This window comes from Streptomyces sp. NPDC051105, from assembly GCF_040682795.1.
Classification (GTDB): Bacteria; Actinomycetota; Actinomycetes; order Streptomycetales; family Streptomycetaceae; genus Streptomyces.
This window is the reverse complement of the sequence record NZ_JBFBBR010000014.1, coordinates 171,119-226,700: the sequence shown is the minus strand read 5'-3', so window position 1 is coordinate 226,700 and position 55,582 is coordinate 171,119. Positions and strand designations below refer to the sequence as shown.

Annotated in this window: 55 protein-coding genes and 1 pseudogene (1 of these 56 only partly in view); 25 read left to right on the top strand and 31 right to left on the bottom strand. The window is 70.2% G+C overall.

All coding sequences use genetic code 11. The features are described from left to right. Positions 1-94 carry the beginning of a four-helix bundle copper-binding protein gene (locus AB0N16_RS30920; protein ID WP_365802365.1) on the bottom strand. 272 nt of this gene lie to the left of the window's left edge, so only the first 94 of its 366 coding nucleotides appear in the window; the start codon lies at positions 92-94; the stop codon falls past the left edge of the window. 545 nt (positions 95-639) lie between these two features. Here AB0N16_RS30920 and AB0N16_RS30915 point away from each other — a divergent pair. The 4 genes from AB0N16_RS30915 to AB0N16_RS30900 all read left to right on the top strand — a co-directional run bounded on the left by AB0N16_RS30915 (position 640) and on the right by AB0N16_RS30900 (position 3,494). Next, entirely contained in the window at positions 640-831 is a 192-nt protein-coding gene (locus AB0N16_RS30915; RefSeq protein WP_030298065.1) for a hypothetical protein, read from the top strand. Beyond that, on the top strand, positions 815-1,339 hold the full coding sequence (locus tag AB0N16_RS30910; protein ID WP_365802363.1) for a DUF6879 family protein: 525 nt from the start codon (positions 815-817) through the stop codon (positions 1,337-1,339). The genes AB0N16_RS30915 and AB0N16_RS30910 overlap by 17 nt, the downstream gene beginning before the upstream one ends. Beyond that, the gene (locus tag AB0N16_RS30905) at positions 1,336-2,166 is read left to right on the top strand and encodes a helix-turn-helix transcriptional regulator (protein ID WP_365802361.1); all 831 of its coding nucleotides are present in this window, start codon (positions 1,336-1,338) and stop codon (positions 2,164-2,166) included. The genes AB0N16_RS30910 and AB0N16_RS30905 overlap by 4 nt, the downstream gene beginning before the upstream one ends. A 779-nt stretch (positions 2,167-2,945) precedes the next feature. Further along, positions 2,946-3,494 (top strand): GNAT family N-acetyltransferase, encoded by a 549-nt coding sequence (locus tag AB0N16_RS30900; RefSeq protein ID WP_358683624.1) that lies wholly within the window; start codon positions 2,946-2,948, stop codon positions 3,492-3,494. A gap of 105 nt (positions 3,495-3,599) precedes the next feature. Here the strand turns inward: AB0N16_RS30900 and AB0N16_RS30895 are convergent, their stop codons facing one another. From AB0N16_RS30895 to AB0N16_RS30865, 7 genes are all read right to left on the bottom strand, one after another. Next, positions 3,600-5,006, bottom strand: coding sequence for a DUF3987 domain-containing protein (locus tag AB0N16_RS30895; RefSeq protein WP_365802359.1), 1,407 nt, complete (start codon positions 5,004-5,006; stop codon positions 3,600-3,602). An 88-nt stretch (positions 5,007-5,094) separates the two neighbouring features. Further along, complete coding sequence (locus tag AB0N16_RS30890) at positions 5,095-5,823, bottom strand: histone-like nucleoid-structuring protein Lsr2 (RefSeq protein WP_365802357.1); 729 nt, start codon at positions 5,821-5,823, stop codon at positions 5,095-5,097. Between the two features lie 430 nt (positions 5,824-6,253). After that, positions 6,254-6,595, bottom strand: a complete 342-nt coding sequence (locus AB0N16_RS30885) for a hypothetical protein (protein ID WP_365802355.1) — start codon at positions 6,593-6,595, stop codon at positions 6,254-6,256. Positions 6,596-6,708: 113 nt separating this feature from the next. Beyond that, entirely contained in the window at positions 6,709-7,617 is a 909-nt protein-coding gene (locus tag AB0N16_RS30880) for a hypothetical protein (RefSeq protein ID WP_365802353.1), read from the bottom strand. A gap of 15 nt (positions 7,618-7,632) precedes the next feature. Beyond that, positions 7,633-7,977: a hypothetical protein gene (locus AB0N16_RS30875; RefSeq protein ID WP_365802351.1), complete on the bottom strand. Its 345-nt coding sequence runs from the start codon at positions 7,975-7,977 to the stop codon at positions 7,633-7,635. A 1,031-nt stretch (positions 7,978-9,008) separates the two neighbouring features. Next, positions 9,009-9,161, bottom strand: a complete 153-nt coding sequence (locus tag AB0N16_RS30870; RefSeq protein WP_365802349.1) for a helix-turn-helix domain-containing protein — start codon at positions 9,159-9,161, stop codon at positions 9,009-9,011. Positions 9,162-9,249: 88 nt separating this feature from the next. After that, positions 9,250-9,801, bottom strand: coding sequence for a hypothetical protein (locus AB0N16_RS30865; RefSeq protein ID WP_365802347.1), 552 nt, complete (start codon positions 9,799-9,801; stop codon positions 9,250-9,252). A 146-nt stretch (positions 9,802-9,947) separates the two neighbouring features. Between AB0N16_RS30865 and AB0N16_RS30860 the strand changes: the two genes are divergently transcribed. Beyond that, positions 9,948-11,123: a site-specific integrase gene (locus tag AB0N16_RS30860; protein ID WP_365802345.1), complete on the top strand. Its 1,176-nt coding sequence runs from the start codon at positions 9,948-9,950 to the stop codon at positions 11,121-11,123. A gap of 199 nt (positions 11,124-11,322) precedes the next feature. Here AB0N16_RS30860 and AB0N16_RS30855 read toward each other — a convergent pair whose 3' ends face one another. Then, positions 11,323-12,480: an acyl-CoA dehydrogenase gene (locus AB0N16_RS30855; protein ID WP_365802343.1), complete on the bottom strand. Its 1,158-nt coding sequence runs from the start codon at positions 12,478-12,480 to the stop codon at positions 11,323-11,325. A 177-nt stretch (positions 12,481-12,657) separates the two neighbouring features. Between AB0N16_RS30855 and AB0N16_RS30850 the strand changes: the two genes are divergently transcribed. Next, positions 12,658-14,001 carry a UDP-glucose/GDP-mannose dehydrogenase family protein gene (locus tag AB0N16_RS30850; RefSeq protein WP_365802341.1) on the top strand — a complete coding sequence of 448 codons (1,344 nt, stop codon included), beginning with the start codon at positions 12,658-12,660 and terminating at the stop codon, positions 13,999-14,001. 263 nt (positions 14,002-14,264) lie between these two features. Here the strand turns inward: AB0N16_RS30850 and AB0N16_RS30845 are convergent. Continuing rightward, positions 14,265-14,573, bottom strand: a pseudogene (locus tag AB0N16_RS30845) (CGNR zinc finger domain-containing protein); the annotation flags it as partial. A 113-nt stretch (positions 14,574-14,686) separates the two neighbouring features. On the opposite strand from AB0N16_RS30845, the gene AB0N16_RS30840 reads away from it, so the two are divergent. Next, positions 14,687-15,046 carry a VOC family protein gene (locus AB0N16_RS30840; RefSeq protein WP_365802339.1) on the top strand — a complete coding sequence of 120 codons (360 nt, stop codon included), beginning with the start codon at positions 14,687-14,689 and terminating at the stop codon, positions 15,044-15,046. 13 nt (positions 15,047-15,059) lie between these two features. Then, the gene (locus AB0N16_RS30835) at positions 15,060-15,446 is read left to right on the top strand and encodes a VOC family protein (protein ID WP_365802337.1); all 387 of its coding nucleotides are present in this window, start codon (positions 15,060-15,062) and stop codon (positions 15,444-15,446) included. 56 nt (positions 15,447-15,502) lie between these two features. Here the strand turns inward: AB0N16_RS30835 and AB0N16_RS30830 are convergent, their stop codons facing one another. From AB0N16_RS30830 to AB0N16_RS30815, 4 genes are all read right to left on the bottom strand, one after another. Further along, entirely contained in the window at positions 15,503-16,594 is a 1,092-nt protein-coding gene (locus tag AB0N16_RS30830) for a dipeptidase (protein WP_365802335.1), read from the bottom strand. A gap of 206 nt (positions 16,595-16,800) precedes the next feature. Beyond that, positions 16,801-17,979: a dipeptidase gene (locus AB0N16_RS30825; protein ID WP_365802333.1), complete on the bottom strand. Its 1,179-nt coding sequence runs from the start codon at positions 17,977-17,979 to the stop codon at positions 16,801-16,803. A gap of 21 nt (positions 17,980-18,000) precedes the next feature. Then, on the bottom strand, positions 18,001-18,525 hold the full coding sequence (gene purE, locus AB0N16_RS30820) for a 5-(carboxyamino)imidazole ribonucleotide mutase (protein WP_365802331.1): 525 nt from the start codon (positions 18,523-18,525) through the stop codon (positions 18,001-18,003). Continuing rightward, positions 18,522-19,661: a 5-(carboxyamino)imidazole ribonucleotide synthase gene (locus AB0N16_RS30815; RefSeq protein WP_365802329.1), complete on the bottom strand. Its 1,140-nt coding sequence runs from the start codon at positions 19,659-19,661 to the stop codon at positions 18,522-18,524. Before AB0N16_RS30815 ends, purE begins: the two co-directional genes overlap by 4 nt. A 207-nt stretch (positions 19,662-19,868) precedes the next feature. Here AB0N16_RS30815 and AB0N16_RS30810 point away from each other — a divergent pair, with 207 nt between their 5' ends. Then, positions 19,869-20,378 (top strand): GtrA family protein, encoded by a 510-nt coding sequence (locus tag AB0N16_RS30810; protein ID WP_365802327.1) that lies wholly within the window; start codon positions 19,869-19,871, stop codon positions 20,376-20,378. A 6-nt stretch (positions 20,379-20,384) separates the two neighbouring features. On the opposite strand, the gene AB0N16_RS30805 is transcribed toward AB0N16_RS30810, so the two are convergent. Both AB0N16_RS30805 and AB0N16_RS30800 read right to left on the bottom strand, forming a co-directional pair. Next, a complete protein-coding gene (locus AB0N16_RS30805) occupies positions 20,385-21,659 on the bottom strand; it encodes an ATP-binding protein (RefSeq protein WP_365802325.1) in 1,275 nt (424 codons plus the stop codon). 150 nt (positions 21,660-21,809) lie between these two features. Next, the gene (locus AB0N16_RS30800) at positions 21,810-22,487 is read right to left on the bottom strand and encodes a response regulator transcription factor (protein WP_007382513.1); all 678 of its coding nucleotides are present in this window, start codon (positions 22,485-22,487) and stop codon (positions 21,810-21,812) included. A 489-nt stretch (positions 22,488-22,976) separates the two neighbouring features. Here AB0N16_RS30800 and AB0N16_RS30795 point away from each other — a divergent pair, with 489 nt between their 5' ends. Beyond that, positions 22,977-24,473, top strand: a complete 1,497-nt coding sequence (locus AB0N16_RS30795) for an oligopeptide:H+ symporter (RefSeq protein ID WP_365802323.1) — start codon at positions 22,977-22,979, stop codon at positions 24,471-24,473. A 120-nt stretch (positions 24,474-24,593) separates the two neighbouring features. Here AB0N16_RS30795 and AB0N16_RS30790 read toward each other — a convergent pair whose 3' ends face one another. From AB0N16_RS30790 to AB0N16_RS30765, 6 genes are all read right to left on the bottom strand, one after another. Further along, entirely contained in the window at positions 24,594-25,913 is a 1,320-nt protein-coding gene (locus tag AB0N16_RS30790) for a hypothetical protein (protein WP_365802321.1), read from the bottom strand. Between the two features lie 2 nt (positions 25,914-25,915). Beyond that, positions 25,916-26,986: a hypothetical protein gene (locus AB0N16_RS30785; RefSeq protein WP_365802319.1), complete on the bottom strand. Its 1,071-nt coding sequence runs from the start codon at positions 26,984-26,986 to the stop codon at positions 25,916-25,918. After that, positions 26,983-27,831, bottom strand: coding sequence for a hypothetical protein (locus AB0N16_RS30780; RefSeq protein ID WP_365802317.1), 849 nt, complete (start codon positions 27,829-27,831; stop codon positions 26,983-26,985). Before AB0N16_RS30780 ends, AB0N16_RS30785 begins: the two co-directional genes overlap by 4 nt. A gap of 29 nt (positions 27,832-27,860) precedes the next feature. Then, entirely contained in the window at positions 27,861-28,526 is a 666-nt protein-coding gene (locus tag AB0N16_RS30775) for an LPXTG cell wall anchor domain-containing protein (RefSeq protein WP_365802441.1), read from the bottom strand. Between the two features lie 343 nt (positions 28,527-28,869). After that, complete coding sequence (locus tag AB0N16_RS30770) at positions 28,870-29,388, bottom strand: ATP-binding protein (RefSeq protein ID WP_365802315.1); 519 nt, start codon at positions 29,386-29,388, stop codon at positions 28,870-28,872. A gap of 180 nt (positions 29,389-29,568) precedes the next feature. Further along, the gene (locus AB0N16_RS30765; RefSeq protein ID WP_365802313.1) at positions 29,569-29,973 is read right to left on the bottom strand and encodes an STAS domain-containing protein; all 405 of its coding nucleotides are present in this window, start codon (positions 29,971-29,973) and stop codon (positions 29,569-29,571) included. Between the two features lie 304 nt (positions 29,974-30,277). On the opposite strand from AB0N16_RS30765, the gene AB0N16_RS30760 reads away from it, so the two are divergent. Both AB0N16_RS30760 and AB0N16_RS30755 read left to right on the top strand, forming a co-directional pair. Further along, positions 30,278-31,171, top strand: coding sequence for an RNA polymerase sigma factor SigF (locus tag AB0N16_RS30760; protein ID WP_365802439.1), 894 nt, complete (start codon positions 30,278-30,280; stop codon positions 31,169-31,171). A 287-nt stretch (positions 31,172-31,458) separates the two neighbouring features. Further along, the gene (locus AB0N16_RS30755) at positions 31,459-32,955 is read left to right on the top strand and encodes an RICIN domain-containing protein (protein ID WP_365802311.1); all 1,497 of its coding nucleotides are present in this window, start codon (positions 31,459-31,461) and stop codon (positions 32,953-32,955) included. Position 32,956: 1 nt separating this feature from the next. On the opposite strand, the gene hutI is transcribed toward AB0N16_RS30755, so the two are convergent. The 4 genes from hutI to hutU form a co-directional block, all read right to left on the bottom strand. Further along, positions 32,957-34,135, bottom strand: coding sequence for an imidazolonepropionase (gene hutI, locus AB0N16_RS30750; RefSeq protein ID WP_365802309.1), 1,179 nt, complete (start codon positions 34,133-34,135; stop codon positions 32,957-32,959). 47 nt (positions 34,136-34,182) lie between these two features. Then, on the bottom strand, positions 34,183-35,538 hold the full coding sequence (locus AB0N16_RS30745; RefSeq protein WP_365802307.1) for a formimidoylglutamate deiminase: 1,356 nt from the start codon (positions 35,536-35,538) through the stop codon (positions 34,183-34,185). Then, on the bottom strand, positions 35,535-36,737 hold the full coding sequence (locus AB0N16_RS30740; RefSeq protein ID WP_365802437.1) for an allantoate amidohydrolase: 1,203 nt from the start codon (positions 36,735-36,737) through the stop codon (positions 35,535-35,537). Before AB0N16_RS30740 ends, AB0N16_RS30745 begins: the two co-directional genes overlap by 4 nt. Before the next feature lie 233 nt (positions 36,738-36,970). Next, complete coding sequence (gene hutU, locus AB0N16_RS30735) at positions 36,971-38,635, bottom strand: urocanate hydratase (RefSeq protein ID WP_365802305.1); 1,665 nt, start codon at positions 38,633-38,635, stop codon at positions 36,971-36,973. A gap of 137 nt (positions 38,636-38,772) precedes the next feature. Here hutU and AB0N16_RS30730 point away from each other — a divergent pair, with 137 nt between their 5' ends. From AB0N16_RS30730 to AB0N16_RS30710, 5 genes are all read left to right on the top strand, one after another. Next, the gene (locus AB0N16_RS30730; protein ID WP_365802303.1) at positions 38,773-40,254 is read left to right on the top strand and encodes a diaminopimelate decarboxylase; all 1,482 of its coding nucleotides are present in this window, start codon (positions 38,773-38,775) and stop codon (positions 40,252-40,254) included. 171 nt (positions 40,255-40,425) lie between these two features. Next, a complete protein-coding gene (locus AB0N16_RS30725) occupies positions 40,426-40,815 on the top strand; it encodes a hypothetical protein (protein WP_365802301.1) in 390 nt (129 codons plus the stop codon). After that, complete coding sequence (locus tag AB0N16_RS30720) at positions 40,812-41,603, top strand: transcriptional regulator (protein WP_365802299.1); 792 nt, start codon at positions 40,812-40,814, stop codon at positions 41,601-41,603. The genes AB0N16_RS30725 and AB0N16_RS30720 overlap by 4 nt, the downstream gene beginning before the upstream one ends. A 31-nt stretch (positions 41,604-41,634) precedes the next feature. After that, on the top strand, positions 41,635-42,138 hold the full coding sequence (locus AB0N16_RS30715) for a roadblock/LC7 domain-containing protein (RefSeq protein ID WP_365802297.1): 504 nt from the start codon (positions 41,635-41,637) through the stop codon (positions 42,136-42,138). Between the two features lie 16 nt (positions 42,139-42,154). After that, positions 42,155-42,529 (top strand): hypothetical protein, encoded by a 375-nt coding sequence (locus AB0N16_RS30710; RefSeq protein WP_365802295.1) that lies wholly within the window; start codon positions 42,155-42,157, stop codon positions 42,527-42,529. Between the two features lie 16 nt (positions 42,530-42,545). Here AB0N16_RS30710 and AB0N16_RS30705 read toward each other — a convergent pair whose 3' ends face one another. From AB0N16_RS30705 to AB0N16_RS30695, 3 genes are all read right to left on the bottom strand, one after another. After that, positions 42,546-43,148 carry a hypothetical protein gene (locus tag AB0N16_RS30705; RefSeq protein ID WP_365802293.1) on the bottom strand — a complete coding sequence of 201 codons (603 nt, stop codon included), beginning with the start codon at positions 43,146-43,148 and terminating at the stop codon, positions 42,546-42,548. Between the two features lie 119 nt (positions 43,149-43,267). Further along, positions 43,268-44,110 (bottom strand): MurR/RpiR family transcriptional regulator, encoded by an 843-nt coding sequence (locus AB0N16_RS30700; RefSeq protein ID WP_365802291.1) that lies wholly within the window; start codon positions 44,108-44,110, stop codon positions 43,268-43,270. Continuing rightward, the gene (locus AB0N16_RS30695) at positions 44,107-45,615 is read right to left on the bottom strand and encodes an aromatic amino acid ammonia-lyase (protein ID WP_365802435.1); all 1,509 of its coding nucleotides are present in this window, start codon (positions 45,613-45,615) and stop codon (positions 44,107-44,109) included. The genes AB0N16_RS30700 and AB0N16_RS30695 overlap by 4 nt, the downstream gene beginning before the upstream one ends. A 141-nt stretch (positions 45,616-45,756) precedes the next feature. Between AB0N16_RS30695 and AB0N16_RS30690 the strand changes: the two genes are divergently transcribed. From AB0N16_RS30690 to AB0N16_RS30665, 6 genes are all read left to right on the top strand, one after another. Next, positions 45,757-46,791: an ABC transporter ATP-binding protein gene (locus AB0N16_RS30690; RefSeq protein WP_365802289.1), complete on the top strand. Its 1,035-nt coding sequence runs from the start codon at positions 45,757-45,759 to the stop codon at positions 46,789-46,791. Then, entirely contained in the window at positions 46,788-47,429 is a 642-nt protein-coding gene (locus AB0N16_RS30685) for an ABC transporter permease (protein ID WP_365802287.1), read from the top strand. Before AB0N16_RS30690 ends, AB0N16_RS30685 begins: the two co-directional genes overlap by 4 nt. A gap of 1 nt (position 47,430) precedes the next feature. Next, positions 47,431-48,093, top strand: a complete 663-nt coding sequence (locus AB0N16_RS30680) for an ABC transporter permease (RefSeq protein WP_365802285.1) — start codon at positions 47,431-47,433, stop codon at positions 48,091-48,093. Positions 48,094-48,102: 9 nt separating this feature from the next. Beyond that, positions 48,103-49,032: an ABC transporter substrate-binding protein gene (locus AB0N16_RS30675; RefSeq protein WP_365802283.1), complete on the top strand. Its 930-nt coding sequence runs from the start codon at positions 48,103-48,105 to the stop codon at positions 49,030-49,032. A gap of 165 nt (positions 49,033-49,197) precedes the next feature. Beyond that, positions 49,198-49,884 carry a carbonic anhydrase gene (locus AB0N16_RS30670; protein WP_365802281.1) on the top strand — a complete coding sequence of 229 codons (687 nt, stop codon included), beginning with the start codon at positions 49,198-49,200 and terminating at the stop codon, positions 49,882-49,884. Between the two features lie 72 nt (positions 49,885-49,956). Then, positions 49,957-50,370, top strand: a complete 414-nt coding sequence (locus AB0N16_RS30665; RefSeq protein ID WP_365802279.1) for a hypothetical protein — start codon at positions 49,957-49,959, stop codon at positions 50,368-50,370. Between the two features lie 29 nt (positions 50,371-50,399). Here AB0N16_RS30665 and AB0N16_RS30660 read toward each other — a convergent pair whose 3' ends face one another. Continuing rightward, on the bottom strand, positions 50,400-51,161 hold the full coding sequence (locus tag AB0N16_RS30660) for an SDR family oxidoreductase (RefSeq protein ID WP_365802277.1): 762 nt from the start codon (positions 51,159-51,161) through the stop codon (positions 50,400-50,402). Between the two features lie 146 nt (positions 51,162-51,307). Here AB0N16_RS30660 and AB0N16_RS30655 point away from each other — a divergent pair, with 146 nt between their 5' ends. Then, positions 51,308-52,174, top strand: coding sequence for a helix-turn-helix transcriptional regulator (locus AB0N16_RS30655; RefSeq protein WP_365802275.1), 867 nt, complete (start codon positions 51,308-51,310; stop codon positions 52,172-52,174). 378 nt (positions 52,175-52,552) lie between these two features. Here AB0N16_RS30655 and AB0N16_RS30650 read toward each other — a convergent pair whose 3' ends face one another. Continuing rightward, positions 52,553-53,944 (bottom strand): cystathionine beta-synthase, encoded by a 1,392-nt coding sequence (locus AB0N16_RS30650; RefSeq protein WP_365802273.1) that lies wholly within the window; start codon positions 53,942-53,944, stop codon positions 52,553-52,555. A 150-nt stretch (positions 53,945-54,094) separates the two neighbouring features. On the opposite strand from AB0N16_RS30650, the gene AB0N16_RS30645 reads away from it, so the two are divergent. Beyond that, positions 54,095-55,153 carry an SGNH/GDSL hydrolase family protein gene (locus AB0N16_RS30645; RefSeq protein WP_365802271.1) on the top strand — a complete coding sequence of 353 codons (1,059 nt, stop codon included), beginning with the start codon at positions 54,095-54,097 and terminating at the stop codon, positions 55,151-55,153. Positions 55,154-55,582: the final 429 nt, after the last annotated feature.

The following is a 55,582-nucleotide window of genomic DNA, read 5'->3' as shown; positions in this document are numbered from 1 at the left end:
GGGTCTCCTCGCACATCGTGTGGGTGGCCATGCACGCGTTGACGCACTCCTGCATCTGCTTGCTCATGGCGGTCATGGGTCCGGTCTGGGTCATGGCTCCTCCAGGGGAGAGGGGGGTAGGGCCCGGGGCAGGCCCCGTTCGTCTTCGTTCCTAAGCCCGACCCTCCGGTAGCGCCATTCGGCGACAGCCGGACGCTTGTCGGCCATATGGCTCCGGCCTGTACGAACACCTCTCGGCAGCGGCCGCGAAAAAGGCGCCCCGCAGGGCGCCCTTTCCATGTCCTGGAGTGCTGAACTCCCCTGTCGTTACGGCAGGTTCCTTGCCATCACGATCCGCTGGACCTGGTTCGTGCCCTCATAAATCTGCGTGCTTTACAGGCCATACGGCTCTGGCCTGCACGAACACCCCTCCCAGAGGGGGCCTCCCCAGCATTTCCCCATGATCGTCAACAGTCTCCGCAGGCAGGAGGCGCGCTGGAGGCACCACCACCAATCGCGCCGCATACGAGCAGGCCGGGCGCAGGTTACGCGGTTTCCCGTTCCGTCAACCGTGATCGCTTGACCGGTGCGCCACCCCTCGGGAGCATCAACCCAGATGCGGGGCAACTGGCAGCGGTACGGGAGAGGGGAACCCAGACCATGAAGGTCACCAAGCTGGTCAGCACGTGCGACATCAAGGACTGCCCGACGATCTACGCCACGGATCGCGGCACCCTGCTGGTACAGGGCGAGACGCCGACCGATCACGGGCTTCAGATTCCCGCGCACGAAACCCTGGTCGAGATCCCGATGGAACTGATCCAGAAGGCCATCCGTGACAACCTCATCTAGGACCCTCGGCGACCTCTTCGACACGTTCGAGCGCGAGGCATTCCGGCTGGAGACCCTGGACGACTACAGCAGGTCCGGGAGCGTCGACGCCTACCAGGCATTCCTGGCCGGGGAGCCACAGCCGGACGACTACAACGCGGGATGGGTCAAAGAACTACGCTCGCACACCGAGAAGGGGAAGCGGGTATACCGGGTCCATATCCTGTCCCGCCCGCTCACGGACTATCTTAGGTTCGAACTCGGGTGGGGCTACCACAAGAACGTGAGCGGGGGCGAAGAGTTCTTCATCCTCGACATCACCGACAAACCCAACCCCTTGCAGAACGTTCCGGATTTCTGGTTCTTCGACTCCGAATCCGTGGCCGTGATGAACTACGACGGAAGCGGAAAGTACCTGGGTTCGGAAGTGCTACCGCCGGAACGAACAGCGGAATTCACACGGTACCGTGATGCGGCTCTCGCGCACGCGGAACCGTTCACCGAATGGTGGGCCAAGTACGGGACGTGAACAGAGCACAGCTTGGAGCCGCGCTGCGGGCGCTGCGAGTGGCATCCGGCAAGGAAGCCAAAGCGGTGGCCCGCAGCGCCCTCATGTCTCCGTCCAAGCTGTCCAAGATCGAGAATGCGAAGCTGGCACCCAGCGCGACGGACGTAGAGCGCATCCTGACCGCCATCGGTGTCTCGGACGAGGTCAAGGCGGAGTACGCGGAAGCCGCACGCGCGTCAGCGACGGAGGCGACGGCGTGGCGCCTGCTCAAGCGGATCGGGGTCCACAAGGGCCAGCAGGCCGCGAAGGCTCTGGAAGCCCAGATGTCTGTACTGCGGCTGTTTCAACCCGCGCTCGTTCCGGGCCTGCTCCAGACTCCCGAGTACATCCGGGCCATTCTGCAACGCCACAACCTGAGTGAAGACGCACTCACGCGAACGATCAATGGGCGACTCGAACGGCAAGCGGTTCTCTACGACAACGCAAAGTCGCTTCGGTTCATCATCACCGAACCTGTTCTGCGCTGGCGCATCGTGCGACCGCAGATGATGGCTGCTCAGCTTGATCGCATCGTCTCAATTTCACGACTCTCCCACGTGGACATCCGGATAGTCCCTCTGTGGGTTCAGCAACACGACATCGCAAATCATGCCTTCGTCATCCGTGACGACCGCATGGTGACAGTTGAAACCGTCCATGCCGAAGTCGTCGTTACGGACCCGCGAGATGTGAGTCTCTACGTCGATAAGTTCGAAGGATTCGAGCGAGCCGCGCTGGCCGGCGACGAAATGCGGGATCTGATCGAAGGTATCCGCAACGACTTTTTGCGGGAACAGGAAACAGGCTAGAGGCGCGATCGTGGCCCGCCGAAGATGGGGGCCATGGTGAGCGACAGCAGGGCACATAGGACCGAAGCGGCTGATCATCTGGGCAGCAGTGAGGCCCGACGGTTTCTCTCCCGTCTTACCGGAGCGTTCGGCGTCGGCGGCGTGCTCATGGTGCAGAAGAGCGACCCTGGCCCCGAGGGGGCGGACTTGGCGCCCAACTCGGCCTTGCGCTGGCCCCGGTGGGAGTGCGGCAGCCCGAAGTGTCCCGACTACGAAGCGCCGCCACGTCAGCCGCCCGATGGACTGAGCAGCAGAGTTGCTGAGGCCAACGCGCGGAGCCGTAGGGGCGGGCTGTGAGCATCAGAACGGCGATGCGATACGTGATGCACAGGATCACCGAGCACCCGGATACGGACGTGACCTTCGAGGCTGAGTGCCTGCACTGCAAGTGGAAGGCGACACCTTCCACCGAGTCGGCGTCCGTTGATGTGGAGTGCATGAGCCACACGGGCCGCTCCGGTCACGCCGGTTTCCGACGCATCAGGACCTCGTTCGCCATGGTCGTTCGCGCCGAGTAGAGCCCTGCCGCAGTTGTGGGGACCTGGAACTTCCGCCCGGTACGGGCGGCGGCGGTCAGTCATGGGCCCGGATCGGTCAGGACGCTTGTGCCCTGGGCGACAGCAAGCGGCCGAACTCCCAGCCTGCTTCTACCGGGTCATACGAGAGCCAGTCCCGAGCCAGTGGCTTGATCGGTCGGCGCGTCTTGATCGCTTCCGATCCGGCTAGCTAGGTTGGCTGGCATGGCTGACCCCAGACCCCTCGCGTGGCCACCTGCCCCGATCAAGACCGAGCGGCTTGTACTCCGCGAGTCGGAGGCCCGGGACCGCGCGACGGTCATCGAGCTGAACGCCTCGCCAGAGGTGAACGCCTACCTTGGTGGCCCTCAACCACGCGCCGAGCTTGAACACACGGTGCCCGAGGTGCCCGGGCAGCGCCGTGGCTGGTTCGTGGTCGAGCTCGACGGAGCAATGATCGGCACGGTCCAGCTCAAACCGCACGCCCCCGAGAGTCCGAGTAACTGCCGTCTGGAGGCCGGAGAGACAGAACTCGGCTACTTGTTCCTACCGGAGGCGTGGGGCCGCGGGTACGCCACCGAGGCATGCACAGCGGCACTCGACTGGTTTGCTGCCGCCCTGCCCGGTGAGCCGGTGGTGCTCTATACCCAGACTGCCAACACCAGCTCGATGCGCCTCGCGGCGAAGCTGGGGTTCACTGAGGTGGAGCGGTTCGAGGCGTGGGGCGCCGAGCAGTGGTTCGGCGTGTGGTCTTCGCTCACGCCGTCCGATTGATCGGGAGTCTGCTGCACGCTCGGGTGACATATGAACTGGCTTGCCCACTCGCGTAGTCGAAACACCGAAGGCCCCGTCCATCCGGACGGGGCCCATTTGCTATGGCTAGAGCAGCGCTAGGAAGGGATTCGTGTCGCCCGACGGTTCCGACCGCTTCGGTTCCTGCACGGGCTCGGCAACCTGCTTGGGTGCCGGGCGGTAGGCGTCCAGGCGGACGACGCATGCACGGTTCTGCTCACGCTCTGCGCTGGCCGGCTGCGCCTCTGCGTGACGGGAAGTGTCCTCGTTCCTGTCGCTGCCTGTGCTGGCCGGCTGCGGCACAGAGGCACCGGAAGTGTCACCGCGGAGTGTGAAAACGGTGGCCGGTCGGCCACTCTTACCCGCCCGTTCCACAGTAACGACGATTCCCGACAGTGCTTTAACCGCTTCAGCCGTGGCGCCCACATACGGGAGCACCTGGGAGGAAGTGGCCCGACCGCCGTGCATCTCGATCCGGGCCCGGACCTTGTCTTCAAGGCTGAGCGGCTGACGCTTCACCTTGGGAGAGGTCGCCCCCTTGGTGATCCGGACGGCATCCTGGACCGACCGGCGCACCAGGCTGAAGGCGGCCGACAGCATCTCTTCAGTGACCGTCTCCGAGCACTCGGACGCTGCCAGGCAGGCCGCAACCCTGAGCGTCTGTTCTGCCGTGCGCTCGATGAACACGGCCTGTCCCTCGGGCAGGGTCTCACCCAGGATGCGGGCGTATCGGCGCACGATCCGCCACAGCGGCCGGGCATCCTCCGCAAGCGTGATCACACGCGGCCGGGCAGTGGCCCACCCGTAAGCGTCGGCCAGCTCTCGCCCGTCCACCTCGGGCAGGCTCACCCGGTCGTCATCCAAGAGCGGCACCGATCCGAGCAGGAAGGGAAGGATGCGGTTGTACGAGCCACCCGCCGCTTCCGACTCCCCGACGTACTTGGCCCAGTCAGAGGGCGTGACGTGACAGTGCAGAACCATGGCGGGGTCACGTACTTCCTGCGCCTCATCCTTGGTGGTGTTCCGGAGCGTCGCACCGTCCCACGCGGTCCGCAGCTTGGTCGTGAACGATGCATCCCGCTTCACCCTGCGGAGCACTTCCGACCACTCTTCTTCGACCACCAGAGTCCGCACGTCCCGCCCATGCTCGGTCTCGGCCGTCGCTTCCTGCTGCTCCCACAGGTGGTTCACCATGCTCGCCCCGGAAGTGATCCCGGACGTGGTGTGTGTGGCCAGGAAGCGGCCCAGGGCCTTGTCCAAGACATGATGAGCGGCCCGGAGCGCGGTTCCCTTGCCGCGCCCCGTACCGGCCACCAGAGCGGACCACAGCAGCACGGGCCGGGGGCCACGGGAAGACACCTTGACCGAGCCACCGATAGCGGCCGACCACATCGAGAGGGCGGCCACATACACCCCCAAGGAGTCCGCTTCCAGGAACGGGGAGATCCTGCGGACCGCGCGACCGATGGGACCGTACAGAACGGGGGCGCTCATGCTGCCTCAATCTCGAACAGGGTTGCTTGTGTGGCTTCTGGCCGGGGAGGCCGGGCGCACTCGGCGCCCGGCACGGTGGGAGCGGCGGTCAGGCCGCGACCGCTTTTCCCTCCGATGCGTCCCGGTGCTCCCACGCATGGCGCACATGCATCGGGATTCGGCCCTTGGTAGGCACGGTGAAGCCGTTCTCGCGTGCCCACGCTCGTACGGCACGGTTGCGCTCTCGCTCACTCATCCCGGAGAGGGCGACCTTGGCAGGCTCCGGAAGCGGGTCGCCACCGACCAACTCACCCGAGCGAACAGCCGACTTGAAACGTCCCGGTTTCCGGACGTCCATCACAGGGATGCCACGCTCGGAAGCGTCGCGCAGCTTGGTGGCATTCCGGTCGCCACCCTCACCCAGGATCAGCAGGACCGTGCTGTCATCGGCACGGCCGACCACCTCATAGCCCATGCGCCGAACGGCCTCTCTGGCGTCTTCCCACGAGTAACCGGGCACCTCTCCGGCCAGCATCACGGATGGGACCGGCTCGGGGTCAGGCTCCCCCACGGGTGCCGCTTCCGGCTCCGGCTCCGGCTCCGACTCCGGGACAGCCTCAACAATCGGCAGGGGCTCAACCGGCGCACTCTTGGCAGTCTCAGGCACGCCAAGAGCGTCCATCAGGTACCTGCCGAACAGGATGTCGTGCTCAAGGCAGAGGTCCCACGTGTGCGCACCCAAGGTAAGAGTCGTTCCCGCTTCTTCCTCACTGCCATCACGCGCTATGTGGGCGTCGCACAGAACCCTTTCCACGGGCATGAGAACGGTCTTACGCATAGCGCTGCATTCCTTTGATAGGGCGGAAGTCTCAGCGAGTGTCCGGAGCGTTGCTCTGACGGCCTCCTCGCTTGACTTCTACTCTTCCGCACCCCTATCACGGAACGGTAACTAACAAATAACTGACACATTACTCAATATGGGGGTAATGGTAATTCGATAAAGAAAAGGACCCACCGGGGGTGCCTCCCTTCGATCGCGTTCGCCAATCAAATCCCCAAATCCTCGGAACGGCACACATGACACTTCTTCGGCTGGTGCTTCAATTCGCCACCCCACGGTTTGGAGCTGGCGGTCAGTTGCCACCCGATGTGAATAGCAAACTCCTGGACACATTCCGAGCACTGGGGCTCACCCCGTGGGCACTCGTAGCCCGCCCGGTGCGTGCCGTCGTGGGTTCCTACCGCCCCGGCCTTGGCCGCTCGCCTGCTCAATGGTCCCCCTCGAAGGCCCAGCCCAGCCGCTTCATGCCGTCAGCCGTCAGGCCAAGGGCCGTGGCCAACTGGCGGAACTCGGTGAGGTGATCGCGGGTAGCGGTGCCGTCAAGGATCTTGCCGTAATAGGTCAGCATGACTGCCACAGTCGGGACGTAGGACTCATCCCAGCGCGCGGACTGAGGACTGCTCCACCATTGGCGCCATTGCTCGGATTCGGCATCCGACCAATCCCTCACGGAAGGCAGATCAGGAACGGGCAGGCCGTGATCGTTCGGCAGCACATCCAGTCCTTTGTATCGAGAGTGCGGCGAATTTGGGTTACGCATCTTTGGCATGGATCCTCCGGTTTCCGTTACGTGCCGTCGACGGCCGGCGCAGGATTCTGATCGACGGACAGTGAGAAGAACGGGCCCCCACTGGTCGACAGGGGCCCGAACTAATCAAGGGGTTAGGCAGTAGGCCACGTGACAGCGGCCTTGACGATTCCCTTGGTCGGCTTGGACTCATCAAAGGTGCTGTCGGACTTCTTCATGTCCAGCTCCGGGTATCGCACGATCTTCCCGCCGTACAGATGCAGGGTGTCGATGTAGTCAGCCCGGTACTTCTCCGACTGCCCCTCGCGGAAGCCGGTGAACTGGCTTGCGTAGGTGGCGAACTCCGAGTGACCCGCCACGATGTCCACGCCCACAGGCATGGCCGTAGTCGTCAGGATGGTGAACCCCGCAAGGCGAGCGACGACGCCGTTGGCAGTCACGCCACCTTCGCCGTACGCGGCAGCGTTGGCCACGGCTGGATGCTCGATGAGGTACCGCTTCACGCGCGGCGAGACGACCACGTAACGGCCCGCCGGGATGTCGTTGTCATCCAGGGCCAGCATCATGTCCAGGACTGCGCTGTAAAGGCTCTGAGGGATGTTGTCGGCGGTCGGCACGATGGCCGGGAGCGCCGTCGCCCCGGTGGCGATGATGTTGCCCATGAAGGTGTCGGCCTCGCGGGCCAGGGCGCGAATCATCTGCTGATTGATGGGCGAGTCCAAGCCTCCAGCGAGCTGAACTCGTTCCGCATCCTCCACGAGGACCTGAAGGTACTTCGCCTCGGTAATCGTCAGCGCCTGGTCCACGGTCTCCGGCCGCTGGGCAGTCATTCCATCAGCGATCGTGTAATCGCCCACAGTCGGCCGGAGAAGGCTGTTGATGTGGACGACATCACCCTTCTGCCGGATCTCCCCTTCATACTTGTTGTTGCTGCAAATAGGGGAGGCCCAGACCAGCAGAGGGTCAAACTGCGTGAGCAGGTCAGCATCCCAAATTTCGGGGATAAAAGTGGTGGAGCCAGGGTTCTGGTAGGCAAGAGTCATATGGGGTGCTCCTAGTTATCGCTTACGAACATCGAGAGAAATGCGACGGGGCTCCGGGATTCGGCCCCCTTCGCGGTTGGGGAGAGCCCCCACCAGATGGGGGAACGCCGGTTCCTTGAGCTTGAAAGGGGCCAGGGCCTTGTCCATAGCCTCGGCCGAAGGCTTACCGTCTTCACCTAGCAGCTTGGACCCGTCCAGATATTCGGTGAATCCATCGGGGAGAGTGATCCCGGCCTGGGCTGCGTAGCCCTTGAGTTCAGCCCGAGCCAGCTTCCCGGAATACTCCCGCTCAACCTCGGCTCGGACCGAATGGGAAGGGTCGGCCGGCATGGCCTCGGAAATCGGTTCTGCGTCGCTCATGGCGACCTCCTACAGAGCTAGTCAAGGAAAGAAGTAGATAGTAGGGCCGCCAAAGAGCGGCCCTACACCTCAGAGGACAACGTAAGAGAAGACACTGCCCCCCTTACCCCCCACTGTGAACGACGCAAGTAGGAAGCAAGGGGAGAAGTGTTTCTCTACGTTGTCACTCTCACAGGGAGGTGTCCGCAGAGCCTCATAACGACTTAGGAACTGCCCGGCCTGTTGGCCGTGCCAGAGGCACACCGCCGAGTGTGCATGGCCCCAGAGGATCGCTCCTCCACTGTTCTGAATTAATGCGACACAGGAGGAGGCCGCCCCGGAGCGGCCTCCTCACAAGTCAGGACCCGGTGGTATTGATCCGGCCCCAAACCTCTCGGTAGCCCGACAGGTCCTGTTCCTTCAATCCGTCAAACTGGTACACAAGGTTTCGGTTCCGGCCCACCTGGGTTCCCGCATACCGCAGACGCCGTGTACGGGCTTTGGCGGGTTTTTGGTGATCCTGACAGTACCTGCGAGGCCGCCCGCGTTTCCGTGACGTCTGAGAGGCATACAGCGGCTCATGACATCCGGACCATCGGCAGGTTTCCGGAGGATAATTCCGGCGCTCAACCACAAACCCGGAACCGTTCCGCTCACCCGCTTCCTCTGCTGCGGAGAGAAGAGATAGAAGTTCGCCATAGTGGTCCGGCTCATCCGCACCCGGACGCTGTTGCATAAAGGATTGCATGTCTCGGTGGCTCAACTCAGGATCGAATGTGGGAAGACTCGCCACGATGGAAACCCAGTGCAGGGGGACCATCCCGGTATGTGCTGCGGCTATCCGCTCAAACTCCGTTTCTACCTGCTCTGACCAGGAGTCCGGCCACTCCGCAAATTCCTCATCACCTGCCGCCTTCAGCAGTGCATCTGCATGCCGCTCCAACTCGGCCTGTCCGGTCTCGTCCAGGGGCGGAATTGTCTTAGTCACGGAGTCCTCTCAGCAAACAAAAAGCCCCCGAATTGCCTCGGGGGCGGTCACTTCTCACAGTTCTTCAGTTCTGTTCGTCCAGCCACTTCTCCAAGTCGGCCGGTCGGCAACGGAGAGACTGACCCACCTTGCGGAACGGGATCTGTTCGGCTTTCCAGTTTCCATACACCCAGGAGCGGGGCTTACTCAGGTAGTTGGCCACGTCGTCAACGGTCATCAGTCTGGCGTACGCCATTCATCCTCCAAGAAACAAGAAAGCCCCCGAATACCCTCGGGGGCTCAATGCGCATGAAGTGTTATGTAGTTCAGCCGCCTTGGCTAGCTGCTTCAGTCATTTCCTCAAGTACTGCTTTGGCCTTGTCCGTCAACTCTCCACCCGCCTTACCGGCAACTGTGGTCAGGAAGCCGTCCCTTCTGGCCCGCTTCAGGTGATCCTTCACCGTCTCAGGTCGGCGGCCGATGAGCCGCGCCAGCCACGGAATGGGTGCAGGAGCCCCAAAATCCGCCATGGCGGTGTACGTGGCAACAAGCAAGGCCAAGTACCGCTCCGAGACACCTTCGCCCTCCAGGGCGAGCCCCGCCGCCTCTCCCATCTCATTCAGCTTCCCTGCCACCTCCTCCAACGTCCGCTGGGCGTCGGGAGCCTGCTTGGCCAGCTTCAGGGCTGCGGCTACGTCGAGCCTGCGCAGGACAGTGGTCGAGATGCCCCGCACCACCTCGCGAGCAAAGGCATCTTCGGCCGGCTCGATGGTGATCCGCTGTGGCCCCCCGTTGACCGGCCCCACGGGCCACCACATGCGGACCACCCAGGCGCCCTGCTGCTGAGTGATCTCGAACCCGCTGTCATCCGCTTCCATATCACTCAAGTTAACACACCCAGGGGGTTCCACCCTATGTTGACAACACAGGGTGGTCAGTGCGCAAACTTGAAAACGCCGGGGAGTGACCGGCGCGACGGCGGGGCGGGCCCGTACGTCGGAAGCAGCAGGAGGGGGCCGCTTCAGTGGCAAGGGCATGGGTCGCGCGGTCAACGGACGACCCGAAGAAGTGGACGACGTTTTGGTACGACCCGGACGGCAAGCAACGGCAGAAGACGTTCGAGACCAAGAAGCGGGCTGACGACCAGCGCAAGCGCAAGGAGCAGGAACTCGACGCCGGGACCTACCTGGACGACCGCTTGGGCAAGCAGCCCGTGACGGCCGTGTGGGAGCAGTGGACGAATCAAAGGAAGCTGGAGAACAGCACCAAGAAGCAGTACCGGTCGATCCTCAACACGACCATTGAGCCGTTCTTCAAGGCCCGTTCCATCGTGTCCCTGAAGGTCGCTGATGTTGAGCAGTGGCTCTTGTGGATGGAGCAGGACCGGAAGCTGTCCGCCCGCACACGGCGTCAGCGGTTCTCGTTCTTCTCCGGGATGATGGACTGGGCTGTCGTCAACGAGATCGTCGGCCGGAACCCGTGCAAGAAGGTCAAGGGCGCGGGCAGCCGCGCCAAGGAGATCCGGGAGCAGAAGAGCACCGCAAGGCGGCTCACGACGCGGGAAGTTCTGGCGATGCTGGATGCCGCTCCTCCGCGATACCGCGCGATGCTGTGGCTCATGGCTGGGTGCGGCCTGCGGCTGGGTGAGGCCATGGCGGTGTCCCGAGATCAGATCGACTTCAAGGCCGAGACGCTTCGCGTCGACTTCCAGATTGCGGAGGACGGAGAAACCGCGTCGGGGAAGAACAGCGCCATCCAGCGTCGACACATCAAGGCTCGTGATGAAGGCGAGCCAGGGCGTACCGTCCCCCTCCCGCCGAACGTCGCCTTCGAGCTACGGCGGCACATCAAGAACCACGGCGTGTGGGGGCCGGAGCGGCTTCTCTTCCCCAACGTGACGCGGACCGGCTACCTCTACGCGTCGTACTTCTACCCGAAGATCTGGATGGAGGCTCTGGGCAAGGGACAGGTGAAGTACTGCAAGGCGCACTCACTCCGGCACTACTACGGGTCGCGGCTGCTGTACGCCGGAGTCCCCGAGAACGATGTGGCCGACTGGATGGGCCACAGCAGTACGGACGTACTGAGGGAGCACTACCACTACATCTTCGAAGGAGCCGAGCAGCGCGGCCGGGCCGCCATCGCAACGATGTTGACGCCCGGCGCCGACGACCCCACGGAGGCGTCAGAGGTCGCCTGATCCGCGTACGACAACAGCCCCCGGCGTCACGCCGGGGGCTGCGTTGTTTGTGCAGGTCAGTGGCTGTTTTCAGCCCGGCATCTGCCCAGGATTCCCCCAGTATGACGCCCAGGAACGGCCCTGATCGGGCCGCAACGGTCAGAAAGCCAAGGGTGCCCCTCCGGACCTTCGAAACAGCTTCTGACCTGCAAAAACCCTGCTAGGGAAGGTTCCTTGCCATCACGATCCGCTGGACCTGGTTCGTGCCCTCATAAATCTGGGTGATCTTGGCGTCGCGCATCATGCGCTCGACCGGGTAGTCGCGGGTGTAGCCGTAGCCGCCGAGGAGCTGGACGGCGTCCGTGGTGACCTCCATGGCGGTGTCGGAGGCGAAGCACTTCGCCGCCGCGCCCTGGAAGGTGAGGTCGGCGTCGCCGCGCTCGGAGGCGGCCGCGGCCTGGTAGGTGAGGGCACGGGCCGCGGCGATCTTCATGGCCATGTCGGCGAGCATGAACTGGATGCCCTGGAAGTCGCCGATCGGCTTGCCGAACTGCTTGCGCTCCTGGACGTAGCCCTTGGCGTAGTCCAACGCGCCCTGGGCGACACCGAGGGCCTGGGCGGCGATGGTGATGCGGGTGTGGTCCAGGGTCTTCATCGCGGTGGCGAAGCCGGTGCCCTCCGCGCCGATCATGCGGTCGGCGGGGATACGGACGTTGTCGAAGTAGACCTCACGGGTCGGCGAGCCCTTGATGCCGAGCTTCTTCTCCGGGGCGCCGAAGGAGACGCCCTCGTCGGACTTCTCGACGACGAACGCGGAGATGCCCTTGGAGCGCTTGGACGGGTCGGTCACCGCCATGACGGTGTAGTAGTCGGACACGCCCGCGTTGGTGATCCAGCGCTTCACGCCGTTGAGGACGTAGTGGTCGCCGTCGCGGACCGCCTTCGTCTTCATGCCGGCCGCGTCGGAGCCCGCCTCCGGCTCGGAGAGGCAGTACGAGAACATCGCGTCGCCCTTGGCCAGCGGCGCCAGGTACTTCTTCTTCAGGTCCTCGGAACCGGAGAGGATCACCGGGAGCGAGCCCAGCTTGTTCACGGCGGGGATGAGGGAGGAGGAGACGCAGGCGCGGGCCACCTCCTCGATCACGATGACCGTGGCGAGCGCGTCGGCGCCGGCCCCGCCGTACTCCTCGGGGACGTGCACGGCGTGCAGGTCGCCCGCGACCAGCGCGTCGAGGGCCTCCTGCGGGAAGCGGGCCTCCTCGTCCACCGCGGCCGCGTACGGGGCGATCTTCGCCTCGACCAGCGCGCGGACGACGTCGCGGAGCATGTCGTGCTCCTCCGACGGGCGGTACAGGTCGAAGTCAGCCGATCCGGCCAAGGTCCCTCACTCCAGACGCAGTGGTGCTGACGCTAATTACTGTTAAGTAACACAAAGTTTAGAGCGCGGCCCGCGGAACGGTGACGTGAGGTACGCGACAGCTGGAAAGTTGCCCGCAGGAGGGCCCGGTTATGCTCGGCCCCGCAGCAGGCACAAACGTCCCCGAGCTGGAGCATCATGAGCCTCAAGATCACTGTGATCGGCACCGGTTATCTCGGCGCCACGCATGCCGCGGCCATGGCGGAGCTCGGCTTCGAGGTACTCGGCCTCGACGTCGTACCCGAGAAGATCGCCATGCTGGAGCGCGGCGAGACGCCGATGTACGAGCCGGGGCTCGACGAGTTGCTGCGCCGGCACGTGGCGGGCTTCGAGGGCTCCACCGGCCGGCTGCGCTTCACCACCGACTGGGCCGAGGTGGGCGCCTTCGGCGATGTCCACTTCGTCTGTGTGAACACCCCGCAGAAGCACGGCGAGTACGCGTGCGACATGTCGTACGTCGACTCCGCGATCGCGTCGCTGGCCCCGCATCTCACCGGGCCCGCGCTCGTCGTCGGCAAGTCGACCGTGCCGGTCGGTTCGGCCGAGCGGCTGGCCGCCTACCTCGCCGAGCACGCGCCCGCGGGCGCCGAGGCCGAACTGGCCTGGAACCCGGAGTTCCTGCGGGAGGGCTTCGCCGTCCAGGACACCCTGCACCCCGACCGGATCGTGGTCGGCGTGCGCAGCGAGCGGGCCGAGAAGCTGCTGCGCGAGGTGTACGCGACGCCGGTGGGCGAGGACACGCCGTTCGTGGTGACCGACTTCCCGACGGCCGAGCTGGTGAAGACGGCCGCGAACTCCTTCCTGGCGACCAAGATCTCCTTCATCAACGCCATGGCGGAGGTGTGCGAGGCCGCGGACGGCGATGTGGCCAAGCTGGCCGAGGCGATCGGGCACGACGACCGGATCGGGAAGAAGTTCCTGCGCGCCGGGATCGGGTTCGGCGGCGGCTGCCTGCCTAAGGACATCCGGGCGTTCATGGCCCGTGCCGGCGAGCTGGGCGCCGACCAGGCGCTGACCTTCCTGCGCGAGATCGACTCCATCAACATGCGGCGCCGGGGCCAGATGGTCGAGATGGCCCGGGAGGCCCTGGGGGGCGGGTCGTTCCTCGGGAAGCGGGTCGCGGTGCTCGGCGCGACGTTCAAGCCGGACTCGGACGACGTACGGGACTCGCCGGCGCTGAACGTCGCCGGGCAGATCCATCTGCAGGGCGGGCAGGTGACGGTGTACGACCCGAAGGGGATGGAGAACGCCCGGCGGTTGTTCCCGACGCTCGGCTACGCGGACGCCGCGCTGGAGGCCGTGCGGGGGGCACATGTCGTGCTGCATCTGACGGAGTGGCGGGAGTTCCGGGAGCTGGATCCGGCGGCGCTGGGTGCGGTGACCTCGGAGAGGGTGATCCTCGACGGGCGTAACGCACTGGAGCCCGAGGTCTGGCGGCGGGCGGGGTGGACGTACCGGGCGATGGGGCGTCCGACCGCTTAGTTCCACGGGTGCGCGCCCCGGGGCTCCTCGGGTGCGATCGCGGGTTGCGGGTGCGCGGGGGCTGGTCGCGCCCACTCGGCGGTAGCCGCACGTCGACGCGGCCCCGCCCCCCTGAAGGCGCTTCAGCGCAGGGCGTTGGGTCGCGCGTATCCGTCCACGACCAAAAGACGACACCGGTTCGGCCGAGGCTCAGTCGGCCGAACCGGTGTCTTGTTGCATTCTGCACCACGTGACCCAGGCGTGACCGGTGAACCGGCTGTGCCTTACCGGTCCTTGGCACGGTAGCGGCGCATCTTCGCGCGCGCCCCGCACACCCGCATGGAGCACCAGCGGCCGCGGCCCGCCGGGCCGCGGTCGTAGTACGCCCAGTGGCAGGTGCCGGCCTCGCAGGCCTTGAGGCGGGTCCAGGTGCCCTCTCCCAGGGCCGTGGCAACGGCGGCGGCGATCCGGGAGTGCAGCGGGGCCGAGTCGCCGGGGGTGAGGGCCGCCGAGCCGTCGGCAGGGTCGACGGCGACATACAGGGGGGCGTGCGCGAGCAGCTCTCCCAGCGGGGTCACCTCGCGGTGCGGGGGTGGCCTACGAGAGCATGCGGTAACGGTGACTGGTTACCCGGCTCTACAGGCAACAGGTCTCTACAGGTAACAGGTAACAGGTAACAGGTAACTCGGACTTCGAGGAGGAAGTCATGGCTATCGCCAAGCTCGGTGTCGTCGTCCTGGACTGTCCCGACCCGTCCGCGCTCGCCGGTTTCTACGCGGCGGTGCTGGGCGGCAGCGTCGAGGGGGACGAGGAGTGGGTGGACCTGGTGGTGCCCGGCGGGCAGGCGCTGGCCTTCCAGAAGGCGCCCGGTTTCGTGCCGCCGAAGTGGCCCGCGCCCGACGATTCCCAGCAGTTCCACCTGGACCTGACGGTGGACGATCTGGACGCGGCCGAGAAGGCGGTGCTGGAGCTGGGCGCGAAGCCGCTGGACGCGGCGGACAGGGCGCGCAGCTTCCGGGTGTACGCCGACCCGGCTGGGCACCCGTTCTGTCTCTGCGCCTGCTGACCCAGGAGGACTCATGGCGATCGTCGCCCGTCTGCGCAACGTAGTGATCGACTGTCCCGACCCGCTCGCGCTGGCCCGCTTCTACGCCGCCGTCGCCGGAGGTACCCCGGTGGCGGAGGACGACGAGTGGGTCGTCCTGCAGGTTCCGCACGGACCACGGCTGGGTTTCCAGCGGGTGGCGGGGTACACGCCGCCCGAGTGGCCGCGGGCCGACCGCAACGCCCAGCAGCTCCATCTCGACTTCGACGCGGGGGCGACCTGGGAGGAGGTCGACGCGGCGCATGAGAAGGTGCTGGCGCTGGGGGCGCGCCCGCTGGATCTGGAGGACCGGGAGAAGAAGGACTTCCAGGTGTACGCCGACCCGGCGGGTCATCCCTTCTGTCTGTGCCGGATCCCCTGATCACGTCTGTCTGTGCCGGATCCCCTGATCGCGCGGTCCGGACCGGCCGGGCGGGCTCATGCCTCCGGGTCGGTCGGACTGGCGGGGGCCGGCTCGCGGCGGCGTTGGGCCGCGCGGGCGGTGAAGTCGGCGCTGCGTAGTACTCGCTGGACGTTTTCCCAGGTCAACAGGGACAGCTCGGTCTCGGACCAGCCTCGTCGGAGCAGTTCGGCGATCAGGTGCGGATAGCGGGAGGTGTCGGCGAGGTCGCGGGGGTGGGCGGCGCCGGTGTCGTAGCTGCCGGACAGGGCGACGCACTCGGGGCCGGCCACGATCCGGACGTGGTCGAGGTGGTCGGCGACGTCCGGGACGGCCGGCCCGGACTGCTCGGCGGTCAGCGGCACCATGCACAGGCCCTGCTGCTCGCCCAGCCGCACGAGCAGCGCGTCGGAGAGGTTGGCGGGGTGCGGGCGTACGGCCGCGGCGGCGGAGCGGGTGCACAGGACCGGTGTCTTGGACAGGGCGAGGACCCGGTCGAGGACGGGCTCCGGGGCGCCGGACAGGTCGGCGAGCACGCCGAGCCGGTTCATCTCGCGGATCACCTCCTCGCCGAACCGGGTCAGCCCCTCGCGGTCCGCCCAGTCGGCCCCGGTCAGGGAGAGCACACGCAGGCCGAGGGAGTTCAGGACGCGCAGGATGCCGAGGGAGTCGTCGACGGCGGCGGCGGAGGCGGGGCCGAGCACCACGGCGACCCGGCCGCAGTTGCGGGCGTCGATGATCTGCCCGGCGGTGCGCACCAGCCGGAGCCCCTCCGGGTGTCTCCCCACCACCCGGCGGGCCAGGTCCAGCTGTTCCAGGGTGGCCCCCACGGCCCGGTCGCCGCGCTCCTCCTCCGGCAGGTCCAGCGACCAGAACAGCGCGCCCACGTGCCCTTCGCGCAGCCGGGGCACGTCCGTGTCCACGGCCGCCTCGCCCAGTTCCAGGTCGTACCAGGGCAGCGGCCCGAGCGCCCGCGGCAGTCCGCTGTAGCCGTCCGCGACCGGGTGCGCGGTCAGCAGGAGCCGGGCGCGTTCCAGGAACTCGGCTGACACCGCTGGGAACGGGTCGTCCGGGAGGCTGTCGTCCTCGCCGACCTCGGTCGTGGTGGGAATGTCGTGGAGGTCGGCCATTGCGGGCTCCGTACGTCGTCGTGAGCTACGTCGTGATGGGGCTGTAGCCCACCGTCGCACGGCCGCCCGGGAGGGTTCCTGGTGGACGGGGCGTTCGGGGGTACGGCCGCCCGCACGGCGCGGGTGACGGAGCCGGTGGCCGCCGGGACCGGGGCGGGCCGGGCGGAGCCGACGGCCGCACCGGTCGCCCCGCCCGGTCTCGCAGGTCAGCCGTCCAGCTGGGAGATGGTCGCGTTCGACGGCCCCCGGGTGCCCTGGAGGTCCCGGGCCACGTCCTCCGCCGCGCCCAGGACGCGGACCGCGTTCTGCCAGGTGAGCTTGGCCAGGTCGGGGCGGGACCAGCCGCGGTCGAGGAGTTCGGCGATCAGGTTCGGGTAGCCGGAGACGTCGTTCAGGCCGTCTGGGGTGAAGGCCGTGCCGTCGTAGTCGCCGCCGATGCCGATGTGGTCGATGCCGGCGGTCTCCCGCATGTGGTCGAGGTGGTCGGCGACCGTGGCCGCCGTCGCGATCGGGCGGGGGTGGCTCTCCTCGAAGGCCCGGTGGACCTTCATCGCGTCCTCGGTGGAATCGAGGTGGTGGAAGCCGTGCGCCCGCATGTTGTCGTCGGCCGCCGCCGTCCAGTCGACCGCCGCCTGGAGCACGAACTTCGGTACGAACGTCACCATCGCGATGCCGCCGTTGGCGGGGAGGCGTTCGAGGACGTCGTCCGGGATGTTGCGGGGGTGGTCGCAGACGGAGCGGGCGGAGGAGTGCGAGAAGACCACCGGGGCGGTGGTGGTGTCGAGCGCGGCCCGCATGGTCGTCGGGGCCACGTGGGAGAGGTCCACCAGCATGCCCAGGCGGTTCATCTCCCGGACCACCTCGCGGCCGAAGGCGGACAGACCGCCGACGTTGGGCTCGTCCGTCGCCGAGTCCGCCCAGTCGTTGTTGTCGTTGTGGGTGAGCGTCATGTAGCGCACGCCGAGGGCGTACAGGCCACGCAACGTGCCCAGCGAGTTGTCGATGGAGTGGCCGCCCTCCGCGCCCATGAGGGAGGCGATCCGGCCCTCGGCGCGCGCCGCCTCCATGTCGGCCGCGGTCAGCGCGGACCGCAGGTCGGCCGGGTAACGGGCGATCAACTGCCGTACGCAGTCGATCTGTTCGAGGGTCGCCGGGACCGCGCCCGGCAGGTCCGAGCGGACGTACACCGACCAGAACTGCGCGCCCACCCCGCCCTCGCGCAGGCGCGGGATGTCGGTGTGCAGGTGCGCGTTCTGGTGGCCGGCGATGTCACGGGCGTCGAGGTCGTAGCGGACCTGCTCGCGCAGCGCGTAGGGCAGGTCGTTGTGGCCGTCGACGACCGGGAACTCGCGCAGCAGGGACCGGGCTTCGTCGAGAGAGGTCATTGCGTATTGCTTCCCGGTGTCCTACTTGCCGAAGCCGAAGCCGTTCGAGGCGCCCTCGACCTTTGACCGCAGGCGCTTGCCCTTCTCGGTCGCCTGGTCGTTGAGGTCCTGCTGGAAGTCCCGCATCCGGGCCAGGAGGTCCTCGTCGTGCGTGGCCAGGATACGGGCGGCCAGCAGGCCCGCGTTGCGGGCGCCGGCGACCGAGACCGTGGCGACCGGGACGCCGGCCGGCATCTGCACGATCGACAGCAGGCTGTCCATGCCGTCGAGGTACTTCAGCGGGACCGGGACGCCGATGACCGGGAGGGGGGTGACGGAGGCGAGCATGCCCGGGAGGTGGGCGGCTCCCCCGGCACCCGCGATGATCACCTTCAGACCGCGCTCCGCCGCCTGCTCGCCGTACGTCACCATCTCGCGCGGCATGCGGTGCGCGGAGACGACGTCGACCTCGTACCCGATCTCGAACTCGTCCAGGGCCTTCGCGGCGGCCTCCATGACGGGCCAGTCGGAGTCCGAACCCATCACGATGCCAACAACAGGGCTCATTCGGTGATCGTGCCTCTCAGGTAGCCGGCAGCGTGACGTGCGCGTTCGAGAACGTCGTCCAGGTCGTCGCCGTAGGTGTTGACGTGGCCGACCTTGCGGCCGGGCTTCACGTCCTTGCCGTACATGTGGATCTTCAGTTTGGGGTCACGGGCCATGCAGTGCAGGTACGCGGAGTACATGTCGGGGTAGTCGCCGCCGAGGACGTTGACCATGACCGTCCACTTCGCGCGCGGGCGCGGGTCGCCCAGGGGCAGGTCGAGAACCGCCCGCACATGGTTGGCGAACTGGCTGGTGATCGCGCCGTCCTGGCTCCAGTGGCCGGAGTTGTGCGGGCGCATCGCCAGTTCGTTGACGAGGATGCGGCCGTCGCGGGTCTGGAACAGCTCGACGGCGAGATGGCCGACCACGCCCAGTTCCTTCGCGATGCGCAGCGCCATCTCCTCGGCCTGCAGAGCGAGGGACTCGTCCAGGTCGGGGGCGGGCGCGATCACCGTGTCGCAGACGCCGTTGACCTGCTGGGACTCGACCACCGGGTAGGCGACGGCCTGGCCGTGCGGGGAGCGTACGACGTTGGCGGCCAGCTCGCGGACGTAGTCGACCTTCTCCTCGGCGAGGACGGGCACGCCGGCCCGGAACGGGTCGTTGGCCTCCTCGGCGGTCTCCACGACCCAGACGCCCTTGCCGTCGTAGCCGCCGCGGACCGTCTTGAGAACGACGGGGAAGCCGTCGCCCTCCGCCGCGAACCGGACCACGTCCTCCGGGTCGGCCACGATCCGATAGCGCGGGCAGGGGACGCCGATCGCGTCGAGCCTGGCCCGCATCACGCCCTTGTCCTGGGCGTGCACCAGAGCGTCGGGGCCGGGGCGCACGGGGATGCCGTCCGCCTCCAGGGCCCGCAGATGCTCGGTGGGCACATGCTCGTGATCGAAGGTGATCACATCGCAGCCGCGCGCGAACGCGCGCAGTGTCTCCAGGTCGCGGTAGTCGCCGATGACGACATCGCTCACCACCTGGGCCGCGGAATCCTGAGGGGTGTCACTGAGGAGCTTGAACCTGATGCCCAACGGGATGCCCGCTTCGTGCGTCATACGCGCGAGCTGGCCCCCGCCGACCATGCCGACTGTCGGGAACGTCACGCCCCCAGGGTATCGGCCGCGCCACGGTGGCCGGTTTCCGCGCCCGCGACCAGGGCTCTTACCCGGCGCTTCGCCTGCTCTTGCCCCGCTTTTCCGGTGCTCTTTCCAAGCTGTTCCCGACCTGTGTCGCCATCCACAGGCGTGGGACATGCTGGGTCGTTAGCATGGCTGGGTCGCCAATGCCTATGGACGGGAGCCCGCACAACCATGGAACGTGGTTCCTCGGGGCTGCAACGGCTCGTACGCGAGGTCGCCAAATTCGGCGCCGTCGGCGGGGCCGGCATTCTCGTCAATCTCGGCGTCTTCAACCTGGTCCGGCACCTCACCGAGCTTCCGGTGGTGCGGGCGAGCGTGATAGCCACCGTCGTCGCCATTGTCTTCAACTACCTCGGCTTCCGCTACTGGACGTACCGGGACCGTGACAAGGGCGGCCGCACCAAGGAACTCACCCTGTTCCTGCTGTTCAGCGCGGTCGGCCTGGTGATCGAGAACGGTCTGCTGTATCTGGCGACCTACGGCTTCGGCTGGGACAGCCCGCTGCAGAGCAACGTCTTCAAGTTCGTCGGCATCGGCGTGGCGACCCTGTTCCGTTTCTGGTCGTACCGCAGCTGGGTGTTCAAGGCGCTGCCGGCCCGTGAGACGGTCGCCGACGCGGAGGCGATCCTGGAGCATGCCGCCGACTCCCGGGACCCCAAGCCGAAGCAGCGGGTCTTCTGAGTCTTCCTAGCGGACCGTCGGCCGGTCGTCGTCCGGCGGCTTGTGGGCCGGCGGGGTGCGGGACAGGAACAGGCCGAACACCGGCGGCTGGGCCTGGAGCAGTTCCAGGCGGCCACCGTCGGCCTCCGCGAGGTCGCGGGCGACGGCCAGCCCGATCCCGGTGGAGTTACGGCCGCTGATCGTCCGCTCGAAGATCCGGTTGCCGAGGTCGGCGGGCACCCCGGCGCCCTCGTCGGTCACCTCGACGACCGCCTGGTTGCCGGTGACCCGGGTGCGCAGGGCGACCGTGCCGCCGCCGTGCATCAGCGAGTTCTCGATCAGCGCGGCCAGCACCTGGGCGACCGCGCCCGGCGTGCCCACCGCCCGCAGATGCCGCTTGCCGGAGCTGACGATCGCCCGGCCCGAGCTGCGGTAGGCGGGCCGCCACTCGGCGAGCTGCTGCTGGATGACCTCGTCGAGGTCGAAGGTGACGGCGGAGCCGGTGCGCGGGTCGCGGGAATTCGTCAGCAGCCGCTCCACGACATCGGTCAACCGCTCCACCTGCGTCAACGCCACGTTCGCCTCCTCCTTCACGGTGTCCGGGTCGTCGGTGAGGGTGATCTCCTCGAGCCGCATGGACAGCGCGGTCAGCGGGGTGCGCAGCTGGTGGGAGGCGTCGGCGGCCAGCCGTCGCTCGGCGGTGAGCATCCGCCCAATCCGCTCGGCGGAGGAGTCCAGCACGTCGGCGACCCGGTCCAGCTCCGGGACGCCGTACCGCTTGTGCCGGGGGCGCGGGTCGCCGGAGCCCAGCCGCTCGGCGGTCTCGGCGAGGTCGGTGAGCGGGGAGGCGAGCCGGTTGGCCTGCCGGATGGCCAGCAGCACGGCGGCGATCACGGCGAGCAGCGCGACGGCCCCGATGATCAGCAGGGTACGGCCGACCTCCCGGGTCACCGTGGAGCGCGGCTCCTGGACGGTGACCGTCTCGCCTTCCTCGCCGTCGGCGGTGTAGTGGATGACATCGCCCTCGGGCTTGACCCCGAGCTCGATCGGCGCCTTGCCCGGGATCCGGATGACGGCGTACTGGTCCTTGCCGACCTGGCTGTGCAGTATCGCGGAGGTGACGTCCTCGTCCCCGAGGATGCGGCTGTCGACGATGCTGGCGAGCCGGAGCGCCTCGGAGTCCACCCGCTCCTGGGCACTGTTGCTGATGGTCCGACTCTCGACGATCACCAAGGAGACGCCGAACACGGCGATGACGACGAGCACGACGGCGAGGGTGGACTGGATCAGACGACGACGCACGGCACTCTCCGAGAAACGGCGACTTCAGCGCCCCTTCAGGGGCGCGGGGCGCTGACATGTGCGGCTCCGCCGCGTGGGCGCGGCCAGCCACACACGACGGCAGGTCGCGCACCTACCCGAGCCACCCACGGCGCGACGCGCGTAGCCGACCTAGCTCTTTTCGAAACGGAACCCGACACCACGCACCGTAGCGATGTACCGCGGGTTCGCCGCATCGTCGCCGAGCTTCTTCCGCAGCCACGAGATGTGCATGTCGAGCGTCTTGGTCGACGACCACCACGTCGTGTCCCAGACCTCCCGCATCAACTGGTCACGAGTAACCACCCGCCCGGCGTCCCGCACCAGCACCCGCAGCAGGTCGAACTCCTTCGCGGTGAGCTGGAGTTCCTCGTCGCCCATCCACGCCCGGTGCGACTCGACGTCGATCCGCACCCCGTGCGTGGCCGGCGGCTGCGCGGGCTCCGCGGCGCCGCGGCGGAGCAGCGCCCGTACCCGGGCGAGCAGTTCGGCGAGCCGGAACGGCTTGGTGACGTAGTCGTCGGCACCCGCGTCCAGGCCGACGACGGTGTCCACCTCGTCGGCCCGCGCGGTGAGGATGAGGATCGGTACGGCGTGGCCCTCGGCACGCAGCCGACGCGCCACCTCCAGGCCGTCCATGCCGGGCAGCCCGAGGTCCAGCACGACCAGGTCGATGCCGCCCTGCATTCCGGCGTCGAGCGCGGTGGGTCCGTCCTCGCGCACCTCGACCTCGTAACCTTCCCGGCGCAGTGCGCGGGCCAGCGGCTCCGAAATGGACGCGTCGTCCTCGGCGAGCAGTACACGGGTCATGAGGTGATGGTAGTCCGATTACGCGCTGTGCCGGGGTGTGATCGGCTCCAGGGATTCTTACCTTGGGGCACAGTGGTACGAACCTGTGAGCGAGAGGTGAGACCGTAGAGGGGCCTTCGAATGCGGGCGCCCGGTTCCCCCGACACCTGTGATCCGTGTCTCAAGTCCTTCCATATACGGCAGTGTCCTGACGTACAGTGACGTGAACGCCTGTAGTACACCCGGTGACCTTTGGTGGGCTTTGACGCTGAAGGTCTCTTTTGTGTGCGGGTCGGCCCAGGCCGGCCTCGAAAGGAATGACCTCTGGCCGGGCTCCGGACGCGACACAGCGTCACGGCGCGTGGATCCCGGTGGTCGCCGTCCGCCGCTCCGTGATCCGGGGTGGACTCCCCTGGGCGTGGGGTGGACGGTCCGACCCGCCGGTGCCGGCCGCTCCCCCCACGGGCGCGCACAGCCCCACCGCGCGTCCCGACCAGCAAGGAACGACCCATGGCGTCCAGCCTGACGAAGGACTCGGTCCGACCGGGCACCCCCGGTTCCGAGAGGACCTTCTTCGGCCACCCCCGCGGACTGGCCACTCTCTTCATGACCGAGATGTGGGAGCGTTTCTCCTACTACGGCATGAAGGCCCTGCTCCCGCTGTACCTGGTCGCGCCCGGCGGCCTGCACATGAGCGCTGCCACGGCGACGGCGATCTACTCGGTGTACCTGTCGCTCGTGTACCTGCTCGCCCTGCCGGGCGGCTGGTTCGCCGACCGTGTCCTCGGCCCCCGTAAGACGGTCGCCGTCGCGGGCGTGATCATCATGCTCGGCCACCTGACGCTGGCGCTGCCCAGCGCCGGAACGTTCTTCGCGGGCCTCGGCCTGGTCGCCATAGGCTCAGGTCTGCTGAAGGCCAACATCTCCACGATGGTCGGTCACCTGTACGACGGTCCGGACGACCCGCGCCGCGACGGTGGCTTCACGCTCTTCTACATCGGCATCAACGTGGGCGCGTTCGCCGCGCCGCTGGCCATCGGCACGGTCGGCGAGAACTACAACTGGCACCTCGGCTTCGCGCTGGCCGCGCTCGGCATGGCGCTGGGCCTGGCCCAGTTCCTGCTCGGCACGCGCCACCTGAGCTCGCGTTCGGACATCGTCCCGACGCCGCTGTCCGCCGCGGAGAAGAAGGCGACGCTCACCAAGGCCGGTCTGTGGGCCGCCGTCGCCGTGGTCTTCTACGCCGTCGTGGGTGTCTCCGGCGTCTACACGCTGAACTGGCTGCTGGTCCCGATCACGATCGCCGGTCTGCTGATCCCGGTCGTCGTCATCGCCCGCATCAAGCGCGACAAGGACCTGGACCGCGCCGACCAGTCCAAGATGAGCGCGTACATCTGGTTCTTCGTGGCCGCCGCGGTCTTCTGGATGATCTACGACCAGGGTGGCTCGACGGTCTCCCTGTTCGCCGAGGCCTCCGCGCGGAACACCATCTTCGGCTGGGAGTTCCCGGTCTCCTGGTACCAGTCCGTCAACCCGGTCATGATCATGGCGTTCGCGCCGGTCTTCGCCTGGGCGTGGCTGGCGATGGCACGGCGCGGCAAGGAGCCGAGCACGGCCGTGAAGTTCGCCGGTGGTCTGGTGCTGATCGGTGCGTCGTTCTTCCTGTTCCTCGCGCCGCTGTCGATCGCGGACGGCGGTCACAAGGCCGCGGCGATGTGGCTGGTCGGCATCTACTTCGTGCAGACCGTGGGTGAGCTGCTGCTCTCTCCGGTGGGTCTGTCCGTGACGACCAAGATGGCTCCGGCGAAGTACGCGTCCCAGATGATGGGTGTGTGGTTCCTGGCGGTCACCGCGGGCGACGCGACGACCGGTCTGCTGTCCATCGCCGGCGTCGACCTCAACAAGACGGGGATCGTGGCGTTCCAGGCGGTGCTGGCGGTGCTCGCCGGTGCGGCGGTGTGGATGTACCGGAAGAAGGTCCGGGAGCTCATGGGCGACGTTCACTGATCGTCTTCCGCGTCTTCTGACAGAGGGCCACCGCGTTCTTTTGAACGGGGTGGCCCTCGTCGTGTCTCGGCTATCCGCCGGATGTGGCTGGTCGCGCAGTTCCCCGCGCCCCTGACTAAGTCACCTCATCCTTTTTCGTGGCATGAAGGTGAACACAGCGCCGCCCAGCAAGATGGCCGTTCCTGCCACCAGTCCAAGTGCCTTCACCGCCCCGTTGCTGCTGTCGCCCGTCTCCGCCAGGCCGCCGCTGCCGCTCGAACTGCCCGCCGAACCGCCCGACGTCGACGAACCGCCCGACGCGCCGCTCGCCTGCTCCGTCGTGTCCAGCGTCAACGACACCTCCGACTTGGTCGGCGTGCAGGTCGTCGTCGTGCCCAGCGCGTTGACCGTCAGCACACCCGGTGACAGCGTCGACTCGCCGCTCGCGCCCGGCTTGTACGTGCCGGTCAGGTCCGGGATGTCGATCGGGTCGCCGGACTTGATCGCGGAGGAGTTGGTGGGGCCCTCCACATGGACCGTGCCCTTGTCCGCGCCGCCCAGGACCACCTCCATCGACGGCTTCACCGAGTCCGCCGGGATGTCCGCCGGGCTGTCCATCACCGACCCGTTGAACTGCACGGTGAGGTCGAAACTCCCGCCGTTCTTCTTGGCGTTGATCTGCACCGGGGAGGTCGCGTTCTTGTCGCCGATGGGCGTCTTGCAGGCGTAGGGGACCTCGACCTCCTTGCCCGTGAAGTCGGTCTGGCCGGTACCCGTGCCGTCGGAGGCGGATGCGGAGGCCGAGGCCGAGGCCGAGTCGGACGGGGAGGCGGAGGCGGACTCCGACGCCGAGTCCGAGGGGGACGGGGAGGCCGAGCCGGTGTCGGTCGGTGTCGCCGAGTCGCTGGAACCGCCGCCGGTCACCTCGATCGTCGCCGCCTTCTGCACGGTCGCCGAGGGGGTGCACACGGTGTCCGTCCCGAACGCGTTGACCTTGTACGCGTCCGGGGTGAGCGTCACCTCGCCGGGTGACGTCAGTTTCAGCGTGCCCGTCATGTCGGACAGCACCATGTCGCCGCCCTTGGGGATCGCCGGGTTCTCGCGCGGCCCCTGCAGGGCGATGTCGGCGGTCTGGGCGCCGGCCGCCTTGAGCGTGCCGGACGGCTGGACGGAGTTGGCGGGCAGGTCGATGATGTCCGGGTTCTTGGACGCGGCCTGCACGAACTTCCAGGTGATGTCGACCGTGTCGCCGACCTTCGCGGTGGCGGGCGCGGTGATCTCCACCGTCGTGGTCCCGTCGACGGGGTCGGCGACCCCGGCGGGCGGTACGCAGTGGGTCGCGAACGACACCTCGGCCGCCTGTGCGGTCCCGGCGGCCGCGCCCAGCAGCAGGCCCGCCCCGCCGAGGACCAGCGCGGCCGCCGCCGCGCCCGCTCTGACCGGTGTCACTCTCCTTCGCATGGTCACGTGGTTCCCTTCCTGGTGGGAGTCGTGGGACTCGTGGAACTGTCGTCGTGCGGTGCGGAGAGCGGACCGGCCGCCGTGCCCGGATCGTTGTCCGGGGTGAACCACGGCAGGGTCGAGGTCGTGTCGGGCGCGGGCTCCGGCGCGCGCAGACGCGGCAGGCGCAGGGTCGGGCGGTGCACGCCCCGGTGGCGGATGCCGCCCGCGCGGGGCGGTCGCACCCGGTCCACCACCGCCATGCCGATGCGGAAGACGGCGGCCGGTACGACCACGCAGAGCAGGATCCAGAACAGGGTCACCCCCCAGGGACGGCCGACGCCCCAGGGCTGCTCGGCGAGGACCTTGCCGTCGTACCGGAGGGAGACGGTGTAGTCGCCGTGCGCCCCCGCGGAGAGTTCGACGGGCAGTTTGATCTGCGCCTTCTTGCCGGGCGCCAGGGTGCCGCGCCACTGCTGCTCGTCCCACTGGGGGGCGAACACGCCGTGCGCGGTGCCGACTTGGAAGACAGGGTCCTTGAGGGTGGTGGAGCCCGCGTTGCCGATGGTGAAGACGAGGGTGCGGGAGGGGGGTGCGCCGAACCAGGTCAGCAGGCCGGAGGAGCCGTCGAGGCGGGTGTCGGTGAGCATCGAGAGGCGTCCGCCGGTGGGCTCGGCGGGCAGCGCCTTCACGGGGTGCCCGGCGACCTGGAAGCCGGCGTCCGCGTCGGCCTTCGCACCGGTCACGGTGGCCACGTGCACCACGCAGGGGCAGGGCACCGGCGGCTCGGCGACCGGGAGCTGCTTGCCGAAGCCGCCCTTCGCGTCGGTGGTGACGGCCCGCCCGTCGGCGTTGGCGCAGGAGTTGGTGCCGCCGATCACGCCCCGGGCGGGGGTGGCCTGGCCGCAGATCAGCATCATCAGCAGGGTGTGCGGCCGCCAGCCGGTGCCGCTCACGGTGATCGACCCGCCGGTGCCGGCCTGAGCCTCGGAGACCTTGACGGCCGGTCCGTCGGCGGCCGCGGCCAGGGGCGTCAGAAGCAGCGCGAACACCGCCGCCAGCGCCGTCGATATCGCGATCGCACGTGCTCTCACCTCGCCGCTCCCGTCAACTCGGCCTCCATGGACAGGGGTCCGGCCGTCGCCTGGTCGGCACGGCGCCTGCGCAGTCGTACGACCGTCACAGCGGCCCCGGCCGCCAGCGCACCCGCGGTCCCCGCGACCGCACCCCACGGCACGAACCGCGCCCGCGCGACCCCCGTGTCGCGCGCGCCGCCCGCCGTCGCCGTCAGCCGGACGTCGACCGCGTCCAGGGCGGGGTGGCCGGGCCAGGGCTCGCTGAGTTCGGTGCGGCTGCCGGGGGCGAGGCGGACCGGGAGGGTGCGCGGGGCCCGGTCCAGGAGGTCCCGGCCGAAGACCCCGTCCGCGCGTACCGCGAGCTTCGGTACGAGGACGGTCGTCCCCCGGTTGACCAGCTCGTAGGTGATGCGGTCGCCATGGACGGCGACGTGTTCGACGGTCAGCGCGGTCAGGGTGGGGCCGCCGACGCGCAGCCGGACGCGGACGGTGGCGGTGCGGCCGTCGGCGTCCTTCGCGACGAGTGTGCCGGGACGGTCGCCGGGGGCGGCACCGCTGGGGACGGTCACCGTGAAGGGGACGTCGGCCCGGGTGCGCGCGGGGACACGGACGGTCGGCTCGGCGAAGGCGACGGGGACGCCGGTGCCGGACAGCCGTACCGTGACCGGGTGGCCGCCGCGGTTGGTCACCGACACGGTGTCCTGGAGGACCGCCCCGGGGGCGCCCTCGGCGTAGAAGGACGGGCGGCCGCCGCCCGCGGGCGCGAGTGACCAGCCCCCGGCCGCCGCGGCGCGCGGGGCGGTGGCGAGCAGGGTCAGCACGGCGAGGCCGAGCACACGGGTGGCGGACTGGGCGGACGGCATGGGCGGCTCCAGCGGTCGGACCCTCGGGGTCAGCGGCGTACGGCCTGGTTCCGCCGGGTCAGCCAGAGGGCGCCGGCCGCGCCCGCGAGCAGCACAGTGCCGCCGAGGGTGCCGAGCGCGACGAACGAGTCCTCGGGGCCGGTCTTCGGGAGGGTGCCCGCGGAGTCGCCGCCGGTGCCGCCGGACGACGAGCCGGATCCGGTGGAGCCGGTGGAGCCGGAGGAGCCGGTGGAGCCGCCTCCGCTCGCGGCGCTCACGTCCAGGGTCAGGGACGGGCCCGGGTTGTTGGTGGGGCTGCAGGTGGTCGTCGTACCGAGCGCCTTGATGGTGAGGATGCCCGCCGTGAACGTCACCTTGCCGGTCTTCTCCGGCGTGTAGGTGCCGCTCAGGTCGTTGATCTTGATGGGAGTGTTGGCGGGGATCGCGGCCTGGTTGGGCGAGCCGGTCACGTTCAGGGTCCCGCTGTCGGCGCCGCCGAGCTTGATGGTGGCGCTCGGGTTCATCGCGCCCTTGCCGAGTTCGACGGGGCTGGAGGAGACCCCCTTCTGCCAGGACATCGTGATCTTGTAGCCGCTGCCGCTCCGGACGCCCTTGATGTCGATCGGGGAGACGGCGCTCTTGTCGCCGATCGGCGTCTTGCAGGCGTAGTTGACGTCGACGACGGTGGCGTGCGCCGCCGGGGCGGTGAGCAGCATCGCCGAGCCGGCCAGGGCGGCGGCGGACGCGAGCACGGCGGTGCGTTTCGGGTACGACGACACGGTCGGTCCACCCCATTCGCTACTGACGAGGTATCAGATTCGGCCGTCAAGGTACGCCGGGGCACATGAGGAAGGAAGAGAAAGGGCATGGCGGAAGTGTGAGCGCCCCGTGAGTGAAGTGCCCCGCAAGTGAAGCGCCCCGCAAGGGGCGTGGGGCTCTGTCGATGTGCGGCTCCGCCGCGTGGGCGCGTGCAACCACAGACAACCCGCGGCCGCCGTCCGGCACAACGCGGCACCCCCTCAGGCGCACGCCGTACCCCTCAGGCGCACGCCGCTCCCCCTACGCCGGCGCGCCCAGCTCCGCCCAGACCGTCTTCCCGGTCTCGCCGGACGCCCGGACAACCCCCCAGTCCAGGCACAGCCGCTGCACGATGAACATCCCGTGCCCCCCCGGCCGCCCCGACCGATGCGGAGTCCGCGGCGCCGGCTGCCCGGCCCCCCGGTCGGACACCTCCACCCGGATCACCTTGTTGTCGCAGGCCAGGAACAACTCGTCCGGCCCCTCCGCATGCAGGCACGCGTTGGTGACGAGTTCGGAGACGACGAGCAGCACATCCTCCGCAGCCGCCCTGCGGTCGGCGGACGCGGCGGGCAGCCAGCCCCACGCGTACAGCGCCTGCCGGGCGAAGTCGCGAGCGAGCGGGACGACCCCGCTCTCACCGACCAGGCGCAGCCTGCGGACCTGACGACCCCCCGACGAGTCGGACGGCACGTCGGACGCCGCCCCCTCGGACACCCCGGAGACGCCGCCGGTCTCCGGGCCGCGGTCGCCCGGCGGGTAAGGCCGGGTGGTGCTCATCAGCGCTTCACCTCACCGTTTCACCGGTTCACGATTCACAAATTCGCATTGCTGCAGTTCGTACGGGCCTGTCGGCATGACCTACTCAACCGGGCCGGGTCGGTCGCCGACAGATCCAGAATGTCTCCTGCCCGGGCGATCCGCCGGGACACCCCCTGGTTCCGAATACCGGGCCAGGCCTCAGCTCTCACTGTCTGTTTCGCCGGTTTCGCCGGGCTCATCGGCCAGGGCCGCCTCGACCGAGTCGTGGACGGTGAAGACCGCCTCGGCCCCCGTGATCTCGAACACCCGGGCGACGACGGGCAGCATCCCGGCGAGATGCACCCCGCCTCCGGCGGCCTCTGCCCGCAGCCGGGTGCCGAGCAGCACGTTCAGCCCCGTGGAGTCGCAGAACTCAAGGCGTGAACAGTCGACGACAAGGCGCGAGAAGCCCTTGTCGAGAAGATCGTCGAGCGGCTCGCGCAGCAGATCGGCGGTGTGGTGATCGAGCTCACCCGCCGGAATCACGACGGCGCTGGGGCCCTCTTCCCGCACTTCCACCAGCAGCCGGCCCGACTGTGCGCTGCCGACCGTCCCGTGGTCCATTGCCGTCTCTCTCCCGAGGTCGTGACCGCTTTTACCACCGTCTGACCGATGTCTGACGATGCCCACCGATATCCGCCGACGTCATGTCGGCGCCCTCGAACATTACGCCTTCTCCACGTACTCCGACACCCGAACAACCTCTCACAATCGGACAAATGCCAATAGAACGGACTTGCGAGTGGCTCACCGAAGCGGGTAGGGCTAGTAGGGACACGAAAACCGACACGGCCGGCTTTGGAGGCGCCGCACACCGCAGTGCACGCACGGCTTCGGCAGCCTTATGCCGAGAACGATGGAGGACACCATGTCACCCCGGCTCGACGCATCGCATACCCGGACGGCGACGTCGACACCCCCACCGGAACAACTGGATGCCATCGAGGGACTCGCCACGGAGCTCGACCTCCCCGAGATCCCCCCGTACGACGAGGTCGGCGCGGTCGACGCGCGAGCCCTGTCCAAGACCCTCTTCGAGCGGCTGGAGTCGCTGGAGGAAGGCACGTACGAGTACTCGTACGTACGCAACACTCTCGTCGAACTGAACCTCGCCCTCGTCAAGTTCGCCGCCTCCCGGTTCCGCTCCCGCAGCGAGCCGATGGAGGACATCATCCAGGTCGGCACGATCGGCCTGATCAAGGCGATCGACCGCTTCGAACTCTCCCGCGGCGTCGAGTTCCCCACCTTCGCGATGCCAACCATCATCGGCGAGATCAAGCGCTTCTTCCGCGACACGTCGTGGTCGGTACGGGTCCCCCGCCGCCTCCAGGAGCTGCGTATCGACCTCGCCAAGGCGGGCGACGAGCTGGCCCAGAAGCTGGACCGCGCCCCGACGGTCGCGGAACTCGCGGAACGCCTCGGCCTCTCGAACGACGAGGTCGTCGAGGGCATGGCCGCCTCCAACGCGTACACGGCCTCCTCCCTGGACGCACAGCCGGACGAGGACGACTCCGAGGGCGCCCTGGCGGACCGCATCGGCTACGAGGACCACAGCCTCGAAGGCATCGAGTACATCGAGTCCCTGAAGCCGCTGATCGCCGAACTCCCCTCCAGGGACCGCAGGATCCTCTCGCTGCGCTTCGTCGCCGGCATGACCCAGTCGGAGATCGGCGAGGAACTCGGCATCTCGCAGATGCACGTGTCCCGGCTGCTGTCCCGGACGCTGGTGCAGCTGCGCAAGGCGCTGACGCTGGAGGAGTGACACAAGCGGCCGGCCGGGGTCGTACGGCTGTGGGCGCGCGGGAGCCGGTGCTCCCGCGCGCCCACAGCCGTATGCCGGACACACCCCCGTCGGCCACCCCGCCCGCCCCGCCCGCCTCTCCTCCCCTTCTCCGCCCTTCCCTCCCCCCGTGTCTCCCCCGACTCTCCCCCGTCCCTCCCGCCCGTCTCTTTTCGTCAAAGGGCTCCCTCGCGCCCCACCCACACCCCAAACTGGCCGGTACGTCAGCAAGGACGGGCACACGGCCGGCCGGCACGAAGGGGCGCACGATGGTCCAGGACAACCCACTCCCGGACGCACGCCTGACCGAACTCCTGCGCACGCCCGCCGCCACCGCCTACCCGGCCCTCCAGGAGCTGCGCGCCCGCCACCAGCCCGCGGTCCTCGGCTACGCCCGGCTCTGCACGGCCGGTGACGCGGCGGCCCGCAGGCTCACCGCGGGGACCTTCACCACCGCCGCCCGGGACATCGCGCGCGGCGCCGAGCCGGTCGTCCCCCTGCGCCACCACCTGCTCCTGCTGACCGCGCGGCTGGCCGCCGAGTGGGCGCACGACGAACGCTCCGCCGCGCTGGACCCCACCGTGCTCCTGGTCCTGAACTCGACGGGCACCTCCGAGCCGCCCGCCCCGCCCCTGCTCGCGGCCTTCCAGTCCCTGCCGTCCCGCACCCAGGGCCTGCTCTGGTACGGCGTACTGGACCAGGAACCCCCCGCCGGGACCGCCACCCATCTGGGGCTGACCCCCGAGGACGTCCGGTACGACACCCCGCCCGCGCTCCAGTCCCTGGCGCAGGCCTGCCTCCGCCGCCGTCTGGCCGCCTCCGACGACCCGCGCTGCGCGGACTTCCGCCGGCTGATCGAGGAGTCGGTACGCCCGGAGAACCCGAGGCACAGCACCGACCTGCACGCGCACATGGCCCACTGCCCGTACTGCACGGCCGCGTTCGAGGATCTGAGCGCGCTCCGGGACAGCCCGCGCACCACGCTGGCGGAGTGGCTGCTGCCCTGGGGCGGAACGGCGTACGTACGGCAGGAGACCCCGTCACAGGCGCCCGCCGCGCCCGGCCCGGTGCGCGGACGCCGGTCCCCGTCCCGCCGCGTCCTGCTGACCTCCACGGCGCTGGGCGTGGCCCTCGTACCGCTGCTGCTGGTGCTCCTGACCCGCCCGGCCTCGCACCCCCGGAACCCGGCGGCCGCGGCACCGGCACCGCCCACCACCCCGCAGGTGACCGTGACGGCGACGGCGACCCTCTCCCCGTCGCCCTCCCGCACGAAGCCGTCGCACAGCCCGACCCCGACTCCGGCCCCCACCCCGCCTCCGACGCGCTCCGCCTCGCCGACCCCCTCGCCCGCCCCGAAGCCCCCGGGTGCCGGCTACGCCCAGGTCGTGAACGCCGCCACCGGCCAGTGTCTGGACGTCCGGGACGGCGACTTCGACAACGGCACCGACGTCGTCACGGCCGCCTGCTCCGCCTCCGCCACCCAGCGCTGGCGGGTCGACACCGGCCGGGGCGTCCTGCAGTCCGCCGCGGACCCCGACTTCTGCCTGGACAGCCGGGGTTCGGTCGACAAGGGCGTGGGCATCTGGGAGTGCTCGTCGGTGGACGGCGACCACGGCGACAACCTGCGCTTCACGGTCACCTTCGACGGCGAGATCCGCCCGGAGATCGCCCTCGCGACGGCCCTCACCCCGAACGGCGACGACCAGCTCTCCCTGGACCCGGCGAACGACGGCACGGCCCAGCGCTGGCGGGCCGGGGCGAGCTGAGTCAGCCGACGGCCCGAACGCCCCTGCGCCACACCCCGGCGACCAGCGGAACCCCGGGCCGGTAGGCGAGGTGGACGTGGCTGGGGGCGTCCAGCAGGGTCAGGTCGGCGCGGGCGCCGGGGCTGAGGCGGCCGACGTCGTCCCTGCGCAGGGCCTGCGCGCCGCCCGCCGTCGCCGACCACACCGCCTCGTCCGGGGTCATGCGCATGTCCCGTACGGCCAGGGCGATGCAGAAGGGGACGGAGGAGGTGAAGGAGGAGCCCGGGTTGCAGTCCGTGGACAGGGCCACGGTCACGCCCGCGTCGAGCAGGCGGCGGGCGTCCGGCCACTCGGCGCGGGTGGAGAACTCGGCGCCGGGGAGGAGGGTGGCCACCGTCGCGCTGTTCGCGAGGGCGTCCACGTCCGCGTCCGTGAGGTGGGTGCAGTGGTCGGCGCTCGCCGCGTCCAGTTCGACGGCCAGCTGGACGCCGGGGCCGTAGGAGAGCTGGTTGGCGTGGACGCGCGGGGTCAGGCCCTTCGCCTTGCCCGCCGTGAGGATCGCACGGGCCTGGTCGCCGTCGAACGCGCCCTTCTCGCAGAAGACGTCGACCCAACGGGCGTACGGGGCACAGGCGTCGAGCATCTCGCCGGTGACCAGGGAGACGTAGCCGGCCGGGTCGTCGGCGTAGTCCGGGGGGACGATGTGGGCGCCGAGGTAGGTCACCTCCTCGGTGTGGGCGGCGGCGATGCGCAGGGCCCGGGCCTCGTCCTCGACCGTCAGTCCGTAGCCCGACTTCGTCTCGAAGGTGGTGGTGCCCTGGCGGAGGGCCTCGGCGAGGTAGTGGGTGAGGTTCGCCTCCAGCTCCGCGTCGGTCGCGGCGCGGGTGGCGGCGACGGTGGTGCGGATGCCGCCCGCGGTGTACGACCGGCCGGACATCCGGGCGTTGAACTCCTGGGTGCGGTCGCCCGCGAAGACCAGGTGGGAGTGGGAGTCCACGAAGCCCGGCAGCACCGCCCGGCCGCCCGCGTCGACCCGGTTGTCAGTGGCGGGTGCTTTGCTGGATTCACCGGTCCACACGACCCGGTCGCCGTCGATGACGACGGCCGCGTCCTGGATCAGACCGAGAGGGGAGTTGTCACCGAGGGAGGGGTCGTTGGTGACCAGCGTGGCGATGTTGGTGATGACGGTGCTGCTGCTCATGGTGTCCTCGTGGGTGGTCGTCAGGCGCGGGATGCTTCGACGGCCCGTCAGGCGCGAAGGGCTTCCACGGCCCGCGCGAGGGCCTGTGGCACATCGGGGACGAGGGTGTGCGCACCGTCCCGTACGACGTGCCGCCCGCCCACGACCGTGTGCCGTACGTCCGCTGCCGTCGCCGCGAATACGGCCGTCTCGGCGCCCAGCCGGGGCAGCGGCCCTGCCGTCCTGACCGAGTCGAGCGCGATCGTCGTCAGGTCGGCGAGCATGCCGGTCTCGATGGTGCCGGCGGCCTCCCAGCCGAGGGCGGCGTGGCCGTCGGCGGAGGCGGCGCGCAGCAAGGCCGCGGCCGTCCAGTGGCCCCGGGTGCGGGTGCGCAGCCGCTCGTTCAGCTCCATCGCGCGCGCCTCTTCGAGCAGGTCGATGACGGCGTGGCTGTCGGAGCCGAGGGAGAGCGGCGAGCCCGCCCGCTGGAGGGCGACGGCCGGTCCGATGCCGTCGGCCAGGTCCCGTTCGGTCGTCGGGCACATACACGTGCCGGTGCCGGAGCCGCCGAGCAGGGCGACGTCCTCGTCGGTGAGGTGGGTGTTGTGGACGCCCGTGGTGCGCGGGCCGAGGACGCCGTGGTCGGCGAGCAGGCGGGTGGGGGTGCGGCCGTGGGCGGCCAGGCAGGCGTCGTTCTCGGCGGTCTGCTCCGACAGGTGCACATGGAGGGGGGCCCGCCGCTCCTCGGCCCAGCGGGCCACGGTCGCCAGCTGACCGGCGGGCACGGCCCGTACGGAGTGGATGGCCGCACCGATCCGCGCGTGATCCCGTTCCTTGAGAACTGAACAGCGTTCGGCCCAGGCCTCCGCGCTGCCGTCGGAGAACCGGAGCTGGTGGGCGTTGGGAGCCTCTCCGCGGTGCTCGTTCAGGATGGCCGAGGAGAGGTAGGCGGTGTCGAGGAGGGTGATGCGGATACCGGCGTCGGCGGCGGCCGCGATCAGCGCCTCGCCCATGGCGTTGGGGTCGGCGTACGGGGTGCCGCCGGGGGCGTGGTGGACGTAGTGGAACTCGCCGACGCAGGCGATGCCCGCCAGCGCCATCTCGGCGTACACCGCGCGGGCGAGCGCGTGGTAGGTCTCCGGGGTCAGCCGGTCGGCGAAGGAGTACATCACCTCGCGCCAGGTCCAGAAGGTCCCGGAGCCGACCTGGACGGTGCCGCGCAGGGCGCGGTGGAAGGCGTGCGAGTGGGCGTTGGCCAGGCCGGGGAGGGTGAGACCGCGGAGGGTCTCGGCCCCCGGCGGCGGGGTGGGGGTGTCCGTGCGGACGGCGGTGATCCGGCCGTCCGCCACCTCCACGGTGACACCGGGCTCGACATGCGTGTCCAGCCAGGCGTACTCCAACCAGTACGTCGTCCGTGTCGTCACCCGCAGGCCAGCCCTTCCAGTACGTCGGCGAGCGCGCTCACCCCGGCCACGCAGTCGTCCTCGGCCGCGAACTCGGCCGGGGAGTGCGAGACACCGGTGGGGTTGCGCACGAACAGCATGGCGGTCGGGATGCTCCCGGAGAGGATCCCGGCGTCGTGTCCCGCACCGGTGCCCAGGACGGGCACGGTGAGACCGGTGTCCCGGCCGAGGATGCGGCCCAGTTCGTCCCGCAGGGCGTGATCGAACTCGACGACCGGGGTGAAGGACTCCCGGACCACGTCGAGATCGATGCCGTGCGCCTGCGCGTACTCCCGGGCCGCCTTCTCGATGCCGCCGACGACGGTGTCGAGGGTGGCCTGGTCGGCGGCGCGCGAGTCGAGCCAGCCGCGCACCAGGGAGGGGATGGCGTTGACGCCGTTCGGCTCGACGGCGATCTTCCCGAAGGTGGCGACGGCACCGGCGAGTTGGGCCTCGCGGCGGGCGGCGAGCACGGTCTCGGCGTACGACAGCATGGGGTCGCGCCGGTCGGCCAGCCGGGTGGTGCCGGCGTGGTTGGCCTCGCCGCGGAAGTCGAACCGCCAGCGCCCGTGCGGCCAGATGGCGCTGGCGACGCCGACCCGGTCACCGGACAGGTCCAGCGCCCGGCCCTGTTCGACGTGCAGTTCGACGAAGGCGCCGATGCGGGCGAGCCGCTCGGGGTCGGCGCCGATGGCGTCGGGGTCGTAGCCGGCGGCCTCCATGGCCCGGGGCAGGGTGACCCCGTCCCCGTCGGTCAGCCGGTGCGCCTGCTCGACGGTGAGCTGCCCGGCGGTGAGCCGTGACCCGACACAGGCGAGCCCGAACCGGGCGCCCTCCTCGTCACCGAAGTTGACGATGGCGAGGGGCCTCGTGAACTCCGCCCCCCTGCGTCGGAGTTCGTCGAGCGCGGCGAACGAGGACACGACACCGAGGGGGCCGTCGAAGGCGCCGCCGTCCGGCACGGAGTCCAGATGCGACCCGGTGACGACGGCGTTCCCGGCGGTGGGGTCGCCGAGCCAGGCCCACTGGTTGCCGTTCCGGTCGACCTCGTACGTCAGCCCACGCGCCTCGGCCTGCTCCTGGAACCAGGCGCGGCACTCGGCGTCGGCCCCGGTCCAGGCGAAGCGCCGGTAACCGCGGGACTCGGGATGGCGGCCGACGGGAAGCAGTTCCCGCCACATCTCGTGGAAGGAGCCGCCACCGCCGACCGGCTGCACGGGCTGCGCCGGTACGGCCTGGGCCGCTCCGGGCCGTACCGCTCCAGGCTGTGGGCAGTCGTTCCGCAGGGCGACGGGGGTCCCCCCGCTCGAACGAAGTTGAGAGTGGGGGAGGGTGGGCGCAGCCGCACCCGCACCCGGCGCCGAGACCTCGGCCCCCACCGGAGCGCCGCCGCCACGTCCACTCTCACGGGGATTCACGCGTCGTCACCCTCGCGCATCGGCACTCGCACGCCTCGCTCGGCGGCGACCGACTCCGCGATGTCGTACCCGGCGTCCACGTGCCGGATGACACCCATGCCGGGGTCGTTGGTCAGTACCCGGCGGATCTTCTCGCCGGCGAGCTTCGTACCGTCGGCCACCGTCACCTGCCCCGCGTGGATGGACCGCCCCATCCCCACCCCACCGCCGTGGTGGATGGAGACCCAGGACGCACCCGACGCCACGTTCACCATGGCGTTCAGCAGCGGCCAGTCGGCGATCGCGTCGGACCCGTCCAGCATGGCCTCCGTCTCGCGGTAGGGCGAGGCCACGGAGCCGCAGTCGAGGTGGTCACGGCCGATCGCCAGCGGCGCCGCCAGCTCGCCGCTCGCCACCATGTCGTTGAACCGCTCGCCGGCCTTGTCCCGCTCGCCGTAGCCGAGCCAGCAGATACGCGCCGGCAGGCCCTGGAAGTGGACCCGCTCACCGGCCAGCTTGATCCAGCGGTGCAGGGACTCGTTCTCCGGGAAGAGGTCGAGGATCGCCTTGTCGGTCTTGTGGATGTCGGAGGCCTCGCCGGACAGGGCGGCCCAGCGGAAGGGACCCTTGCCCTCGGAGAAGAGGGGGCGGATGTAGGCGGGGACGAAGCCGGGGAAGGCGAACGCCCGCTCGTATCCGGCCAGTTGCGCCTCGCCGCGGATGGAGTTGCCGTAGTCGAAGACCTCGGCGCCGGCGTCCATGAAGCCGACCATGGCCTCGACGTGCCTGGCCATCGACTCCCGGGCGCGGGCCGTGAAGCCGGCCGGGTCCTTGGCCGCCGCGTCCGCCATGTCCTCGAAGGCCACGCCCACCGGCAGGTAGGCCAGGGGGTCGTGTGCCGAGGTCTGGTCGGTGACGATGTCGATGGGCGCGTTCATCGCGAGCAGCTGCGGGACCAGCTCGGCCGCGTTGCCGAGGACGCCGATGGAGAGCGGGCGGCGGGCGTCACGGGCCTCGGTGGCCAGCTGGAGCGCGTGGTCGAGCGAGTCGGCCTTGACGTCGAGGTACCGGTGCTCGATGCGGCGCTCGATGGCGCGCGGGTCGACGTCGATACAGATCGCGACGCCGTCGTTCATGGTGACGGCGAGGGGCTGGGCGCCGCCCATGCCGCCGAGGCCGGCGGTGAGGGTGATGGTCCCGGCGAGGGTGCCGTTGAACTTCTTCGCGGCGACGGCGGCGAAGGTCTCGTAGGTGCCCTGGAGGATGCCCTGGGTGCCGATGTAGATCCAGGAGCCGGCGGTCATCTGGCCGTACATGGTCAGGCCGAGGCCCTCCAGACGGCGGAACTCCTCCCAGTTGGCCCAGTCGCCGACCAGGTTGGAGTTGGCGATGAGGACGCGCGGCGCCCACTCGTGGGTCTGCATCACGCCGACCGGGCGTCCGGACTGGACCAGCATGGTCTCGTCCTGCTTGAGGGTGCGCAGCGTGCGGACCATGGCGTCGAAGGAGCGCCAGTCGCGGGCGGCCTTGCCGGTGCCGCCGTAGACGACGAGCTTGTCGGGGTGCTCGGCGACCTCGGGGTCCAGGTTGTTCTGCAGCATCCGCAGGGCGGCTTCCTGCTGCCATCCCAGGGCGCTCAGTTCCGTACCGCGCGGCGCTCGTACGGGGCGGGGTCCTGACATGGTCTGCCTCCTAGCGAATGACGGCCAGTGAAGTGTTCCTGCGGTTATTCGGTTATTCACATCCTGGCCCGCTGAATAGAACTAGTCAATACATTGGTCCGCCAGCGCGGCCGCGTTCCGGATGTTTGGCTGGACTTATGGGCCTTAAGGGTGCGGACGACGACATGTCGGGGGACGTCGTGGCGGACGACGAAGCGGACAACGGAGTGAGCGACGGAGTGAGCGACGGAGCGGACAGGGACGGCCGCGGGGACGACGGTGAGCGGGTGGTGCGGCGGGACGACGCCGTGCGGGCGGCGGTGGAGCAGGGACTGCTGGGGCCGGACGCGCCGATCGTAGGCCTGCTGGACGTGACCGGCATCCGTGCCTCGGCGGCGGCGCTGCGCCAGGCGTTCGAGGCGGTCGCGGCGCCCGGTACCGCGATCCTGCACGCCTTCGCGGTGAAGGCGAACCCGCTGGTGCCGGTGGTGCGGCTGCTGGCCGGGGAGGGCATCGGCGCCGAGGTGGCCAGCGCGGGTGAGCTGGCGCTGGCGCGGGCGGCCGGGGTACCGGTGGAGCGGACGGTGTTCGACGCGCCCGCGAAGACCGAGGCGGAGCTGCGCGAGGCGCTGGCGCTGGGCATCGCCGTGAACGCGGACAATCCGCAGGAGCTGGCCAGGATCGACGCCCTGGTGAGCGACGAGGTACCCGCCGGCGGCCTCCCCCGCTCGCCGCTCGGCATCCGGGTGAACCCGCAGATCGGGGCCGGGAGCATCGGCGCCACCTCCACCGCGACGGCGACCTCGAAGTTCGGGGTGGGGCTGCGGGACGAGGGGGCACGGGAGTGGGTCGTACGGGCGTTCGCGGAGCGGCCGTGGCTGACGCGGCTGCATGCGCACATCGGTTCGCAGGGGATCTCGCTGTCGCTGCTGGCGCGGGGCGTGGCGGAGACGTACGCGCTGGCCGAGGAGATCAACGCGCGGACCGGGCGGCGGCAGATCGACACCCTCGACATCGGCGGCGGGCTCTCGGTCAACTTCGCGTCCGAGGCGACGGAGCCGACGTACGCGCAGTACGCGCGGCTGCTCGCGGAGGCGGTGCCGGGGCTGTTCGACGGGCGGTACGGGCTGGTGACGGAGTTCGGGCGGTCGCTGCTGGCCCGGTATGGGACGGTGGTGGCCCGGGTGGAGTACGCCAAGAGCTCCGGCGGGCGGCGGATCGCGGTGACGCACGCGGGCGTACAGGTGGCGGCGCGGACGGTGTACGTGCCGGGGACCTGGCCGCTCAGGATCGCCGCGTACGACGCCAAGGGGCGGCCCAAGGAGGGCCCGGCGGTGGTGCAGGACGTGGCGGGGCCGGCCTGTTTCACGGGCGACCTGCTCGCCGAGGGGCGCGCGCTGCCGCCGCTGGAGCAGGGCGACTACGCGGCCGCACTCGACACCGGGGCGTACTACTTCGGCACCCACTACTCCTACAACTCCCTTGTCCGGCCCGGGGTTTACGGCTTCGGACCGGACGGCGACGGAGGCGTGGCGTTCGCCGTCGTACGGGATCCGCAGACGGTCGCGGAGATCGTGGCCGATTCCGGAGGGGCGCACGCCGACGCGCTCACCACCCCGCGCACCACCGCGAGCCGTTGAGGCACCCGGGACAGAGAGATCAACTGGTATGAAAAGCAGCCCAGTTGACCAACACTAGTCTGCCGCAAGCATGTTCCACTGGAAAATGCCAAACGCATCCCTCCCGTCGCACACGTTGCGTAGTGTCTGCGTCACTCAACCGGAGAGCCAGGCGGTGGGAGGGGAGCCACGGTGCCCGGAATCGACGAGTGCTTACTGGAAGCGATGCGACTGCCCGGTGCCCGGGGGGCCGCATTGGTCGACTGGACGAGCGGGCTGGCCCTGGGCACGGTCGGGGAGGCGCCCGGCGGTGACCACGAGACCACCGCCGCGGAGGCCGCCGAACTGGCCCGGCTCGCCGCCGAGCACGGGGCGTTCAGCACGGCTGACGACATCGACATAAGCCCTCCGGTGGAGGACCTGATCGTCAGCAACCGGGACAGCTACCACCTGCTGCGGTTCGTGGTCACGTCCTTCGACGCCACGGTGTTCCTGCATCTGTGGCTGGCCCGCGAGGACGGCAATCTCGCCCTCGCCCGGATCCGGCTCGGCGAGATGGCCGAGCGGCTGGTGCTGGGATGACCGTGGTCGACATACCTCCGCCGCTGCCGGTCCGGGACCGGACGGCCCCGCACGACGGGGCGGCCGGCTCACTCTCGCCGATGCTGATACGCCTCGCCGAGGAGCGGGCCACCGGCGTCCTGGTCCGCGAACACGGCACCCTGCACCTGGCCGAGGGCCGCGTGGTGCACGCCGAGAGCCCCCTCGCACCCGGCCTCGACGTGCTCCTCACGGCCCACGGCACGCTCGACGCGGCGGTCTGGCCGTGGACCGAGGACATACCCGCCGCGGTGCACCGGCTGCTGGACGCCGGCCTGCTGCCGAAAGGTGCCCTGGAACTGTGCCGGCTCGGCGCGCTGTACGACGCCGGGTACTTCGCGCTCGCGCCCAGCAGCACCCCGGGCCGGTTCCGCTACGGCACCCCGGCCACCGCCGGCCCGTTCCCGGCGGTCCCCGTCACCGCCCTGGAGCGCGAGACCCTGCGCCGCCGCGAGCTGCTGTACCGGATCTGGCCCGACCCGTCGACGGACGGCACCCCGCTGACCCGCGCCGACCCGGTCGCGGCACCGCCGGTCACCCAGCGCCAGCGGGCGGTCCTGGACCGGGTGGACGGCGTCCGCACGGCCCCGGAGATCGCCCGGGAGCTGGGCCGGCCGGCCTTCCACACGCTGGTGGACATACGGCGGCTGGCCGCGGCCGGACTCCTCGCCCCGAGGAGCACCACGGCCGCCCCACCCCGGCTCCCCCCGGTCACCGACCCCGACATCGCGCTGCTGAAGAGGCTCAGGGATGCGCTGGAGGCCCTTTGAACGGCACCGCCCCGCCGAGAGGAGACAGCTGATGGCGGCAGAACCCGGCAGCTCCGGCAGAGAGGCCGTCCTCGACGAACTGCGCCGGTTACGCACCCGGATGCCCCAGCTCACCGGCGCCCTCGCGGCCGGCGTGGACGGCCTGGTCGTCGCGCACGACTGCCCGGGGGTCGACCCGGAGGGCCTCGCCGCCCTCACCGCGGCCGAGCTCGGCGTCGCCGTGCGGGTCTCCGACGCCACCGGCAAGGGCGAGCTCAGGGAGCTGCTGGTACGCGGCGAGGACGGCTATGTCGCCACCTACGCGGCCGGCCGCAGCGCCGTCCTCACCCTGCTCGCCGAGGACCGGGTGAACGTCGGCCGGCTGCACCTGGAGGGCCGCCGGGCCGCCGCCCGCATCGGAGAGCTGGTCGACGCCGCCGAGGCCGCCGCCAAGGCCCTGCGCCCGGCCCGCACCACACCAGCCACACGGACCCGAACCACGCGCACGCCGCGGACCAGCACCACCACCGACGCGCGCACCGCAACCGACAGTTGAAAGGAACCAGAGAGTCATGGCCAACACCGAAACCGCGCTGAAAGAGGCCCTCACCTCCATCGAGGGTGCCACCGGCGTCGCGCTCGTCGACTACACCACCGGGATGGCGCTCGGCACGATGGGCGGCAGCAAGACCTTCGACCTCAACGTGGCCGCCGCAGGCAACACGGACGTGATCCGCGCCAAGATGCGCACCATGGAGCACCTGGGGCTCAAGGGCGAGATCGAGGACATCCTGATCACGCTCTCCAACCAGTACCACCTGATCCGGCTGCTCAAGGGCCGGGGCGGCAACGGCCTCTTCCTCTACCTGGTGCTGGACATCTCCCGGTCCAACCTGGCGATGGCCCGGCACCAGCTGAGGAAGATCGAGGAGGACCTGGAGGTCTGACCGCCGGGTGCCGGGTTCACACCAGCGCCGCGGTGCGGCGGCGGGCCCCGCCCGGGGCCGCGTCGCCCGCCGCGATGCCGGTACCGCGGTACGCCTTGACGGCCTTGCCGGCCGGGCGGCCGCCGCGCCCGTCGAGCCAGTCGACGCGCAGCCACACCAGCTGCTCCTCGGCCCGCTCCCGGCGGCCCAGCCAGGCGGCCTTCAGCCGCAGCCCGGTGCCGGTCCCGGCGAGCAGCATGCCGCCGGCGGCCGGTACCGCGAAGGCGCTGCCGAGCGCCACGGCGCAGGCCAGCAGCAGCCACCAGCGGTGCCCCCGGCGCCAGTTGCGCACGGTCACCGCCCGGTCCTGGAGCACATCGTGCTTGCCGGCCCGGGCGGCCCCGCGCAGCAGCGCGGTGTACCGCTTGCGGCGGGTGAGCGCCACGACGGCGGCGCTGACGATGAACAGCGCGGCCCCGGCCATGACGCCGATCCGCCGCCCGGTGATCCCCTCGGGCAGCACGCCGACCCCGGCCGCGAACACCCCGAACCACCACAGCGGGGCGGCCCCGGCCCGTACGACCACGGCCACCCGGGCCAAGCCCTGTCCGCCCCGTGTCCCTCGTACCGCACGCGCCATGTCCGCAGCCTCCTCGCCCGTCTCGGCCCAGTCAGTCCGTCGGGCGAGACGCTAACCAGAGAACGTGAGACAAGTCTTAAAGCCGGTCGTTCGACAAGCCGCTTGTCCGACCGGACGGGCTATTCGACGAACAGTCCCCGGGCCGCCGCCCGCGCGTCGAACTCCTCCAGGCGGGCCTGCGCGTCCGGCAGGTCGTCGGCCATCGCCTCCAGGAGCACCCGGCCCAGCAGCATCGGCGCGCACGCCGTGTCGAAGGCGAGCCCGGTGCCGACGGCGGCCGGCAGCAGCAGGTCGGAGACCTTGGCCACGGGCGCGAAGGCGGAGTCGGCGACGGTCACGACGGTCAGCCCGGCCGTCCTCGCATAGCCCAGGGTGTCCACGACCTCGCGCGGATGCCGGGGCAGCGCGAAGCACAGCAGCGACGTCGCACCCGCCTGTACGGCCGCGTCGATACGGTCGTGGATCATCGTGCCGCCCTCGTTGAGCAGCCGGACGTCCGGATGCACCTTGGCGGCGAAGTAGGCGAAGCCGAACGCCTGCGAGGCGGCGGCGCGCAGCCCGAGCACCGGCAGCGGCCGGGACGCGGCCAGCAGCCGGCCTGCCTGCCGCACCGGACGCGGGTCGGCGAGCACCTCGGCGAGGTGCCGCAGGTTCTCGATCTCGGCCTCGACGGCCTGCTGGTACTCGTTGTACGACCCGTTGCCGGCCGCCTGTTCGGCGGGCACCACCTCGCGCAGGTGCTTGCGCAGCGCCGGGTAGCCGTCGAAACCGAGGGCGACCGCGAAGCGGGTGACGGAGGGCTGGCTGACCCCGGCCAGTTCGGCCAGCTCCACGCTGGACAGGAAGGGCACGTCGGCGGCGCGCCGCACCATGCTGTGCGCGATGCGCCGCTGGGTCGGCGTCAGCCGATGCCCCTCGAAGAGCGCCTGCAACCGTGTCGCAGGGCTGTCGGTCACGTTCATGACGTGCTCCCCCTCCAGATGTCCGTGAACCGGTCGAGCAGCCCGGCCGCCGTCGTGACGTCGTCCGTGAGCGGCCGGTCGGCCGGGTCCGCCTCGAGCACCGCCTCGGCGAGCTCCAGCGCCCTGCCCGCCCCGAGCCCGGGTTCGGGCCTCAGGTCGCGCTGGCGCAGCGCCCGTACGGCGGCGACGAGTTCGCAGCCGACCACCAGACGGTACGCACGGCAGGCGCGCAGCGTTTGACGGGCGGCGAGCGAGGCGAAACTGGCCTGCTCCTCGACGCCTCGGGAGAGTACAGCGTGCCCGAGGGAGGCGGGCGCCGAGAAGGCGCGCAGATCGCCGAGGGCGGCGCCGGCGGCGTACTCCAGGATCATCACGCCGGAGGAGGCGGGCTCCGGGTCGGCGAGGAAGGGGCGCAGGCGGGTGAAGGCGGGCTCGTTGAGGGAGGAGAGGCGGGAGGTGGACAGGCGCGCGACCTGGGTGACGGCGAGCCGGAAGTGGTCCAGGGCGAGGGCGAGTTGGGCCTGGTAGAACCCGCCGTGGTGGTAGGCGGCGAGGTCCTCCGCCGAGATGAGGGGGTTCTCGGCGGCCGCGTTGATCTCGATCGCCAGCACCTGTTCCAGGGCGTCGGCGGCGTCGAGCGCGGGGCCGTGGATCTGGGGCAGGCAGCGGAAGCCGTAGGGGTCCTGGATACGGCCGAGCGGCGGGGTGGGCCGGTCGGCGGCGCCGATCAGCTCCCGCATCCGGCGGGCGACTTCGACACTGCCCCGGTGCGGGCGGGCGGCGTGCACGGGGGCCGCGTAGGCCTCGTGGGAGCCGTCGACGGCGAGCAGCGACAGGGCCGCCACCACCTGGGTGGCCTCGATCAGCCCGCGCAGCTCGTGCAGGGCGAGCGCCGACTGGCCGAGGGTGAGGGCGTTGCTGCTGATCAGGGCGAGGGCGTCGTTGTTGTCCAGCGGCTGGGGATCCGGGACCTGCTCGCCCCGCCAGGGGTGTTCCCCGGCCAGCGCCAGCCCCACCTGGGCCAGCGCCGCGATGTCCCCGGTGCCGACCGAGCCGAACTCGTTGACGACCGGGTGCGCCCCCGACTCCAGCGCCTCGCACAGGGCGGTGACGACGCTCGGCCGCAGTCCCGCGCCGCCCGCCAGCAACTGGTTGGCCCGCACCGCGAGCATCGCGCGCACCTGCCGGGCGGGCAGTTCCTCGCCGATCGCGCCGGCATGGCTGCGCAGCAGTCGCAGTCCGTGCCCGGCGGCCGCCTCGGTGGGCACGTCCTCGTTCCGGTTGGCGCCGACGCCGGTCGAACGGCCGTAGACGCGGCCGGTCGCGGCGATCTGCCGGGCGGCGTTCCAGGACGCGTCCGCGCGCCGCATCCCGTCCGTGCCGGGGACCGGCCGGGCGGCGCCGTCGGCGAGTCGTACGACATCCTCGACGCCCATTCCGATGCCGTCGAGGATCACCAGGCCGGAATGCTCTATTCCGGGTGCGTCCACGATGCGAGACGACAACACGCCCAAACTCCCCTCAATCCGGACATCCGATCTTGCGTTGCGGTCATCCGTTACCTCGGATTAACGCCAGACCGTTGACAAGCTATTCACCTACGAAGAACTCTGCATGACGTTATACAGCCGGGCAAGGGACATCTCATGATCCAGTTCGACGCGGTCCACAAGCGCTTCCCCAACGGCACGACAGCAGTCCACGATCTCTCCCTGGAGATGCCGGAGGGCGGGGTCACCGTCCTGGTCGGCTCCTCCGGCTGCGGCAAGACCACCACCCTGCGGATGATCAACCGGATGGTCGATCCGACCTCCGGCACCATCCGGGTCGGCGGCAAGGACGTCCTCGAGCAGGACGCGGCCGAACTGCGCCGCTCCATCGGGTACGTCATCCAGCAGGCCGGGCTCTTCCCGCACCGCACGGTGCTCGACAACATCGCCACCGTCCCGCTGCTGCTCGGCTGGAACCGGAAGAAGGCCCGCGCCCGCGCCGCCGAACTCCTGGAGACCGTGGGCCTCGCCGCCGACGCCGGCAAGCGGTACCCGCACCAGCTCTCCGGCGGCCAGCAGCAGCGCGTCGGCGTGGCCCGCGCGCTCGCCGCCGACCCGCCGGTCCTCCTGATGGACGAGCCGTTCGGCGCGGTCGACCCGGTGGTGCGAACCCAGCTCCAAGACGAACTCCTGCGCCTGCAGAAGGAGTTGAACAAGACCATCGTCTTCGTCACACACGACGTCGATGAGGCCGTACGGCTCGGCGACCGTATCGCGATCTTCCGCACCGGCGGCCACCTCGTCCAGTGCGCGCCGCCGGCCGAACTGCTGGCCCGGCCCGCGGACGACTTCGTGGCCGACTTCCTCGGCACGGAAAGGGGACTGAAGCTGCTGTCCCTGAAGACCCTGGCCGACGTCCCGCAGGGCCCGGCACCCCAGGGGGACTGGACCCTCGTACTCGACGCGGCGGGCAAGCCCCTGCACTGGGCGTCGAAGGACGCCGAACTCCCCGTACGGCCGCTCGGGGACGACGACTCCCTGCTGGCGGCCATCGGCGAGTCGATCGCCTCCCCCACCGGGCTCGTCGCCCGGGTCGACGCGCAGGGCGTCCTCACCGGCGTCTCGTCGCGCGACGACATCCACGCCCACGCCGGTCAGGCCCACTCCGAGGCCCGGGTGGTGGCCGCATGACCATCGACTGGTCGTGGATAGCCGACCACACCGACGACCTCACCAGCCTCACGTTCTCCCACCTCCAGGCCGCGATGACCGCCGTCCTCCTCGGCCTGCTGATCTCGCTGCCGCTCGCGGTGCTCGCCCACCGGGTCCGCCCCCTGCGCGGTTTCCTGCTCGGCCTGTCGAACGTGCTCTTCACGATCCCGTCGATCGCGATCTTCGTCCTGCTGCTGCCGATCAGCGGCCTGACCCGCACCACCACGGTCATCGGCCTCACCGTCTACACGCTGGTCGTGCTGCTGCGGAACACCGTCGAGGGGCTGGACTCGGTCCCGGCGAAGACCAAGGAGGCAGCCAAGGCGATGGGCACCCGCCCGCTGCGCACCCTCCTCACGGTCGAGTTCCCGCTGGCCCTCCCCGTGATCATGGCGGGGGTCCGGATCGCCACGGTCATGTCCATCTCGCTGGTGAGCGTCGCCACCTACATCGGCGACGGCGGCCTCGGCCAGCTCTTCACCGACGGCTTCCAGCGCGACTTCCCGACCCCGGTGATCGCGGGCGTGGTGCTCACGATCCTGCTCGCGGTGGTCGCCGACGCCCTGCTGGTGGCCCTCCAGTACGTCCTCACCCCGTGGCGCAGGAGGCGAGCCTGAGATGTACGAGCTGTTCAAGAACCTCGGCACCTGGCTGACCAGCGGCTCCCAGTGGGCCGGCCCGGACGGCATCGCCCACCGGCTCGCCGAGCACCTCCAGTACTCGCTGCTCGCGACCCTGATCGCCGCCGCGATCGGCCTCCCGATCGGCCTGCTGATCGGCCACACCGGCAAGGGCGCGTTCGTCGCCATCAACCTGGCGTCCTTCGGCCGCGCGCTGCCCACCGTCGGCCTGGTCGTCCTGGTCTTCCTGGCCGGCGGTCTGTCGATGCTGCCGGTATACGTGGCGCTGGTCGCCCTCGCCGTGCCGGCGATCGTCACCAACACCTACGCCGGGATGACGGCCGTCGACCCGGACGTCCGCGACGCCGCCCGCGGCCAGGGCATGCGCGGCCACCAGGTCCTCTTCCAGGTCGAACTGCCGCTGGCGCTGCCCCTGATCATGACGGGCCTGCGCCTCGCGCTCATCCAGGTCGTGGCCACGGCCACCGTCGCCGCGTACGTCTCCTTCGGCGGCCTCGGCCGCTACGTCTTCGACGGTCTCGCCCAGCGCGACCTCGTCCAGGTGCTCGGCGGCGCGGTGCTGGTCGCGGTCGTCGCCATCGTCCTGGACCTGCTGCTGAGCAGCCTCCAGCGCTTCCTCTTCCGCCACCGCACTGCCTAGGGACCCTCGATGAACCGACGCACTCTCCTCGGCGGCCTGTTCGCAGCGGCCTCCGTCCCCGCCCTCGCCGCCTGCTCCAGCGGCATCACCTCCCTGAACGAGCAGAGCGGTTCGACCGCCGGCGGCGGCTCCAGCAAGGGCGGCATCACCATCGGCACCGCCAACTTCACCGAGAACCAGGTGCTCGGCTACCTCTACGCGGCCGTACTGGAGAAGGCCGGCGTGAAGGTGAAGGTCCGCCCCAACCTCGGCACCCGCGAGATCGTGATCCCCGCGCTCAAGGCCGGCGACATCGACCTGCTGCCCGAGTACCAGGGCGCCCTGCTCAACTACCTCGCCCCGAAGGACGCCTCCGCCGAGCCGGGCACCATGCAGAACGCGCTCACCCTCGCGCTGCCCGCCGGCCTCCAGGTGCTGACGTACGGACAGGCCGCCGACTCCGACTGCTTCGTCGTCACCCGGGCCACCGCCCAGAAGTACGGCCTGACCTCCCTCGCCGACCTGGCCAAGCAGAACGGCAAGCTGGTCATCGGGGCCGCGCCCGAGGTGAAGAAGCGCCGGGTGGGCGCGGTCGGGCTGCAGGAGGTGTACGGCGTCGAGTTCAAGGAGTTCAAGTCGCTGGACTCCGACGGGCCGCTGGTCAAGGGCGCGTTGAAGAAGGGCGACGTGGACGTGGCGAACCTGTTCACCACCGACACCGACATCGCGGCCAACGACTGGGTGGTGCTGACCGATCCCAAGAACCTGATCCCCAGCCAGCACATCGTCCCGCTGATCGCCGACCGCAAGGCCGACGACACGGTCCGCAAGGCCCTCGCCCGGCTCGGCAACGTCCTCACCACCGAGCAGCTCACCCAGCTCAACAGCCAGGTCGACAACGACAAGAAGGACCCGGAGGACGTGGCGGCCGCGTACGCGAAGCAGCACGGGCTGGCCTGATCACGGACTGCTCACGGACCTGCTCACGGACCTGCTCACGGAAGTACCAAATGTCCGTAAACAAGCACAGGGAGTGACCGGATGAGCGCTTACGGTGATGGGACGTCACCGGCGCCACATCCGGTGACGGGGCGTCATCGGCACCACGACCCCTGAGGAAGCGTCATGGCCTCGAACCGCAGGGCCTTTCTGACCGCCACCGCAACCGCCACCGCCGTCGGCGCGCTGGCCGTCGCCCCCACACCGGCGACGGCCGGCACCGGCCGACCGCACTCCCCCGCTCCCGCCACCGCCACCGCCGCACTGGACGAACTCCTCGCCGGCAACCGGCGGTACGCGGCCGGCCGCCCGCGCCGCCCGCACGACATCGTCGGCCACCGCCGGCTGCTGGCCGGCGAACAGCACCCGTTCGCCGTCGTCCTCGGCTGCATCGACTCCCGGGTCGTCCCCGAGCTGGTCTTCGACCAGGGCCTCGGCGACCTGCTGTGCATAAGGACGGCCGGACAGGTGCTGGACGAGGCCGTGCTCGGTTCGATCCAGTACGGCGTGGCCGAACTTCGCGTCCCTCTGGTCCTGGTGCTGGGCCACGAGCGCTGCGGGGCCGTCGCCGCCACCCTCGGCCGGCTGCGCACCGGCGCAGCCGTCCCCGGTCACCTGGAACTCCTCGTCGAGGAGATCACCCCGGCCGCCCGCCGCACCAGGGCGCTGCCCGGCGACTGGGCCGAGCACACCATACGGGCGCACACGGCCTGGGTGCGGGACGCGATCCGGGCGGATCCCGCGTTCGCGGGGGCATCGGTGGTCGCGGCACGGTTCGACCTGGACAGCGGGCTGGTGTCGCTGCTGCCCTGAGGGCGCGCCCCCGGAGAATTGCGGGGGCTTACCCCAGTGCGCCGCGCACCGCGGCTCCCTACCGTGGGCTCCATGACGGACGCGCATGACACCGACCTGAAGAAGGAACTCGACGCCACCCTGCACGCCCGCAGGGAACTGGGGCCCGAGTACGAGTCGGAACTGGCCGACTCCTTCCTGGAGAAGATCGACCAGCGCATCGACGGCGCGGTGGAGCGCCGGCTGCGCAGGACCCTGGCCGAGCAGCAACTCCAGGTGGCCCGGGGCACGCGGCGCGGCAAGGGCACCGACTCCTGGGGAGAGCGGTTCGGTTTCGCGATCGTCTCACTGGTGCTGGCGGTCCCGCTGTCGGCGCTCGGCGGCACGTTCGGCGGCACGGCCGGCCTGATCGCCACCTGGCTCGGCATCGTCGGCGTGAACATGGCCCAGGCCGTCCGCCTCAACCCCGGCCTGTTCCAGCGGGGCGACCGCGACCACGAGGACTGACCCGGGGCCCGAGCCGGGGCCGGGCCGGGTCACACCTGCCGGGTCGGCTGGACGACGACCTGCCGCAGGTTGACGTGCCGGGGGCGGCTCACCACATAGCCGACCAGGTCGGCGAGGTCCTCGGCGGCCAGCGCGCCCATCCCGTCGAACATGCCCGCCACCTGCTCGCGCAGCTCCTCGCCGTCGATGTGCGTGCCGAGTTCGGTGTCCGTCAGGCCCGGTTCGACGTTGGTGACCCGCACGTCACGCGGCCCGAACTCGGCACGCAGGGACTGCGAGAGGAAGGTGACGGCGGCCTTGGTGGCGCCGTACACTGCGAAGGTGGGGAAGACGACGTGCGCGCCGACGGACGACACGTTGACGAGGTCGGCGGTACGGCCCTCGGCCGCGGCCGCCACCAGGTCCCCGGTGAAGGCCCGCAGCACCCGCAGCACACCGGTGACATTGGTGTCGAGCATGCGCTGCCACTCGTCGATGCGGCCGTCGTCGACGGGGTTGGGCAGCATGACGCCGGCGTTGTTGACGACGAGGTCGACGCTCCCGTAGGCCGCGTGCACGGCGTCGGCCGCGGCCTGGACGGACGCATCGTCGGTGACGTCGGCGACGACGGCGAGGGCCTCGCCGCCGTTCGCCCGGATCTTCGCCACGACCGTCTCCAGCCGGTCCGCGCGCCGGGCGAGCAGCGCCACCCGGGCTCCCGACCCGGCGAGCCGGAGGGCGACCGCCGCCCCGATCCCGCTGGCGGCGCCGGTGACGACGGCGGTACGGCCGGACAGGTTGTCGTACGACATGAGGTACTCCCTGGTCAGTGCCGCCGGGACGGCCCCGGTGGCGTGTCTCCACACTCGCCGGGTCCGGGCGGCCTACCCAGGGCTGAGCTTTTCCTGGGTCTGGCAGAACCAGGTTGGAAGGACGCGACTCCCCTACGATCGAACCCATGGACGGGGAACTCGGAGACTTCCTGCGCTCGCGCCGTGCCCGCCTCCAGCCCGAGGAGGTGGGGCTGCCCTCGCACGGGCGGCGCCGCGTACCGGGCCTGCGCCGCGAGGAGGTGGCGCAGCTGGCGGGCGTGAGCGTCGACTACTACATCCGCCTGGAACAGGGCAGGGGCCCTGGGGGCCCCTCCCGGACGAAGTCTGGGGGAGTCTCGGACGCGGTGCTCGACGCGATCGCCCGCGTGCTGCGCCTGGACGAGACCGAGCACGCCTACCTGCTGACGGTGGCCCGCCCGCAGAAGAAGGGCACCGGGCGCCCGGCCCGCCCCCGCGTCCGCCCCGGCGTACAGCTGCTGCTGGACGGCATGGAGCGGACGCCCGCGTTCGTGCTGGGCCGCCGGATGGACGTGCTGGCCTGGAACGCGCTCGGCGACGCGGTGAACGGGTTCAGTGCCCTGGCCCCGGCCGAGCGGAACATCCCGCGCCAGGTCTTCCTCGACCCGGCGGCCGCGGGCTTCTACCCGGACTGGGCCGCCGTCGCCGCCCAGACCGTCGCCAACCTGCGCATCGACGCGGGCCACCACCCCGACGACCCCCGCATGGCCGCGCTGGTCGGCGAACTCTCGCTGAAGAGCGCGGACTTCCGCCGGCTCTGGGCGGACCACGAGGTCAAGGAGTGCGCGTACGGCACCAAGCGCATCCAGCATCCGGTGGCAGGCCTGCTGACCCTCCCCTACGAGACCCTCACGGTCCCGACCGACCCGGACCAGACGATCGTGGCGTACACCCCGGAGCCGGGCTCGGAGACGGCGGAACGGCTCACATTGCTGGGCAGTTGGAAAGCGACGACGGCCGCAACCCATCATTGAGGAACCACGACGGCGAGCAACCCCGTCCGCGAGAGCGGCGCCGGTTCAGGCGCACAAAGGGGCGCGGGGACCGCCGCACCCCCGTTACCGGGGGGCGGGACGACGGCGGTCCCCGCGAGGGACGCGAGCCGGGTCAGGGCCGGGCTTGCGCGTCCAAGCGTCCATGGAGGTCCGGGAGCCGCTCCGGAGGTCCTTGGACGTTCGGTGCCGGCCGGGGCGGGGAGCCGCTCCCGCCCTGCCGACACCCACCAATGTGCCGGACCCGTGTTAAGCGTGTGCTGCGTGGACGTGACACGCTCGTACCACTTCCGCGAAGTCCACCGCTTGGCCAGGAGACCGTAAGTTCCCCGGTGTCACGGGCAGTTCACCGCACGTTGGCTAGTGCTTGCCGCCCTTGGCGAGAAAGGCCAGCAGGTCCTGTCGGCTGACGACGCCCTTCGGCTTGCCCTCGACGAGGACGATCGCCGCGTCCGCCGCGCCCAGCACCGACATCAGGTCGCCGACCGGCTCACCGGAACCGACCTGCGGCAGCGGCGCGCTCATGTGCTTCTCCAGCGGGTCCTCCAGGGAGGCCCGCTTGCTGAACAGCGCGTCGAGCAGCTCTCGTTCGACGACCGAGCCGACGACCTCGGCGGCCATCACGTCCGGGTGCCCGGCGCCCGGCTTCACGACCGGCATCTGCGAGACGCCGTACTCGCGCAGCACCTCGATGGCCTCCCCGACGGTCTCCTCCGGGTGCATGTGGACGAGGGAGGGGATGGAGCCGCCGGCCTTGTCGCTGAGCACGTCGGCGACGCGAGCGCTGGGGCCCTCGTCCTCCAGGAAGCCGTAGTCGGCCATCCACTCGTCGTTGAAGATCTTGCTGAGGTAGCCGCGGCCGCTGTCCGGGAGCAGGACGACGACGACGTCGTCCGGGCCCAGCCGCTCGGCCACCCGCAGCGCCGCCACGACCGCCATCCCGCAGGAGCCGCCGACCAGCAGGCCCTCCTCCTTGGCCAGCCGCCGGGTCATCTGGAAGGAGTCCTTGTCGGACACCGCGACGATCTCGTCGGCGACGGTCCGGTCGTAGGCGGTCGGCCAGAAGTCCTCGCCGACGCCCTCGACGAGGTACGGCCGCCCCGACCCGCCGGAGTACACGGAGCCCTCCGGATCCGCGCCGATGACCTGGACCCGGCCTTCACTGGCGTCCTTCAGGTAGCGGCCGGTGCCGGAGATGGTGCCGCCGGTGCCCACGCCCGCCACGAAATGGGTGATCTTCCCCTCCGTCTGCTCCCACAGCTCAGGGCCGGTCGAGTGATAGTGCGACAGGGGGTTGTTCGGGTTGGAGTACTGGTCCGGCTTCCAGGCACCGGGGGTCTCCCGGACGAGCCGGTCGGAGACGTTGTAGTACGAGTCCGGGTGCTCGGGGTCGACGGCGGTGGGGCAGACGACGACCTCGGCGCCGTACGCCCGCAGCACGTTGATCTTGTCGGTGCTGACCTTGTCGGGGCACACGAAGATGCACTTGTACCCCTTCTGCTGGGCCACGATCGCCAGCCCCACCCCGGTGTTTCCGCTGGTCGGCTCCACGATGGTGCCGCCGGGCCGGAGCTCCCCGCTCTTCTCGGCGGCCTCGATCATCCGCAGGGCGATGCGGTCCTTCACGGAACCGCCCGGGTTGAAGTACTCGACCTTGGCGAGCACGGTGGCCTGGATGCCCTGGGTGACGCTGTTGAGCCTCAGCAGCGGGGTGTTGCCGACGAGGCTGATCATCGAGTCGTGGAATCGCACCGTTGTCTCCGGTCGCTTTCAAAAGAAGTGGTCCTGGTGGTACGGCCAGCCTAAGGCCCCGCTCCGGAGGTTCACTCCCCGTTGAGATTGACGCACGGCCTGTACGGGGCAAGGAGTGGATGAGCGGCAACGAGGAGGTGGCGGCGACGCATGACGAACATGTCGAGGGCGCGGGTGGCCCGGCGTATCGCGGCCGGGGCGGCGTACGGCGGAGGCGGGATCGGGCTGGCCGGCGCGGCCGCGGTCGGTCTGGTGCTGGCCGAGGTCCGGATGGCCAGGACCCGGGTGAACAACGGCAACAGCGGCGGCCGGGTGCCGATGGCGGACGGCCGCTACGGTGACGCGTACGGCACCGGTGAGCCTCCGCTGCGCCTGACGATGCTCGGCGACTCCACGGCGGCGGGACAGGGGGTGCACCGGGCAGCGCAGACGCCGGGCGCGCTGCTGGCGTCGGGCCTCGCGGCGGTCGCCGAACGCCCGGTCGAGTTCACCAACGTGGCGCTGCCCGGCGCCCAGTCCGACGACCTGGACCGCCAGGTGGCGCTGGTCCTGGGCTCGGCCTCGCCCGCCCCCGACGTCTGCGTGATCATGATCGGCGCGAACGACGTCACCCGCCGCATGCCGCCGACCCGCTCGGTACGTCACCTCTCGGCGGCGGTCCGCCGGCTGCGCACGGCGGGTGCGGAGGTCGTGGTCGGCACCTGTCCCGACCTGGGCACGATCGAGCCGGTACGACAGCCCTTGCGCTGGCTGGCCCGGCGGGCGTCACGCCAGCTGGCGGCGGCCCAGACGATCGGCGCGGTGGAGCAGGGCGGCCGCACGGTGTCGCTGGGCGACCTGCTGGGCCCCGAGTTCGCGGCGAACCCCCGTGAGCTCTTCGGCCCCGACAACTACCACCCCTCGGCGGAGGGCTACGCCACCGCGGCGATGGCGGTGCTCCCCACGGTCTGCGCCGCCCTCGGCCTGTGGCCGGAGGAGGAGGAGCGCCCCGACGTCACCCGCCGCGAGGGCTTCCTCCCGGTCGCCCGTGCGGCGGCGGAGGCGGCGGCGGAGGCCGGCACGGAGGTCACGGCGGCGATGCCGACGGGGCCGCGGGGACCGTGGGCCCTGCTGAAACGCCGCCGGCGCCACCAGGTCGACGAGCCGCCCACCCTCCCACCCGACTCGGCTTCCGAAGAGGCAAGGTCGAGGGCGACCAGAACCGACTAGCCCAGAGGCGAAGCGGTGCACCGCAAGGGGGCACGCCGGGGAGGCGGTACGCCGCCAGGGGGGCACGCCGGGGAGGCGGTACGCCGCGGGAGGCGTGCCGGGGAAGCGGTGAGCTGGGGCGGGGGGCGCTTGCCGGCGGTGGCAGGCCTCCCCACAGAAGGGGGGTTGCCCCCGGCGCCCGCTCGTGCCGCCCGGGGGCATCTCGGAGGCCCTGGAGTCCCAGGGGGAGGCACGACTGCCCGCGGCGAAGACGTGCCCCGTAAGGGGCGCGGGGAACTGCGCGACCAGCGCACCCGCACCGTCCCGCGCACCCTCGCACCCCGGACTCGCCAACCAAGCAAGCGCTTAGAAAGTGCGGCCAGTGTCACACTCCGGCACCGGTGACCGATGACATACGTGCGGGTAACTTCCCAAGCAGCCCTGCCAATC

Coding starts and splice junctions, on each gene's coding strand:
- AB0N16_RS30875 (WP_365802351.1), bottom strand. CDS start 7,977: ATGAGCGACGCAGAACCGATTTCCGAGGCCATGCCGGCCGACCCTTCC.
- AB0N16_RS30790 (WP_365802321.1), bottom strand. CDS start 25,913: ATGCGAAGGAGAGTGACACCGGTCAGAGCGGGCGCGGCGGCGGCCGCG.
- AB0N16_RS30880 (WP_365802353.1), bottom strand. CDS start 7,617: ATGACTCTTGCCTACCAGAACCCTGGCTCCACCACTTTTATCCCCGAA.
- AB0N16_RS30770 (WP_365802315.1), bottom strand. CDS start 29,388: ATGAGCACCACCCGGCCTTACCCGCCGGGCGACCGCGGCCCGGAGACC.
- AB0N16_RS30780 (WP_365802317.1), bottom strand. CDS start 27,831: ATGCCGTCCGCCCAGTCCGCCACCCGTGTGCTCGGCCTCGCCGTGCTG.
- AB0N16_RS30740 (WP_365802437.1), bottom strand. CDS start 36,737: ATGTGGCGGGAACTGCTTCCCGTCGGCCGCCATCCCGAGTCCCGCGGT.
- AB0N16_RS30850 (WP_365802341.1), top strand. CDS start 12,658: ATGAGCCTCAAGATCACTGTGATCGGCACCGGTTATCTCGGCGCCACG.
- AB0N16_RS30730 (WP_365802303.1), top strand. CDS start 38,773: ATGGGCCTTAAGGGTGCGGACGACGACATGTCGGGGGACGTCGTGGCG.
- AB0N16_RS30680 (WP_365802285.1), top strand. CDS start 47,431: ATGTACGAGCTGTTCAAGAACCTCGGCACCTGGCTGACCAGCGGCTCC.
- AB0N16_RS30670 (WP_365802281.1), top strand. CDS start 49,198: ATGGCCTCGAACCGCAGGGCCTTTCTGACCGCCACCGCAACCGCCACC.
- AB0N16_RS30645 (WP_365802271.1), top strand. CDS start 54,095: ATGACGAACATGTCGAGGGCGCGGGTGGCCCGGCGTATCGCGGCCGGG.
- AB0N16_RS30825 (WP_365802333.1), bottom strand. CDS start 17,979: ATGACCTCTCTCGACGAAGCCCGGTCCCTGCTGCGCGAGTTCCCGGTC.
- AB0N16_RS30675 (WP_365802283.1), top strand. CDS start 48,103: ATGAACCGACGCACTCTCCTCGGCGGCCTGTTCGCAGCGGCCTCCGTC.
- AB0N16_RS30705 (WP_365802293.1), bottom strand. CDS start 43,148: ATGGCGCGTGCGGTACGAGGGACACGGGGCGGACAGGGCTTGGCCCGG.
- AB0N16_RS30775 (WP_365802441.1), bottom strand. CDS start 28,526: ATGCTGCTCACCGCCCCGGCGGCGCACGCCACCGTCGTCGACGTCAAC.
- AB0N16_RS30840 (WP_365802339.1), top strand. CDS start 14,687: ATGGCTATCGCCAAGCTCGGTGTCGTCGTCCTGGACTGTCCCGACCCG.
- AB0N16_RS30715 (WP_365802297.1), top strand. CDS start 41,635: ATGGCGGCAGAACCCGGCAGCTCCGGCAGAGAGGCCGTCCTCGACGAA.
- AB0N16_RS30865 (WP_365802347.1), bottom strand. CDS start 9,801: ATGGAAGCGGATGACAGCGGGTTCGAGATCACTCAGCAGCAGGGCGCC.
- AB0N16_RS30830 (WP_365802335.1), bottom strand. CDS start 16,594: ATGGCCGACCTCCACGACATTCCCACCACGACCGAGGTCGGCGAGGAC.
- AB0N16_RS30800 (WP_007382513.1), bottom strand. CDS start 22,487: ATGACCCGTGTACTGCTCGCCGAGGACGACGCGTCCATTTCGGAGCCG.
- AB0N16_RS30665 (WP_365802279.1), top strand. CDS start 49,957: ATGACGGACGCGCATGACACCGACCTGAAGAAGGAACTCGACGCCACC.
- AB0N16_RS30710 (WP_365802295.1), top strand. CDS start 42,155: ATGGCCAACACCGAAACCGCGCTGAAAGAGGCCCTCACCTCCATCGAG.
- AB0N16_RS30765 (WP_365802313.1), bottom strand. CDS start 29,973: ATGGACCACGGGACGGTCGGCAGCGCACAGTCGGGCCGGCTGCTGGTG.
- AB0N16_RS30890 (WP_365802357.1), bottom strand. CDS start 5,823: ATGCGTAAGACCGTTCTCATGCCCGTGGAAAGGGTTCTGTGCGACGCC.
- hutI (WP_365802309.1), bottom strand. CDS start 34,135: ATGAGCAGCAGCACCGTCATCACCAACATCGCCACGCTGGTCACCAAC.
- AB0N16_RS30895 (WP_365802359.1), bottom strand. CDS start 5,006: ATGAGCGCCCCCGTTCTGTACGGTCCCATCGGTCGCGCGGTCCGCAGG.
- AB0N16_RS30755 (WP_365802311.1), top strand. CDS start 31,459: ATGGTCCAGGACAACCCACTCCCGGACGCACGCCTGACCGAACTCCTG.
- AB0N16_RS30835 (WP_365802337.1), top strand. CDS start 15,060: ATGGCGATCGTCGCCCGTCTGCGCAACGTAGTGATCGACTGTCCCGAC.
- AB0N16_RS30660 (WP_365802277.1), bottom strand. CDS start 51,161: ATGTCGTACGACAACCTGTCCGGCCGTACCGCCGTCGTCACCGGCGCC.
- AB0N16_RS30690 (WP_365802289.1), top strand. CDS start 45,757: ATGATCCAGTTCGACGCGGTCCACAAGCGCTTCCCCAACGGCACGACA.
- AB0N16_RS30900 (WP_358683624.1), top strand. CDS start 2,946: ATGGCTGACCCCAGACCCCTCGCGTGGCCACCTGCCCCGATCAAGACC.
- AB0N16_RS30870 (WP_365802349.1), bottom strand. CDS start 9,161: ATGACCGTTGACGACGTGGCCAACTACCTGAGTAAGCCCCGCTCCTGG.
- AB0N16_RS30655 (WP_365802275.1), top strand. CDS start 51,308: ATGGACGGGGAACTCGGAGACTTCCTGCGCTCGCGCCGTGCCCGCCTC.
- AB0N16_RS30915 (WP_030298065.1), top strand. CDS start 640: ATGAAGGTCACCAAGCTGGTCAGCACGTGCGACATCAAGGACTGCCCG.
- hutU (WP_365802305.1), bottom strand. CDS start 38,635: ATGTCAGGACCCCGCCCCGTACGAGCGCCGCGCGGTACGGAACTGAGC.
- AB0N16_RS30810 (WP_365802327.1), top strand. CDS start 19,869: ATGGAACGTGGTTCCTCGGGGCTGCAACGGCTCGTACGCGAGGTCGCC.
- AB0N16_RS30795 (WP_365802323.1), top strand. CDS start 22,977: ATGGCGTCCAGCCTGACGAAGGACTCGGTCCGACCGGGCACCCCCGGT.
- AB0N16_RS30760 (WP_365802439.1), top strand. CDS start 30,278: ATGTCACCCCGGCTCGACGCATCGCATACCCGGACGGCGACGTCGACA.
- AB0N16_RS30885 (WP_365802355.1), bottom strand. CDS start 6,595: ATGCCAAAGATGCGTAACCCAAATTCGCCGCACTCTCGATACAAAGGA.
- AB0N16_RS30720 (WP_365802299.1), top strand. CDS start 40,812: ATGACCGTGGTCGACATACCTCCGCCGCTGCCGGTCCGGGACCGGACG.
- purE (WP_365802331.1), bottom strand. CDS start 18,525: ATGAGCCCTGTTGTTGGCATCGTGATGGGTTCGGACTCCGACTGGCCC.
- AB0N16_RS30685 (WP_365802287.1), top strand. CDS start 46,788: ATGACCATCGACTGGTCGTGGATAGCCGACCACACCGACGACCTCACC.
- AB0N16_RS30700 (WP_365802291.1), bottom strand. CDS start 44,110: ATGAACGTGACCGACAGCCCTGCGACACGGTTGCAGGCGCTCTTCGAG.